The following is a 57,671-nucleotide window of genomic DNA, read 5'->3' as shown; positions in this document are numbered from 1 at the left end:
TTAATGGCTGCAGGGATGCTTGTTTTGAGCGGCTGCGGACAGGAAAAATCCAGTGGTTCTTCTTCAGCAGGAGATGAGAAGAAGCAATACACAATTGGCATCACACAATTTGTTGAACATCCATCTTTAGATGCTGCGACAGAAGGATTTAAAAAAGCATTGGAGGATGAAGGCTTTAAAGAAGGCGATAATGTAAAATTCGATTTTCAAAATGCTCAGGCTGATATGAATAATACGCAGTCGATTGCAAATAATTTCGTCGGCGATAAAGTGGATATGATTTTTGCAAACGCTACTCCGAGTGCCGTCAGTGCTCTTAATGCGACTAAGGACATTCCAATTCTCTTCACATCTGTTACAGACCCTATTGGAGCCGGCCTTGTTGAATCCTTTGATCAGCCTGGAGACAATATCACAGGTACTACTGATAACCATCCGGAAGGAACTTCAAAAACAATTGATTTTATGATTGATGAAGCGGGAGTTAAAAATATTGGCATCATTTACAATTCTGGAGAGCAAAATTCCGAGGTTCAGGTTAAACAGGTAAAAGAACTTGCTGAACCAAAAGGAGCAAAAATTGTTGAAGCATCTGTTTCAACCTCTGCTGAAGTTAAGCAGGCCGCCGACTCTCTTGTTGGAAGGGTAGATGCAATTTATATCCCTACAGATAACACGGTTGTGTCGGCGCTTGAATCGGTTATTTCTGTCGCTGACAGCAAAAAGATTCCTTTATTCGTGGGTGAACTGGATTCCATGAAACGCGGGGCTATAGCAGCCAGCGGTTTCAACTATTTTGATCTTGGTTATCAGACAGGCAAAATGGCCGCTGAGATCTTAAAAGGAAATAAAAAAACATCTGAAATTCCGGTTGAGCTTCCTGGAAGCCTTAAACTGGTTATCAATAAAAAAGCAGCTGAAGCACAAGGGCTGGAAGTAAAAGAAGAATGGGCAGATTTCGCTGAGTTCCATGAAGAGTAAATGAAAATCCGCCGGCTGGCAACACAATGTCACGCCGGCTGCTTTTTAAACTATTAGCCAAGAAGAAAAGTGGAAACGCCTGCTTCAACCCCAACACCTAAAAGGGGGTAGGCGCTCCTCCTAAAAGCTAACGCTTTTAGTCGTGCGATGATAAAGCTGTCGAAGCATTCCTTGTGGAGCTAGACAGTTTCGGCGTTCAAAGCGTTTTAATTTCTTATTCTTTTTATAAAGGGTGTGATTCTTAATGTTTACAGCCATATTCGGTGCGTTCGAGTCAGGGATTATCTACGCAATTATGGCACTTGGAGTATATTTATCGTTCAGGGTCCTGGACTTTCCGGATTTAACGGTTGATGGAAGTTTTGTGACTGGAGCGGCGGTAGCTGCAACCATGATTGTCAGCGGTGCTAATCCTTTTCTGGCAACGATCACTGCATTATTTGCAGGTTTTATAGCCGGCTGCCTTACTGGTATTATTCATACTTTTGGAAAAATCAATGCTCTGTTATCAGGAATCCTGATGATGATTGCTCTGTATTCGATAAACCTTCGTATCATGGGTAAATCAAATGTTCCCCTCTTGAACACAGAAACAGCTATTACAAATGTCAGGGATTTTTGGGATAAAACAGGAATTGATCCTTTTTTCAACGGTATATTGACCATGGTGGGGCTTGGCGACAGCCTCCCAAGAACATGGGGCATTATCCTCTTTATGTTAGTTGTAACATTGGCAATAAAATTCTTGACAGATCGGTTTCTTCAGACAGAGATTGGATTAGCTTTAAGGGCTACAGGTGACAACAAGAGGATGATCCGCAGTCTTTCTGCCAATACCAACATGATGGTGATTTTGGGGCTGGGCATTTCCAATGCAATGGTTGCTTTCTCCGGAGCATTGATTGCACAGCAAGGAGGATTCGCCGATGTTGGTATGGGTATCGGAATGATTATCATCGGTCTGGCTTCAGTCATAATCGGTGAAGCATTATTTGGCACAAAAACAATTGCCAGAACTACCCTGGCGGTTATTGGAGGAGCGATTATCTACCGCATCGTAGTTACCATGGCGCTGAGGGTAGAGTTCCTGGAACCTGGTGATATGAAGCTGATTACAGCAACTATTGTAATCCTTGCCTTAATAATGCCGAAGATTATTGACCGCACGAAGGAGAAGAAACGGAAAGCCAAAAGACTGGCAGGAAGCATGAACATAAGTGAATTGCCATCAGGCGGAAAGGGTGAGACTGGTGCTGCAATTAAATCAGATTCATAAAGTCTTCAATGAAGGTACTCCAGATGAAAAGATTGCACTGGATACGATCAATCTCACATTGAATGAGGGGGACTTTGTCACCGTTATCGGAAGTAATGGGGCAGGGAAGTCCACTTTAATGAATATTATCTCCGGTGTCATGATTCCTGATGCCGGGTCCGTTTATATCGATGGCCAAAATGTGACTGGCATGTCTGAATATAAAAGGGCAAAGCTCATAGGCCGGGTTTTTCAGGATCCGATGGCCGGTACCGCTCCGTCCATGACAATTGAAGAAAATCTCGCCATGGCGTATTCAAGGAATAAAACAAGAACATTAAGAAAAGGAGTTACGAAAAAGCGCAAAGACTATTTTCGTGAAGTTCTTGAAACGCTTCATCTTGGCCTTGAAGACCGTTTAAATGCAAAGGTTGGTTTATTATCAGGAGGAGAAAGGCAGGCACTTTCATTATTAATGGCTACCTTCACAGAGCCATCCATTCTTTTGCTCGATGAACATACCGCTGCTCTTGATCCGGCTCGCGCAGAGCTTATAACGAATCTGACAAAGGAAATTGTAGAAAAGTACAATTTAACCACTTTAATGGTCACTCATAATATGCAGCAGGCGCTGGATTTAGGAAATAGGCTGATTATGATGGATAAAGGCCAGATTATTCTTGAAGTAGATGATGGACAGAAACAGCATCTGACAATTGAACAGCTTCTAAACGAATTTCAGCGGATTCGCGGAACAAAAATGGCAAGTGATCGTGCTTTGCTTTCTTAGAATAATAAAAAGGATTAGCCAATTTTGCTGGTTAATCCTTTTTGCATGGCTGAGAATCATAAGAATTTTTAAAGTTTTTACAATTTATTGACTATTTATTTAACGTAATGGTATCATATCGTTAAATAAACGTCATACATATTTTATGAATAACAGGGAGGGATGGTATGAAACCTGGGCTGCAAATTGGGAACCAGGCAGTTGTCCATGCAGTGGTTTCCCCTGAGATGTTCGCACAGTTTGAAGGGGAGGTCATTCATCCTGCCTATTCAACCGTAACGATGATCTATCACATGGAATGGGCATCCCGCCTGCTGATCATCCCCTACTTGGATGAGGAAGAAGAAGGAATGGGGGGAGCTGTTACAGCCAGGCATTTATCGCCTTCACCTGAAGGGTCATCCATTATCATAACAGCTACCGTATCCAGGCTGGATGGAAATTCAGTTTACTCAACTGTAACTGTCCATAATGGAAAAATACTTGCTGGCGAAGGTGAAGTCAAACAGGTGATTCTGAAAAAAAGCAGGATTGCAGAATTGTTAAAGAGAGACTAAAAGAATAGAAGTATCTTAGCCTTAAAAAAGGCATTTTAATTTTATCTTATTGTAAGCGCTATCATATATAAAGGGGAGAATGAAATGACAGATATGTTCCAAAAAATTAAAGATCATGAACAAGTCGTTTTCTGCAACGATGAATCTACTGGTTTAAAGGCAATCATTGCAATCCACAGCACTAGATTGGGTCCGGCATTGGGAGGCTGCCGTATGTTTCCATACAACAGCGTCGATGATGCCCTTGAAGATGTCCTCCGATTATCAAAAGGCATGACCTATAAATGTGCAGCAGCCGATTGTGACTTCGGAGGCGGGAAGGCTGTAATTATCGGGGATCCATTAAAAGATAAAACACCCGAACTATTCCGCGCTTTTGGCCAATTTGTTGAATCATTGAACGGGCGGTTCTACACAGGAACAGACATGGGTACTTCCACAGAAGATTTTGTTCATGCCCTGAAGGAAACGAATTGCATTGTAGGGGTAGATGAGGTTTATGGAGGAAGCGGCGATTCTTCGGTACCAACCGCACAGGGTGTTATTTATGGTCTTCAGGCAACAAATAAAGCACTGAATGGAACAGACGACCTTTCAGGCAAAAGTTATGCCATTCAGGGACTTGGCAAAGTTGGATATAAAGTGGCAGAAAGACTGCTGGAGGAAGGGGCAGATTTATTTGTGACAGATATCAGCCGGCAGGCAATCGACCAGCTTCTCAGTAAAGCGAAAGAAATGGGTGCCGGAGTGAAGGTATTATCCAGCAATGAAATATATGATGCCCAGGCAGACTTTTTTGTTCCATGTGCAATGGGCGGCGTCATTAATGATGACACAATCGGCAAGCTTAAAGTAAAAGCAATCGTAGGTTCTGCCAATAACCAGCTTATGGATATGCGCCATGGACAAATCCTTAATAATAAGGGCATCTTATACGCTCCCGATTATATTGTGAATGCAGGGGGATTAATCCAGGTCGCAGACGAATTATACACACCTAATAAAGAAAGGGTACTCCGCAAAACAAAAGCTATTTATAACTCTCTTCTGAACATCTACGAACATGCTGAAGCAAATGGAATAACAACGGTGGAAGCATCCAACCAATTCTGCGAGAGCCGCATAGAAGCGCGCACACGCAGAAATAGCTTTTTTTCCCATATGAAACGCCCGAAGTGGGCAGTAAGAACCTAATTTTTTTGCTTGGATAACAATATATGTACCGTATAAAAGTGATAAAAATAATTCAATAGCCAAAGGGTGAGAAGATGGAAAATCACTTTCCGATCAGACGGATAATGGACGAAAATGGAAACATCATCAATTCCGACTATGAAGAAAAAATAACTGAAAAACTTGTAAAAGAGTTTTATAGAAATATGGCAAGAATCCGTATTTTTGACCGCAAGGCTATTTCACTCCAGCGCCAGGGCAGGATAGGCACATATGCACCTTATGAAGGACAGGAGGCTTCCCAGGTCGGAACTGCTGCTGCCCTAAAGGAGAACGATTGGATGTTTCCTACCTATCGCGATCACGGAGCAGCTATGACCTTTGGCCACTCACTGAGAAATATCCTCTTGTTTTGGAACGGAAGAAATGAAGGGTGTGTGCCGCCTGACGGAAAGAAAATTTTTCCTCCGGCCATCCCGATTGCGACACAAATCCCTCATGCGGCAGGAGCTGCTTTCGCTGAAAGGAAAAAAGGTACATCAAATGCCGCTATTGCTTATTTTGGAGACGGTGCGACTTCCGAGGGGGATTTTCATGAAGGGTTGAATTTCGCCAGTATTTTTAAAGCGCCGGTTGTCTTTTTTAATCAGAACAATCAATACGCCATATCTGTTCCTTTTAACAAGCAGATGAATACAAAAACAATTGCACAAAAAGCCCTGGCTTACGATATTCCGGGAGTCAGAATCGATGGCAATGATGTTTTCATGGTTTATTTTGAAACCTTAAATGCTTTAGAAAAGGCACGTAAAGGTGAAGGGCCGACACTAATCGAAGCAGTTACGTGGAGATATGGGGCACATACCACTGCAGATGATCCATCTAAGTACCGTGATCAATCGGAAAGCAGCAATAGAAGACAGGAGACTGACCCCATTTTAAGACTTGAGCGGTGGATGAAAAATATGGGGATATTCGATGAGAAATGGGTGCAGACCACTGAAGAAAAAGCAGCTGCTGAAATAGATAAGGCTATAGCCGAAATGGAGGATTTTCCTCCTGCCGATCCAGCAGTTATTTTTGACCATGTCTTTGCAGAGCCGACATGGCAAATCAGGCAGCAGAAAGAAGAGTACCTGAAGCTGATGGGAGGTGGCCGATAATGAAAACGGCAGTTGAAGCAAAAACCATGACATTGGTTCAAGCCATTACCGATGCACTAGATACCATGCTGAATGAAAAAGAAGAGGTTTTGCTGCTGGGCGAAGATATCGGAAAGAACGGTGGTGTTTTTCGTGCAACTGATGGTCTTCAGGCTAAGTATGGCGAGGGCCGTGTTATTGATACTCCTTTAAGTGAAGCGGGTTTTGTCGGAGCGGGGATTGGCATGGCTGTAAATGGATTTTTACCGGTAATTGAAATTCAGTTTCTGGGTTTTATCTATCCTGCATATGAACAAATTATGACGCATGCTTCGAGGATCCGAATGAGGACTATGGGACATTATACTGTTCCGATGGTTATAAGGGCTCCATATGGTGCAGGTGTAAGGGCTCCGGAAATTCACTGTGATTCAACTGAAGCCATTTTTACTCATATGCCTGGCATTAAAGTAGTCTGCCCATCCAGTCCTTATGACGCGAAAGGACTGCTGATTGCTGCCATTGAAGACCCGGATCCAGTTCTTTTTCTAGAGCCGATGCGCTGCTATCGTTCGGCCAAGGAGGAAGTTCCTGAAGGGAAGTATAGCATTGAAATTGGAAAAGGCAATAAGCTCATGGAGGGTGATGATGTGACGGTCATTACGTGGGGAGCAATGGTGCCTGAAGCTATGAAAGCGGCAAAGCTGATGAAAGAAAAGAACACTCATTGTGATGTGATTGATTTAAGAACCCTTTTCCCCCTGGATAAAGATATGATCGCAGAATCTGTCCAAAAGACAGGGAGAACAGTCATTGTCCATGAAGCTCATGCTACCGGTGGAGTAGGAAATGATGTGCTTGCCATCATTAATGATACATCGTTTTTATATCAAAAAGCACCTGTTGAACGGGTTACTGGATTTGATGCACCAGTGCCATATTTCGGTTTTGAGGACCATTACCTGCCAACTCCGGCAAGGATCCAGCAAGCAATAGAAAAAGTTATGAAGTTTTAGGAGGAGAAGCCGTGGAAGTGAAACTTCACGATATTGGAGAAGGCATGACAGAAGCAGATATCAATTGCTTTTTAGTCAAACCAGGGGATGCAGTCAAAGCCGATGATCCGCTGGTTGAAGTACAGACTGATAAAATGACTGCTGAAATACCTGCTCCCAGAGCGGGAATTATTAAGGAATTTAAAGTGGAGCCTGGCGATACGGTTACAGTGGGGACGACCATTCTAATTTTAGAGGCGGAGGGACATGATGGCATTGAGAAGGTGAAGGTTACTTCTCATCCTGCAAACTCTCATAAGCCGCAGGAGCCATTTCAATCTTTTGCGGCATTCAAAGGAAAACGGGTGCTTGCATCTCCATTTACAAGAAAAATAGCACGGGAAAATTCGATAAACATCGAGAATATTACTGGGACAGGTCCTGCCGGTCGAATTTTGGATGAAGACATCTATCAATACTTAGCATCCGCACAGAGTAAGCCTGAGCCAGCTGAAGAGGAGCAAGCTGTTTCGATGGATACTATAATAAGCCCTCCTGCTGAAAAAGGAATCATTCCATTTAGGGGCAGAAGGAAACAGATTGCCAGGAAAATGGCACAATCCCTCTATACCATTCCGCATTGTACCCATTTTGAAGAAATCGATGTAACGGAGCTGATTACTTTCAGAAAAGAACTTAAAATTCTGAATCAAAATATATCTGCAACAGCCTTTTTCCTGAAGGCATTGTCAATTTGCCTGAAAGAATTTCCTGTGTTCAATTCAGTCCTGCATGAAGAAATGGAAGAAATACATTTGGCAAGTGTACACCATATCGGTATTGCGGTTGATACCGATGAGGGGCTCATCGTTCCGGTCATTAACCATGTTGAGAATAAGACAATCAGAGAAATTCATGAGGAAATGAAACAGCTCACGGAAAAAGCGGTGGAAAATAAGCTTTCTGTCAAAGAAATATCTGGCGGAACATTCACGATCAGCAATGTAGGACCGCTTGGCGGAAGCTTTGGAGCGACACCGATTATTCAGCATCCGCAAACCGCACTGGTTTCTTTTCATAAAACAAAAAAGATGCCTGTTGTGACAGACGATGACCAGATTGTGATCCGCTCAATGATGAATATATCTATGTCTTTTGATCATAGAGTTGCAGACGGGGCGACAGCTGTACGCTTTACAAACCGGTTTGCTGAATTGATTAAAAATCCGAAAATGATTGTTCTGGAGATGGTATAAATGGTAGTTGGAGAACTGGCACATGAGCGCGATGTCATCATTATCGGAGGCGGCCCTGGAGGGTATCATGCTGCGATCCGTGCTGCACAGCTCGGGCACAGTGTTACCTTGGTTGAACAGGAACAGCTTGGCGGGATCTGTTTAAATAAAGGCTGCATACCTTCAAAGATCCTTACACAGTCTGCAGAAAAATTCACTTCATTTCAAGAGGGGGAAAATTGGGGGCTGGAAGGAGGAGATATATCGTTTAATTTAAACAAACTTCAGCAATACAAACAGAAGAAAATTGAACAGCTCCGGGCAGGAGTTGAAGCCCTCTGTCAAGCCAATAATATTGAAATACTTAATGGTTCAGCTTTTTTTCTGTCTGAGGATAAGGTTGGCATCGAAAAAGGAGACAAATTTGATGTTTTCAGATTCAGGGATGCAATCATTGCGACCGGCGGAATACCTGAAAAACCACCTTGGACAAGAGAGTTAAGTGAAATGGTATTAGATCAGCATTCCATTTCAGATTTGAGTGAAATACCCGATAAACTATTAATCTATGGCAGTGACTATATTGCGCTTGAAATTGGTATGGCTTTTCAGGCCCTGGGATCTAAAGTGACTTTAATCCTCGAAGATGGGAAAGAGGATTTTGATTTCGATCAGTCCATTTGCCGGGAACTGAAAAGGATTTTAAAAAAGAAAAAAATAGACATAGTAAGAAATTCAGATGTATTGGAATTACAGCATAAGGAAGACATGTTTACAGTAACTTTTGAATTGAAGGGAGAAATAGAAACAATTTCAGGCACACATTTATTTGTTTCAACTGCCATTAGACCAAACACCGAACAGCTGGGACTATCCCGAATAGGGGTTGAACAATGTGCAGCGGGGTTTATAAAGGTGGATGCCCAAAGCAGGACAACACAGAATCATATCTTCGCAGTGGGTGATGTAACAGATGGTCCGGCACTTGCTGTAAAGGCAATTAAACAAGGAAAAACAGCTGCAGAAGCGATTGCGGGGTTTCAATCAGAATCAGATTTCCATTTCATTCCGATTGCAGCTCATACACAGCCTCCTATTGCGAGTGCCGGGTTAACGGAAAAGGAAGCAATTAACATGGGCAAGGATATTGAAATTGGCCATTTTTCATTGTCTGCTAACGGATTTAGCATTTTGGCCGGAAAAAAAGAAGGATTTATAAAAGTGATCAGCTGCAAGGAAAAACAAGTTCTTTTGGGAATCCACATGGTAGGCACTGGGGCAATAGAGCTAATTTCAGCCGGCATTACTGCATTGGAAATGGCAGCCAGGGATGAAGATCTAATTTTCCCGAACTATCCCCATCCCAGTGTAAATGAAGGCTTGCTTGAAGCTGTAGAAGCTTTAAGGAATCAGGCTATTCACATCCCGCCAAAAAGCAAAAATGAGCAAAAGTTAAAAGTGTAACTTACTTTAATGCAGAAGTGCATTATAGCTTTAACTTGAACTCTTGAGAACGTTTGCAGATTTCATATATGATAAATTCAAAATATTATTAATATTTGAAATGGAGGGGTTAGTATGCAAGATGAAAAAATGTTAAGGGAACAAAAGAAAGCCGATTTCTTTCCTGTGAAGGAGGTAGATTATTTAGAAATCTACTCAGGGAATGCGAAACAGTCCTGCCATTATTTCTGCACGGCTTTCGGCTTTAAGCCAGTTGCTTATTCTGGTCTGGAAACAGGCAATAGGGAAACGGTGTCTTATGTTCTTCAGCAAAGAAAGATCCGCCTCGTGATCACCGGAACTTTAAATGACAGTTCCAGAGTATCGAATTTCATTAAAAAGCATGGGGATGGCGTTAAAGATATAGCCTTAGCTGTCGATGATGTTGAAACGGCCTACAGTGCGGCAGTCGAAAGAGGCGCAATTGAAATACAGCCGCCTTTTGAAATACAGGATGCGCATGGCACAGTAAAAAAAGCAGTTATTGGTACATATGGAGATACAATTCACACACTTGTCGAACGCAATAACTATAATGGCGTATTCATGCCTGGCTTTGAGCCTTATCAAACTGAAGTTCCATTTGAAGATGCCGGCTTTATCGGAATCGACCATGTTGTTGGAAATGTAGAGAGAATGGAGGAATGGGTGAATTATTATGCAAATGTAATGGGCTTTAAGGAAATGAAGCACTTTACAGATAAAGACATTACAACAGAATATTCCGCACTGATGTCCAAGGTTATGCATAATGGCGGCAGGATAAAGTTCCCGATTAATGAGCCTGCAGAAGGAAAACGCAAATCCCAGATTGAGGAATATCTTGAATACTACAACGGGCCTGGTGTGCAGCATCTGGCCATCCTGACAGAGGATATCGTCAGCACTGTCAGCATCCTGCGCAAAAATGGGGTGGAGTTTTTAAGCACACCTGATTCTTACTACGAAATGCTTTCTGAACGTGTAGGTAAGATTGATGAAGAGATTGATAAATTGAAAGAATTAAATATTCTTGTTGACCGTGACGACGAAGGGTATTTGCTTCAAATTTTCACTAAGCCAATAGTTGACCGCCCAACCCTTTTCATCGAAGTCATTCAGCGTAAAGGTGCCAGAGGATTTGGTGAAGGCAACTTTAAAGCACTTTTCGAATCAATTGAACGCGAGCAGGAAAGACGCGGAAATTTATAATTTTTTAGCCTAAAAGGGAGATGATTTCTCCCTTTTTTAATAATAATTAAAGAAGGAGGCAACGCAGATGGTCAGAATCCAGACAAAAAGCGCAGTGGAGAAGATTGTTTCTTATCCGCTTGGCAGCTCGCCGGAAGAGATCAAAGAAAAGTTCAATTTAATGGCTGTCCGGAAAATGTCTGATAATGAAAATGTGTATGGCTGTTCACCAGAAGTAAAGAACAGCATCAGCAAAGCAATGAACAGTCTTTATTTTTATCCGGACGGAACTGTTTCCCTGCTCAAGGGCAAACTGGCCGGGTTCTACAATATAAGTGAAGATAAATTTCTGGTAAGCAATGGTTCAGAAGAAATCATCCGCTTATTGACTAGAGCATACATAAGTCCTGGAGACGAAGCTGTTATGGCCCAGATTACCTTTCCACGATATGAAACAAATGTCCTGATTGAAGGCGGCAGTGCTATAACTGTCCCGCTGCAAAATGGTACACATAATTTAAATGCTATGTATGCGCAGATCAACAAAAAAACAAAAATGGTATTTATCTGCAATCCCAACAATCCTACAGGAACCATAGTCGGTAAAACAGAACTTCTCCAATTCATCGAAAAAGTTCCTTCGAATATCTTGATTATTCTAGATGAAGCTTACTATGAATATGTGCAATCTTCAGATTACCTTGACTCTATTTCACTTTTGGAAAAGAAGCCGAACTTGATCATTCTGAGGACTTTTTCTAAAATTTATGGTCTCGCCGGACTCCGTGTCGGCTATGGAATCATGGATTCTGAGATAGTGAATGAACTTCAAAAGGTAAAAGATGTTTTTAATGTCAATCATCTGGCACAGGCGGCCGCTGCAGCAGCATTAATTGATCAAGGCTTTATAAGGGAATGTGCTGAAAAAAATGCGAATGAGATGGAATTTGTGAGGCAGAAGTTAAATGATTTACACATTGGCTTTTTTCCATCCCAAACCAACTTTATTTATATTTTCAGTCAGTATCCTATAGCGGAAAACTTGATTGCAAATGGCTTAGTTGTCAGGCAAATGAAGCTTGAGGGATATCTTGATGCTTTTCGGATGACTTTAGGTACAAGGGAAGATAATGAAGCAGCCATAGATGTGATAAACAAACTTCTAAATGAAAAGGCGGTGTAAGGTGTATGGAATTAAATCCTGCCAGTCTGGAATGGAATGGCGCTTATAAGCTGCTGGCTGGTTCTATCCTGCCGCGTCCCATTGCGTTTGTTACCACTATGGATGCGGACGGAAATGTAAATGCAGCTCCATTTAGCTTTTTTACTGCCATATGTGCAGATCCGATGCTTATTTGCTTTTCACCGATGCGAAAAGGGACAGATGGCTCTAAGAAAGACACGCTTGCTAATATTGAAGCGACAAAGGAATTCGTTATTAACATCGTCAGTGAAGACTTTACTGAAAAGATGAATATTTGTGCAGCGGATTATCCGGCTGGTACAGACGAACTAGTCGCCGCTGGGCTAACAAAAGAAAAAAGTGCAGCTGTTAATCCTCCTCGGGTGAAAGAATCAAAAGTCCACTTGGAATGCAGTCTCCATCAGGTACTTCATTTTGGAGAACATCCTGGTTCAGGAAGCCTGGTGATAGGAAAAGTGGAGCATGTGCATGTTGCTGAAGAACTATATGAAAATGGAAGGATTAATTCGGAGAAACTGAAGCCAGTTGGCCGGATGGCAGGACATATATATACCAGGCCGATGACGGATGTATTTGAATTAATCCGAAAAACAGACCCAAGGTGATGCTATGAAATTCATAACCTATCAAAAATCAGATGGATCCATTAGAGCTGGCTGGCTGAAGAATGAGAAGTATGCCGTTGATATGCATGAAGCGACCAATGGTGTTCTTCCCAAAACAATGCTGGCATTCCTGGAGAATCATGAATTTTTTATGGAATACTTATCTTCAAGCAAAAAACTGAAGGACACTGATAGAGGGGTCTATCCTTTATCAGAAGTCACCTTAAAAGCTCCACTTCCAAATCCAAAAAGCTTCCGGGATTTCTATGCTTTCGAGGAACACGTAAAAACGGCAAGAGCTAACCGCGGACTTGATATGATACCCGAATGGTATGACATACCTGTTTTTTATTTCTCAAATCATTTAAGCATCAAGGGTCCGAATGAAGAAATTTCACGCCCCAGCCAATGTGAATGGCTTGATTACGAGCTCGAAATTGCCTGTATCATTGGAAAAGAAGGAAGGGATATTAAAGCTTCTGAAGCGGATGATTATATTTTCGGGTATTGCATCTTAAATGACTGGAGTGCAAGAGACATTCAGCGCAAAGAAATGAAGGTAGGTCTTGGCCCTGCAAAAGGGAAGGATTTTGCCACTTCTGCAGGGCCGTATATCGTTACAAAAGATGAGCTGGAGGATTTCCGTGTTGAAAATGGCTATGATTTGACGATGACAGCAAAAGTAAACGGAACTCTTCTATCAGAAGGGAATATGCAGGATATCTACTATTCTTTTTACGAAATGATTGAGCGGGCTTCTGACGGTGTTACCCTTTGCCCTGGTGAAATGATAGGCTCAGGGACTGTTGGCAGCGGCTGCATCCTTGAGCTGGGCACAGATGTGCACCGCTGGCTTGAACAAGGAGATGAAGTTGAGCTTGAGATTGCAAGTCTTGGAGTCTTAAAAAATCGAATTGCAAATAAGTGAGGTGGAACCATGTTTTATCGCCAAATGGGAAGAATCCCGCACAAACGGCATACGACTTTCAAAAAAGCGGATGGAACCCTATTCAGGGAACAGGTTATGGGGACAAAAGGTTTTTCCGGTACCCAATCCATTCTTTATCATCACTACATGCCGACAGAAATAGCACGTACTGAACTGATAGGAAAATATGTTCCCGAGTATGAGGAGCAGGAAAGCTTGAAGCACCGCCATTTGTTTACAGATCAAATCGAAAAGAAAGGGGATGCACTTTCAGCCCGGGAATATCTGCTTGGGAATGAAGATCTTCTAATAGGCACTATAAATATTACAGAGTCGATGAAGAGCTTTTACCGGAATGGTGATGGCGATGAGATGCTTTACATTCACTACGGAACAGGAAAAATTGAAACTATGTTCGGAACATTAACCTATCGTCCGGGGGACTATGTCATAATTCCGATTGGCACTATTTATCGGATGATTCCGGACAAAGAACAATTGACTAAGGTGCTCCTGGTGGAGTCCTTCAGCCAAATTACAACACCAAGAAGATATCGGAATGAATATGGACAGCTGCTCGAACACAGTCCATTCTGTGAAAGAGATATTCGGGGACCGGAGAACTTGGAAACGTATGATCAAAAAGGTGAACATGAAGTAATTACGAAAACAAGGGGATATTTGCATTCTCATATCCTGAATCATCATCCGCTTGATGTGGAAGGCTGGGACGGCTATCTCTATCCGTGGGTATTTAATATAGAAGACTTTGAACCGATTACTGGAAGGGTCCATCAGCCCCCGCCAGTTCATCAGACATTTGAAGGACATAATTTTGTTGTATGTTCTTTTGTTCCCAGATTATATGACTACCATCCAGAGGCCATCCCTGCCCCTTACTATCACAGCAATGTCAATAGTGATGAACTGCTTTATTATGTGGAAGGCAACTTTATGAGCAGAAAGGGTATCAGGGAAGGCTCTATCACTCTTCATCCGAGCGGGATTCCGCATGGCCCTCATCCCGGGAAGACAGAAGCAAGCATTGGCAAAAAGGAAACTCTTGAGCTTGCTGTTATGATTGATACCTTCAGACCATTAAAATTGGTGAAAAAAGCTAAGTTAATAGAAGATGAAAAGTACATGTATACATGGATTGAATAGAAAAAAGCACTTTCCCTTAGGGAGAGTGCTTTTTTCTACTTTTCATTCTGCCAAATGATGGCAAGTGTTCCTTCACCAGCATGGGCAGCAATGGTTGAGCTTATTTCACCAATGAAAATATTGAGGCGGGGAAAGTGCGATTTGATTTCCTCCGCCAGTTCCTCCGCTTTGCCGCGCACATTCCCGTGCATGATTTGAACCTGAGGAATGGTGTGGTTTTCGTAAGCATCCCCGAGCAATTCTATCATTCTTTTAATTGCTTTTTTATCCGAACGGACTTTATCAAACAATTCAAACTCACCGTCCCGGTTAATGCGGATTATTGGCTTTATTTTTAAAAGGCTTCCCAGCAGATATTGTGTTCCTGACATTCTGCCGCCTTTATAAAATTGTTCAAGGCTGCCAAGCAAAATATAATTCTCAGATTTATCAGCCTCACTTTGCAGGATTTCAGCAATCTTATGCGCTGGCATATCATTCTCAGCAAGCTTTAATCCTTTGTATATTAAAGACGTTATTGCATAAGACATACATTTTGAATCAACTGCCGAAACAGGGAACCCTGCCAGCTCTGAACCTGCCAGGCAGCTGTTCATCGTACCGCTTAATTTGCTGGAAACATGTACAGCAACCGCAGCATCATATTCAATCTTCAATGATTCAAATAGTTCAGCAAATCTCCCGGCAGATGGCTGTGAAGTTTTAGGCACTTCTTTTTCAGTCCGGATTCGGCTATACAGCTGGTCTGTGTTTAAATCAATACCATCTTCAAATGATTCTTCACCGAATGTAATTGATAGAGGCACTACATAAACATCAGGATGTTCGAGCAGCTCCCTAGAAATATAAGCTGTGCTGTCTGTAATCCATGCAATCTTCTTTTTTGTCATGAATGTGATAAGTCCTTTGCCAATTAATTTTTCATTTTTCATTATTGAATATTGAAAACTTCCCTTATTATACACGAAGAAATCATTGCCTGTATTGCTTTTAAGTGTTCCATTTATAGGAAATGGCCTGAATATGCTATTAGAATGTTTATATGGAGCTCCTAAAGGTAAATAAGAATCTTTTGTGAACAATGTTTGAACCTGATAAAAAGGGCGCCTGAAATGAAAAATCCCCTGCGTGGCAGGGGAGTGTGATTGTGTCTGCTTTTTTGACCTAATACCATTTAAACTTGTTTATTGAAATTAAAAAACTTTCGTAGTCCAATCCTCACAATTCCAAATATCGGTCGCAATTTCACGATAGAAATCAGGTTCGTGGGATACCATCAAGATACTTCCGCGATATGCCTTTAAAGCACGCTTTAATTCTTCTTTTGCATCCACATCCAAGTGATTGGTAGGTTCGTCTAGAATTAATAAATTCGTTTCTGTGTTTAAAATTTTACACAATCGAACTTTGGCTTTTTCGCCACCAGAAAGGACTTCGATTTTACTTTCAATATGTTTCGTCGTTAATCCGCATTTTGCAAGAGCAGCACGAACTTCAGCCTGATTCATACTTGGGAACTCGCTCCAAATCTCTTCAATACAAGTGTTGTAGTTGGACTGTTTAACTTCCTGCTCGAAGTAACCGATGTATTGATACTCACCGCGTTCCACTTTACCCGAAATGGGACTAATCAATCCAAGAATACTTTTTAAAAGAGTAGACTTACCAATACCGTTAGCACCCACGAATGCAATTTTTTGTCCGCGTTCCATTTTCAAATTCAGAGGGCGAGAAAGTGGTTCATTGTAGCCAATAACAAGATCTTCCGTCGTGAAAATCCAACGACTGGCTGCACGAGCTTCTTTGAAAATAAACTCTGGTTTCGGCTTCTCTCTTCCCAATTCAATAATTTCCATTTTGTCGAGCTTCTTTTGACGAGACATCGCCATATTTCGAGTCGCAACACTTGCCTTGTTGCGGGCAACGAAATCCTTTAAATCAGAAATTTCTTGTTGTTGACGCTTGTATGCAGCCTCTAGCTGCTGCTTTTTCATTGCATATATTGTTAAGAAGTTATCATAGTCACCAACATAGCGATTCAACTCTTGGTTTTCCATGTGATAGATCAAGTTAACAACATTGTTCAAGAATGGAATATCATGTGAAATCAAGATAAATGCATTCTCATATTCCTGTAAATAGCGCTTCAACCATTCGATATGCTGTTCATCCAAATAGTTTGTAGGCTCGTCTAGTAATAGGATTTCAGGCTTTTCCAGCAAAAGCTTAGCTAGTAAAACTTTCGTACGTTGCCCACCGCTAAGATCATCTATATCACGATCAAGTCCAACTTCGTCTAATCCTAGGCCACGAGCAACTTCCTCAACTTTTGAATTAATTTGATAGAAATCATTACTATCTAAAGTTTCTTGCAGCTCGCCAACTTCTGCAAGTAATGCATCGATATCAGCACCTTCATCACCCATTTTTGCATAAAGTTCATTGATCTCTGATTCAGCATCAAAAAGATATTGAAAAGCAGTACTCAAAGCGTCACGCATCGTAGTGCCTTTTTTAAGTACAGCATGCTGATCTAAGTAACCAACACGAACTTTTCGTGACCACTCAACTTTCCCCTCGTCGGGTTGCAACTTCCCGGTAACAATATTCATGAAAGTAGACTTACCCTCACCATTTGCCCCAACTAGTCCAACGTGTTCACCTTTTAAAAGTCGAAAAGACACATCATTGAAAATTGCACGATCACCGAAACCGTGACTTAAATTTTGTACATTTAATACGCTCATTTTTTTACCTCTTCTCTAATATTCCATGTGGATATCTTACTAGATTTAGACTGTTTTTTCTATCTAAAGTTATTTCTTGTGAATAATGTAATTCGATTATTGGGATAAATTGAAGTCTGCCCTTTCTTAATTAAAGGCTCTATTAAAGCTGGATGTTGAATTTATGGCATTGAAAAATAGGCGGGAAGTAATGTTGGGGGATCAGCAAATAGGGGGGTCACACTAACACTTCACCCGGAAAAAAGGTGCCAATTAGGTTATTGGCACCTTTCGCTATTTCTTATGGTTCACTTTACTCCCTGAGGAACTGCCAGGCCAAGCCCTTTAGCAATACGTGTACCGTAATCAGGATCCGCTTTAAAGAAATGCTGAATCTGGCGATGCTTAATTTCTTCTTTTTCTACAGGCTTCATTGCTGCAACAATGTTTGCCACAAGACGGGAGCGTTCCTCTTCACTCATTAAGCGGTATAGATCACCGGCTTGTGTGTAGTGGTCATTATGATCATACGCAACGCTTTCGGCTAAACCGGAAACAGGGTATGCAGCCTGCTTGTGCTCCGGTGCCTCAGCAGGTCCTCCAAAGCTGTTCGGCTCGTAATAAACAGAACCTCCGCCATTGTTGTCAAATCGCATCTGACCGTCACGCTGATAGTTTTGCACTTCGTTCTTAGGGCGGTTGATTGGCAGCATCTGATGGTTCGCACCTACACGGTAGCGGTGTGCATCATGATAGGCGAACAAACGACCCTGGAGCATCTTATCAGGTGAAACATCAATCCCCGGCACGAGCGTTCCAGGAGAGAAAGTAGCCTGCTCAACTTCAGCAAAGTAGTTTTCAGGATTTTTATTCAGTACCATGCGTCCTACTTCGATTAAAGGATAATCTTTCTGTGACCATACCTTTGTTACATCGAATGGATCGAAGCGGTAAGTATTCGCATCTTCAAGCGGCATGATTTGCACGCATAGTTTCCATGATGGGAAATCGCCATTCTCAATTGCATTAAATAAATCCTCTGTATGATAATCAGGGTTTTCTCCAGCCATTTTTGCTGCAGCGTCCACGCTTAGGTTTTTAACGCCCTGTTCAGTTTTAAAGTGATATTTAACCCAGAAACCTTCACCTTGTTCATTTACCCATTTAAATGTATGGCTGCCGAATCCGTGCATATGTCTAAGGGTTGCAGGTATGCCTCGGTCTGACATCAAGATGGTTACCTGGTGCAGCGATTCAGGGGATAAGGACCAGAAGTCCCAAACGGCTGTTGGGTTTTTCAGGTGTGTCTTTGGATCACGCTTTTGTGTATGAATGAAGTCAGGGAATTTAATTGCATCCCTAATAAAGAATACAGGCGTATTGTTACCTACAAGGTCGTAGTTGCCTTCTTCTGTATAAAACTTAACCGCAAAGCCGCGTGGGTCGCGTACAGTATCAGCAGAGCCCAATTCACCGGCTACAGTTGAAAAACGGACGAATAAAGGAGTTTTTTTGCCTACTTCTGATAGAAATGCGGCTTTTGTATATTTAGTGAGGTCATTAGTAACTTCAAAGTAGCCATGTGCGCCAGCACCTTTGGCATGAACTACCCGCTCAGGCACACGTTCTCTGTTGAAATGGGCGAGCTTTTCCAGCAAGTGTACATCCTGAATTAAAGTAGGTCCTCTTGAGCCAGCAGTCATTGAATTTTGATTGTCGCCAACAGGGGCGCCCCAGCTTGTAGTTAGATTATTCTTATTTGTCATTCTATAATCACCTCATAAAAGTTTAATAGCTTGCTTACATTCATAATGATAACATTTCTCAATATAAAATCAATACTTTTTTATAATGATTATAAATAAAAATAAATTATTAAGAAGAAAACCTTATAAAAAGAGGAGGAGAATGCTTGTTTTAAATCACATTAGTATATTTATATTTGCGTTTTTACTTAAAAGAACTGGTTTTTTCAGAAGGAGGAGAGGAAAAGGGGGATGATCATCTAAATTTAGAGGATACATATGAAAAAATCGGGCGGTATAAGGAACCGCCCGATTTACCAGCTAATATTTTCTCTTATTATCGGCATGCTCATGCATCTTGGGCCACCCCGTCCTCTAGAGAGTTCGGAGCTGAGAATTTCAATGACCTCAACCCCATTTTGACGGAGGATGTCGTTTGAGACATAATTCCGGTCATAAGTTACAACTACGCCGGGAGCGATTGCGAGTGTATTGGATCCATCATTCCATTGTTCGCGAGCCGATGCAATCGGGCAGCCTCCTCCACAAGGGATTAACACTAATTCATCAAGATGAAGAACTTCTTTTAATGTTTCCTTCAAAGAGTTTTTCTCAGTAATTTTAAGAAGATCGGAATTCTCCTCCTGTTCCAGTATGTAAATCTTCATTCTGCCATCTCTATCTTCAATAGCAGGATGGTAGGTGAATTTATCGCGGTCAATCATCGTAAATACAGTATCCAGGTGCATGAAGGCCCGGATTTTGGGGATCTCAATTGCCACAACTTTTTTAATGGATTTCTGGCGGGTGAAAAGTTCCCTTGCAAGTTTTTCTATCCCTTGTGCAGAAGTTCTTACGCTGACGCCAATGGCGACCACTTCATCGCTCAATATTAGTTCATCTCCGCCTTCCAGTGAGTAGAGATCATCACGTTTAAAGTAAGCAGGGATTTCATGTTTATTAAAACGGGGATGATGATTCATGATGTAGTCCATAAAAATGGACTCCCGTCTCCTTGCAGGTTCATGCATTCGATTAATGGTAATCCCTTCACCTATAACCGCAGCAGGATCCCGGGTAAAATAAAGGTTGGGCATTGGGTCCAGATAAAAAGGATAATGATCCGGCATCATTTCATGAAGATGAATTTTCTTATCATTATCAATATCCGATTTTACGACACCTGACATTACTTTCTTTACCAGCTCATCAGGCGGAAGAGATAAGAGATAGTCTTTTACTGTTTCGTAGGAACCATTTATATTCGATTGACTTTCCCATAAGACCTTTTCAATAAACGACATTCTTGTCTCGTCCTGCTGTATGGCTTCTGTCATCAACTTATCGAGATATAAAACCTCAATTCCCCGATTGCTTAGTATATTGGCGAAATAATCATGTTCTTTTTGAATGGCAGGCAAAAAGGGGATGTCATCGAATAAAAGTCTTTTCAAATATTGAGGTGTGAGATTTTCAATTTCCTTACCCGGCCTATGCAGAAGGACAGTCTTTAATTCTCCTATTTCCGAAGTTACATTTAACGGATGTTTCATTTTAAATACCTCCAAAGGCTTAATGCCTGACCAATTGTTCTATGTTTGATTGGTTCCCTGTGTATTTATAGAGTAAACAGATCATTTTTGTGCATATTTATTCAATAGAGCTAAAATGTGCCGGGTAAATTTTTTCAAATTAAAGGGGCAAACTACATATCAGGCAATCGTAATGAAAATGAAAGAAAATCTGTCCTTCATAAGTGTACAAATTGAAAAAATGTGTTAAAGTATAAATTGAAAAAACCTTTACATAGCTTTATTTGTTTCATGAAATAATGTCCGCTCTGAAAATACAGTTGTGTATGAGTTGGCGACATTCAATAAAAATGTACTGGGGGATACTGAGATGACCAGCAAAATTTTAGATGCTTTTTTACAGGAAAACCTGGAGGATTTAAAGGATAGAGGACTTTACAACGTAATCGACCCTCTTGAAAGCCCAAATGGCCCTATAATCAAAATCAATGGAAGAGAACTAATCAATCTTTCATCCAATAACTATTTAGGTTTGGCAACTGATGAAAGACTTAAAAAATCCGCCACCGAAGCAATTGAGAAATATGGGGTTGGAGCAGGTGCTGTCCGCACTATAAATGGAACGCTTGAACTTCACACAATACTAGAAGAAAAGCTGGCTGAGTTCAAACATACAGAAGCAGCCATCGCATACCAGTCAGGCTTTAATTGTAACATGGCAGCTATTTCAGCTGTTATGGATAAAAATGATGCAATTCTGTCTGATGAATTAAACCATGCGTCCATTATTGATGGATGCCGTCTATCGAAAGCTAAGATTATTCGCGTAAATCATTCTGATATGGAAGATTTACGGGCAAAAGCGAAGGAAGCAAAAGAATCTGGACAGTACAACAAAATCATGGTCATTACTGACGGCGTTTTCTCAATGGATGGGGATATTGCAAAGCTTCCTGAGATTGTGGAGATCGCAGAAGAATTCGATCTGATTACTTATGTGGATGATGCACACGGTTCAGGGGTTCTTGGAAAGGGAGCAGGTACTGTTAAGCACTTCGGCCTTTCCGATAAAATCGATTTCCAGATCGGAACACTTTCTAAGGCAATAGGTGTTGTTGGCGGATATGTGGCCGGCAAAAAAGACTTGATCGATTGGCTGAAAGTCCGCAGCAGACCATTCCTATTCTCAACATCTTTAACACCTGCTGATGTAGCAGCAAGCACGAAAGCCATTGAGCTGCTGATGGAAAGCACAGAGCTGAATGAAAAGTTATGGGAAAATGCCAATTACCTTAAGGATGGTCTGGAAAAATTAGGATTTGATATTGGCGACAGTGAAACACCAATTACTCCTTGTATTGTGGGAGATGAAGTAAAAACACAGGAATTCAGCAAAAAACTCAATGAAGAAGGCGTTTATGCGAAATCAATCGTCTTCCCGACTGTCCCAAGGGGAACGGGCCGTGTCAGAAATATGCCATCTGCCGCACATACGAAAGAAATGCTGGATAAGGCCATTTCAATTTATGAAAAAGTCGGCAAAGAAATGGGAATTATTTAAGTTTGACTAAATAAAGCAAAATCTATAAGGCAAAGAGGAAACGTTGGAGGAATAAGATGAAACGAATTATGATTACTGGAGCTTTAGGTCAGATCGGCTCTGAACTAACCTTGAAATTAAGAGAAATCTATGGAACAGACAATGTTATTGCAACAGACATCAGAAAAAATGAGTCTGAAGCTGCCCATTCAGGACCGTTTGAAATGGTTGATGTTACCGATGCAAAATCAATGCTGGACACGGCTAAAAAATATAATGTGGATACAGTCATCCATATGGCAGCCCTGTTATCAGCAACAGCTGAAGCCAATCCCGTATTTGCATGGAATTTAAATATGGGTGGGCTTATGAATGCACTTGAAACGGCTAGAGAGTGCAACGCACAATTCTTTACGCCAAGCTCCATTGGCGCATTTGGTCCTTCTACTCCAAAAGACAACACTCCACAGGATACTATTCACCGCCCAACTACTATGTATGGCGTGAACAAGGTTGCGGGTGAATTACTGTCTGATTACTACCATTACAAGTTTGGTGTTGATACTAGAGGCTTGCGATTCCCTGGTTTAATCTCTTATGTTACTCCTCCAGGGGGCGGAACGACTGATTACGCGGTTGAGATCTATTATGAAGCGATTAAAAATGGCCGCTATACTTCTTATATCGACCAGGGCACATATATGGATATGATGTATATGCCGGATGCACTAAATGCAATCGTTGACTTAATGGAAGCTGACGCTGATAAACTCATACACCGCAACTCCTTTAATGTGACTGCTATGAGTTTTGAACCTGAACAGATTGCTGCTGAGATTAGAAAGCATATTCCCGGGTTTGAAATTTCCTATGAGGTTGATCCTGTGCGCCAGGCGATTGCCGACAGCTGGCCAAATTCGATTGATGCATCGGCAGCAAAAGAAGAGTGGGGTTTCAAAGCAGACTTCGATTTAGCCAAGATGACTGCTGATATGCTTGATAAACTAAGAACAAAATTATGATAAAGCAAAAGGGACGGCTGCATGGCTGTCCCTTTTACAATTTAATATTGAATTGCTCGCGGAGAAATTCCTTTTTTTCCTCCCCGGTTAGTTCATATTTTTCTTTTGTGCCTTCTTCAGACTTTGTGACAGTCAAGCCTGAGAGTGTAACACGGCCATTCTTTGTTGCAATAGTGGCCAGGTCGCCATGAGTAAAATGGGATTCAGGAGAAGTTTGATTAAAAAAACATGCATCATGAAAGTCATCCAGCTGCTTTGGCTTATCAGAAAAACGGTAAAGAATTCTCCATTCACCATCCTCAAGTCTTTGAAGATCATATATTCCTTCACGGGACTCTCTTATCCTGTAAGTTCCGCTTACATCTGTTTTTTCCTCACCCGTTAAAGGTAAAGGCTGCCTGACGGAATCACCAAATCCTACATCCACCAAATATGGGATTTGGTTTAAATAAACCAGTATGGCTGCATGGGAATCTTCTCTGACCCATCCAGCCGGCTTTTTGACGGTACAGGAAATTAAGTGGGATTGAAATCCCAGTTCTGACAGCAGGTGTTGAAAAAGACCGTTTAATTCATAGCAAAAGCCTCCCCTGCTTCTTTCGAGAATTTTATTAAAAAACGCATCAATGTCCAGCTGAATAGGAATTTTTCTTGTTACATCCAAGTTCTCAAAAGGAATGTTGAGCATATGGCTGCTCTGGAGTTCTTTCAGATATTTAAGATCCAGATTACGTTCAGCCGATACTGCAATGCGTTTTAAGTATTTCTGTGCATCCATAAGATCACTCCATAAATTTTTTTCTTTATTAGCGATTAAGAAGGAAAAACAAATCAATTTGCAGTAATGAATTAGTTATACTAAAATGTCATTATATTTACATTTTAGCAAATTACACACGGGGGTTTAAATATGGCATATGAAGTAACTGTTGAATTTTGCATGATGTGAAACTACGCACCAAAAGCCGCGAGTTTCGCGGAAGAACTTTTTACACATTTTCGCTCTGAAATTTCAAAAATGGAACTGGTTCCAAGTAAAGGCGGAGCTTTCGAAGTGACAGTAAATGGAGAAAAGCTTTATTCTAAGCTCGATACTGGCATTTTTCCTAAAACCAAAGAAATTATTGAAAAGATGCAGCAATAAGCTGCCAAACCTTCTCCGACGGAGGGGGTTTTTTACTGATCCATAATAATTTTATGTAAACAAAGGGCAAAAAGGCTACCTCTATCTCAGTTTTTCAAATAATGTTTATTTCTCTATCGGATCCTGGCCCTGCTTCATGTTTATTTATACATATCTCTAATATCTCATTTGAGAAATCTGCATTTACCTTTCTATTAATAACTGAAAAAGGCAGCCTTACCTTCCGCATACATGGCTGGCCGCAGCGAATTGGATCTGTTTCATCTATTTTAACCGCTTTAATGATCACAGTGTTTTCTTTTAAGGAAACGGTTACATCTTTTGAAACGCATCCTGTTAAAAGCGCCTCAACGATAATTTCCGTTTCCGTATCATATAAGTCGATGCGAAAAGTAATTTGATCTAAATACGATGAAAGCGGGTCCAGGTAATAATCCTCCATCCATTTTTCCAATTCATCCAAATTAAACGGATGGAAATCTTCCTTTTTGTTCAATTTCAAAACCCCCTTGTTTCAATCTATTGTATTCATTTCATGTAAAATAGTGAAAAATGATATAATAATCAGGCAAGTGCTGGAGGGATCTATATGAAAAGTACAGTCAGAAATATTTTGCCGGTTCATGAACTGCAAAAAGACCGGCGTTTTACTCATTTAATGAAACAGTATGGACTTGACTCTATACATACAACTAACATTTTAAAAGAGGTCATTTCTGAAATCAGGAATAACATTCTTGTTGGCAATTGGACCGGTGAGGAGCCTGGTACGGAAAAATTTACGAACGCTATATTTAAAAAAGCAGAAGAGGTAATCACTGTTCGGTATGGATATACACTTAAAAGGGTTATCAATGCCACCGGCACTATTCTTCACACTAATCTTGGCCGAGCGCGTATAAGCAAATCAGCAGCTGAACATATGCTTGAAATTGCCATGAATTATTCCAATTTGGAGTATAACTTGGGTGAAGGAGCACGGGGATCCAGGCATACTCACCTGGAAAGCCTTGTCAAAGAGCTGACAGGTGCAGAAGCAGCTATGGCAGTTAACAATAATGCTGCTGCTGTTTATATCATCTTAAAAGCTCTTGCTGAAGAAAAAGAAGTAATAGTTTCCCGCGGTCAGCTTGTTGAAATCGGAGGCTCCTTCAGGGTATCAAGCATAATGGAAGAGAGCGGTGCAACGCTTGTTGAAGTGGGAACAACGAATAAAACCCATTTGGAAGATTATAAAAATGTGATTAATGAAGATACAGCCATGATAATGAAGGTACATACGAGCAATTTTAAAATTATAGGCTTCACCAAAGAAGTTGGAACTGACGAACTTGCCCAGTTATCCAAAGAAAAAGATATCATATTCTATGAAGACTTAGGCAGCGGTGCACTATTTGATTTTAAAAGCAAGGGAATTGGAAATGAGCCTGCCGTACGTGATGTGATAAAAATGGGCGCAGATATCGTTTCTTTTAGCGGGGATAAGCTTTTGGGCGGCCCGCAGGCAGGCATTATAGCCGGGAGAAAAGACTTAATTGAAAAACTGAAAAAACACCAGCTTGCCCGGGTTCTTCGAGTTGATAAAATGACAATTGCTGCGCTCGAAGGCACGCTTATTGATTACTTAAAAGGGGAAGAGGGGCTGAAAAATATTCCGGTGGTCCATGATGTATTGACGACCAGTGATGAACTCGAAACGAGAACAGCACATTTTCTTCACAGATTACAGGCAGCAGCGAAGGATTATGAATGCTCTATGAGAGAAAGCACAGGGCAAGTTGGGGGAGGCACAATGCCCGATGTTGAACTGCCGTCCTGGATTGCCGTTTTAAAGCATCGGCGTTATTCAGCGGAACAAATTGGCCGCCAGTTAAGGATTAATTGTAGCCCTTCCATAATAGTGAGGATACATAAAGAAGAAATACTGATTGATCTGCGGGCTGTAACTGCAAATGAAGAGGAGATCATTATAAAAGCATTAACGGCTGTTTAATTCTAGCAGCTGCCTTATTTTGAGGCAGCTGCATTTTTATTGAAATTTACATATCATGGTGGGAATTATGTTTTTGTCTGGTATGGTTACGGTTTTTCACTTTTTTTGAGCCGCTTAATGGTTCAGGCTGTCCATCGTTATTATGTCCTTTGGGTGCATTTTTTCGCATGTCTTTGCCATTGTTTTTGTTCATTTGATGCCCTCCTCATAATATAGGATGCTGACTTCCGCTCCAGGCAGCTGTTATACTGGGCTGCCGTCTTACTGGCTGCTGGGCAATAAGATAGAAGGAGAAATTCACCTTCATCTTATGTGTTAGTTTGGCTCTTTTACATGAAAAATTGCCTTGCAAATTGTGGCTGAATTTCAAGATTTCCACCTGAGTGATTTGGCGGAATATTTTATGGTTCTATTGCGCAATTTAATGGTACAAATTTTATTAGGAGTGAAAAAAGCATGCCATATCATAAAGATAAACAGCAGGCATTTCAGGCAGCACAGCAGGGAATGGAAGATGCACAGGAGCTTTATGCTGAAATTGTAAAAGATTCTGCCAGTTACGGCCATCAGCTTAAACATCTTAAGCAGGAGGTAAATGAAGCGTACGCTCAAATTGAAAACGCGCTTGAGGTAGCTTCTGATCATCAGCGGGCACAACTGGAGAGATTCCAGCAGGACTTGCGATCCATGGTTGATGATGTGAATCAATACTAGAAGGTTTTGAATATAAAATCCGGCTGAGGTCAGCCGGGTAATTTAGTTTACTAAGGAATTACAACATTTTGAACATCGATAACTGTCTAGCTCCAGCACCTACCCCCTCGAGGTCACAAGTCAAGCCTCCCAAAAATGCAAAGAACGCCTTTCCGAGAGGCTCGTCTTGTGCTTGTCGGGGGTGGGCAAGGCGCTTCCGCTTTTCTTATTTATTGATTCTTTTTCCGCTTTTTATTATTTTGCTTTTGAGCTTCTGTTAGGGGTTCATTGGAAAATTCCTCATTGTATCCGGTGCCCATGCCCTGCCCTTTTGCAGCATTCATACCCTCTATAATATGATTAGCCTTTCTTTTAGCCATTCTAATCACCTCCGTAGTACTATTTTTCCGTGGATGATGTCAATTTATGTTGTATTTTAGACAAAAGATTCCTCTTTTTCGTTTTATCAGTATAATAACCAAGCAAAAACGGGTTTTATCTTCTAATTGAAAAACGCTATCAATTAGGGTGTTTAAAAGGCTAAATGAAGTAAATAAGAAATTATGATAAGAAAAACTTATCAAAAACAATAACTTTCTTGTTATTTACTTATATAACAGGTTGTATTAATATAGGAATTGTGAGAAAAGTAAGGATGGATGAAAATTCAAACTTTTCGACAATTACCTAACACTTGGTATATGATGTTTATTGAAAGAGGGGGTAATATATTTGGCAAAGAATGATGTGTTCAATTCCCGCAAATCCTTTGATCTGGACGGGAAGCGCTATCATTACTATCATTTAGGCGCTCTGGAAGAAGCTGGAGTAGGTAATGTTTCCAAATTGCCTTATTCTATTAAGGTATTATTGGAATCCGTACTTCGTCAATATGACGGCCGTGTAATTACAAAAGAGCATGTTGAAAACCTGGCAAAATGGGGAACTTCTGAAGTAAAAGAAGTAGATGTTCCTTTCAAACCATCACGTGTCATTCTGCAGGACTTCACTGGAGTTCCGGCAGTAGTTGACCTGGCTTCATTGCGTAAGGCAATGGCTGACATGGGTGGGGACCCTGACAAAATCAATCCTGAGAAGCCGGTTGATCTAGTTATCGACCACTCTGTACAGGTAGATAAGTATGGTACACCTGATTCTCTTGAAGCCAACATGGAGCTTGAATTCGAGCGCAATGCTGAGCGATACCAGTTCTTGAGCTGGGCACAAAAAGCATTTGACAACTATCGTGCAGTTCCGCCTGCAACAGGTATTGTTCACCAGGTAAACCTTGAGTTCCTTGCGAATGTTGTTCATGCTCTTGAAACTACGGAAGGCGATTTCGAAACTTTCCCTGATACTCTTGTAGGTACTGACTCCCATACAACCATGATCAACGGTATCGGCGTTCTTGGATGGGGTGTAGGAGGTATTGAAGCTGAAGCAGGAATGCTTGGCCAGCCTTCATATTTCCCTGTTCCTGAAGTGGTAGGGGTTAAGCTTACTGGCGAGCTTCCTAACGGAACAACTGCTACTGACCTTGCATTAAAGGTAACTCAAGTACTGCGCAGCCAGGGAGTAGTTGGCAAGTTTGTAGAATTCTTCGGCCCTGGTGTTACACAGCTTCCATTGGCTGACCGTGCTACAATTGCTAACATGGCACCAGAATACGGAGCTACTTGCGGATTCTTCCCTGTAGATGCGGAAGCCCTGGATTACATGCGCCTGACTGGACGTCCGGAAGAGCAAATCAAAATTGTAGAAAAATACTGCAAAGAAAATGGAATGTTCTTTGATCCATCTATAGAGCCAGTATATACAAATGTAGTTGAAGTCAATCTTTCCGAAATCGAAGCGAACCTCTCAGGTCCTAAGCGCCCGCAGGATTTAATTCCGCTTTCAGCAATGAAAAAGGAATTCAATGATGCTATCACTGCTCCTCAAGGCAACCAGGGATTTGGCTTGGGTAAGAAAGAAATCGACAAAGAAATCACTGTTGAATTTGCAAATGGAGATTCAACCAAGATGAAAACGGGTGCTGTTGCCATTGCGGCAATCACTAGCTGTACAAATACTTCAAACCCTTACGTTTTAGTTGGTGCAGGTTTAGTGGCGAAAAAGGCAGTTGAACTTGGAATGGAAGTTCCTAAGTTCGTTAAGACTTCTTTGGCTCCGGGATCAAAGGTTGTTACTGGATACCTGCGTGATTCAGGACTTCTTCCATACATGGAACAGCTTGGATTCAACCTTGTAGGTTATGGCTGTACAACATGTATCGGTAACTCCGGTCCATTAAGAGAAGAAATCGAAAAGGCTGTAGCTGAAAGCGATCTTCTTGTAACATCTGTTCTTTCCGGTAACCGTAACTTTGAAGGGCGTATCCATCCGCTAGTAAAAGCTAACTACCTGGCTTCTCCTCCATTAGTAGTCGCTTATGCACTTGCTGGAACAGTAGATATCGATCTTCAAAACGAGCCAATCGGAAAAGATAAGAATGGCAACGATGTCTTCTTTAACGACATTTGGCCATCTACTGCTGAAGTTAATGAAGTGGTTAAACAGACTGTTACACCTGAATTGTTCCGTAAAGAATATGAGCATGTATTTGATGACAATGCTCGCTGGAACCAAATCCAAACAAGCAATGAGCCGTTATATTCATTTGATGATAATTCAACATATATCCAGAATCCTCCGTTCTTTGAAGGCTTAACTCCTAATGCTGATGAAGTGAAACCATTATCAGGATTGCGTGTTGTCGGCAAGTTCGGTGATTCTGTAACAACTGACCATATTTCTCCGGCAGGTGCGATCGGTAAAGATACACCAGCAGGAAAATACCTTCGTGAGAACGGTGTTGAACCACGCGACTTCAACTCTTATGGATCCCGCCGCGGTAACCATGAGGTTATGATGCGCGGTACATTTGCAAACATCCGTATCCGCAACCAAATCGCTCCGGGCACAGAAGGCGGCTTCACAACTTACTGGCCTACAGGAGAAGTGACATCGATCTATGATGCTTGCATGAAGTACAAAGAAGATGGAACTGGCCTTGTTGTTCTTGCCGGCAAAGACTATGGAATGGGATCTTCCCGTGACTGGGCTGCAAAAGGTACAAACCTGCTTGGCATTAAGACAGTAATTGCTGAAAGCTATGAGCGTATTCACCGTTCTAACCTTGTTCTAATGGGTGTACTTCCGCTTCAGTTCAAGGCAGGCGAAAGTGCAGAAACTCTTGGCTTGTCAGGAAAAGAAACGATCGATGTTCAAATCGACGAAAATGTTAGACCACGTGACTTTGTTAAGGTTACAGCTACAGATGAAAACGGCAATCAGACTACTTTTGAAGCTCTTGTTCGTTTCGACTCTGAAGTTGAAATTGATTACTACCGTCACGGCGGAATCCTGCAAATGGTTCTTCGTGATAAATTGGCAAACTAACTTTAACTGCCGCTATGTGCTCGTTCACATAGCGGTTTTTTATTTACAAAATATACGGGTTCAGGTATCTTAACTGTATATGAATTTTTGGGGGGCTGACTTTGGGTGCTTTTTTGATTGGACCTTTATTAGTGAAGTATGAATGGGTTTTAGTCCTGCTCTCAGGCATCGTTGCATATTTAACTATTGCAAATGCATTAAGAGACCATGGGGAATATAAAAAAATCTTTCTGAATGTCATAATAAATTCATTGCTCATTGGCTTTTTTACTTATAAGTTTAGTTCAATTCTCTTTCAAACAGAAAATATTCTAAGCAGTCCTCTAGGGATTTTATATTTCTCAGGAGGAAGCAAAGGTTTCATCTTAGGTGCTTTTTTGGCTCTTATATATATAGTAATAGAAATAAAAAAAAATAAATATCCGCTCAAAAAGTGGTTTTATGGAATTGTTTATGGATCTGTCACATTTATGCTGTCTTTTTGGCTGTTCAGAACCTTATTAATTTTGCTTTTCTAGGTTAAAATACAATCAAGGAAGCAAAAAGGCCCTAATAGCCGGGAGGGAATACAGCATGTTCAAAAAAATGTTTGCAGCTGCTGTGTTATTAATAATCACTACCGCAATTTTTGTGGTGCAGGCAGTTGAAAAAGATGAAGTCGAGAGTCATCCCGTTAATCAGACTGGTTTAGGAATTGGCTTGAAAGCCCCAGATTTTGAATTGAAAAACCTTCAGGGGGAAACAGTAAAGCTCTCAGATTATAGAGGAAAGAAAGTCATGCTCAACTTTTGGGCAACATGGTGTCCTCCATGTAAAGCTGAAATGCCTGATATCCAGAAATTCTATACTCAAAAGGGAAATGAAGTTGTTATTTTGGCAGTGAACATCGATCCTCAAGCTGATGTTGCTGGCTTTGCAGAAGAAATGCGTGTGAATTTTCCAATTCTGCTTGATGTGAATGAAAAAGCATCCAATGCCTATCAAATAATAACGATTCCGACCACTTTTTTTATTGATGAAGAAGGAATTATCCGGAATAAATATTTAAGTGCGATGTCCCTGGAGATTATGAATCAGTATATAGATGAAATGTAAAAAAACATCTGCAGAGAGCAGATGTTTTTTATGTATAGGTTTATGCCGCGAAAAAAAGGAAATTTATATGAGAGGGATTTTTTCTGAATATTTTAACAATAATAACGAACCATATGTACTTTTTTCACGTATTCTGGGTATATGCGGATTAAATTTTCGAAAAGTTGTAATAATTTAAAGAGTTTCTGGAGATAATGACTGTTACAATGTTATTAAAGGAAGGTGAAAGATTTATGAGAAAGCCTAGAAAACGCTCCTTTGCTGAATTAGTTTCAGAAAATAAACGCCAGCTGCTTAAAGATCAAGATGCAATGGAAAAAATCGAAGAACGCCTTGAGCTTAAACGTCTTAATAAGGCCGAATAGAATAACTTGCCATTCATCAAACCCTCTTCAACAGAACATACTTAAAATGAGGAGGGATATCAATGAGTAATCCAAAAAGACACCCCAATCATTTTAATCCGAACCATATTGGGACACAATCACGCGGATTTGGCGGCAATAAAGGCAAGAAAATGCAGGACAAATCCGGACAGCATCCTCAAGTAATTCAAACTAAAGGCGAATAATTATTATTAACCTGCCATTCCAATTTATGGCAGGTTTTTTGTTTTAATGTCAGGCATACCCTCAGGCAAGCTGCCCACACATTTCCGCCAATATTTTTCTTGTTCTTTCACAAACTAATTTTGTACCATCACCTAATAAAGGGAGGAACAAACTATGTCACATAACAGACCAAATCCAGATGACCGCAGCGATAACGTCGAAAAGCTTCAATCCATGATCGTTCATACTATCGAGAATATGGACGAAGCTGAAGAATCAATGAAGTATGCAAATGCAGAGGATCTTGCCAGGATTGAAGCAAAAAATGAACGCCGCAGGGAAAGCCTTGCTTCATTCCGTTCTGAAATAAAGGACGAGTATCAGGCGCAGCAGAACGACAATGCCAATGAGAACAACGAGAACCATAATTTTTAACATCCTAAAAAGACCTAATCCAGTGTGATTAGGTCTTTTCTTATTGGAAGATCATGATAAGAAGCGCATTCTTATAGATAAGTACAGAAATATGATAAGATAAGTTGTGGAAACTAAGAAGAAGAAGTGATAATCGATGACACAGCAGAAAAGACAGGCAAAACCGGCAGAGGGTCAGGCTTATCATTGGAAAAATGAGCTTGATCAATACGGATACATACAAAATGAAGCAGAATTGCTTAATGTTATTAAAAATATCAATGAAAAGGCAGATCCCGGGCTGCTTTCGGAATTACTGACCATTGCTGCTATTTCCCGGTTAAGCAAGTATACCGATGATACTCTTGCCAGTGCATGGCTGCAGAAGGCTGTTGAACTGGACACTGGCAATAGTATGGCGGCAGCCCAATTAGGGAAATCCGAATGGAAAAATAAAAGCAATCTTCTTGAAACCCTGACTTTCCCGCCGATTCGGGAAACCGATAACAGGGCAGCAAAAAAGAAAACAGCTGAGCAATTCATTGAAATTTGCAGAAGCTTTATCAACAAATCAGATGATGAGTTAGAAGATCTGCAGAAAAAGCAGCATGCCTATGAGGATGTGGAATACCGGGAGCTGACTGGAATACTGGAAAAAGCTATTGAGGAAACAGCTTTTCTTTTAAAAGCTTCTGAAGAATATGAGCAATCTATATCCGGCGTATTTCATACCTCAACCTATTACACCGATATGAAAAAGCACTTGAATGCCATCAAAAGACTTAAAAATGAATGGAAAGAGATATTTGAATCAGAGGAAGAAGAGTCTGATTTACCAAAAGATCCCCTGGATGAACTTAATGAAATGGTTGGCCTGCACTCTGTGAAAAGCAGAGTTCATGACTTTTACCGTTTTTTAATATATCAAAATGAACGTAAGTCACTTGGTTTTCAAACGAAAGATGAACTCAGCCTCAATATGATTCTAACTGGTAATCCAGGTACAGGCAAAACAACTATCGCCCGGCTTTTGGCAAAGATTTATCATAGCCTAGGGGTTTTGCCGCGGGAAGAAGTGATCGAAGCAGATCGGTCTCAGCTGGTGGGCGGTTTTGTCGGGCAAACAGAGGAAAATGTCAGGGCGGCCGTTGAAAAGGCAATCGGTGGAGTGCTGTTCATTGATGAGGCGTACAGCTTAAAGCGTGAGGGACAGACCGGCAGCGATTATGGACAAACTGCCATTGATACTCTTGTATCGCTGATGACCGGGACTGAATATGGGGGAAAGTTTGCGGTGGTCATGGCCGGTTATCCAGAAGAGATGAGACAATTTCTGGACAGCAATCCTGGCCTTCGCAGCCGTTTCCCAGAGTCGAATTTTATTGCACTCCCTGATTATTCTAATGAGGAGCTTCTTCAGATTGCTGAAAAGCTGACTGCGGATAATGATTATGTCCTTACTGAAGGTGCAAAGCAGGAACTGGGCAAACGAATTGAAAAAGAGCGGGTTGATGATACATTCGGAAATGCCAGGACTGTCAGAAACATTGTTCTTGATGCCATTTTTAGAAAAGGATCACAAGCTAAAAAGAACGAAAACATCATGGCCTATACACTATTGGAAAAAGAAGATTTTGAAAGTGAAGAACAAGAAAAGCTAATGAATCCACAAGACCAGCTTGCCCAGTTAATCGGACTTGAAACAGTTAAAAAAGAAGTTCATAACTTAGTGTCATTTGTTAAGATGCAGCAGCTGCGCCGTGAAAAAGGGCTGCCTGTTGTCCCTATCCAGCTGCATTCAGTATTTACCGGGAATCCGGGGACAGGGAAAACGACTGTAGCAAAGATTTATGCAGAATTGCTGAAGGAATGCGGATTTCTGAAACGCGGACATTTGATGATTGCGAGCCGTGCTGATTTTGTAGCTGGCTATGTAGGCCAAACCGCCATCAAAACAAAGAAAAAAATAAGAGAGGCGTTAGGCGGCGTCTTATTCATCGATGAGGCCTATTCACTTCTTTCCCGGACATCAGGAGATTTCGGAAAAGAAGTCATCGATACATTAGTGGATGAAATGACAAAACATAATGAAAATCTTGTCGTTGTTTTAGCGGGTTACCCAAATGAAATGGAGAAACTAATGTCAAGTAATCCCGGCTTAAAGTCCCGATTTAAAAAGTTCTTTCATTTCAAGGATTATTCAGCAGGAGAGCTTTTGGAAATAATCATTTCGTATGCTGGACAATATGAATATACGCTTACGGAAGAAGCGGGAGAGTACCTTAACCGCACTTTATCAGAGATCGAAATAAATGGGAATGGACGTTTTGCCGCCAACCTTGCGGATGAGGCTATTCAGGCACAGGCAATGAGAATTGTATCAGCAATTGATGACGATATTGAGCAGGTTAGCATTTTGGAAAAAGAAGATTTCGATATCGCTTTAAAAAAGACAAGCAAAGGGGAATAGGTATGCTCATTTCAACAAAAGAAATAGAAGTAAGGTATGCAGAAACAGATCAAATGGGAGTCGTGTATCACGCCAATTATCTGGTATGGATGGAGCTTGGCCGGACACAGATCATAAAAGATCTGGGGTTCAGTTATGCTGAAATGGAGAAGGATGGCATCATTTCGCCTGTTCTGGATATCCTGGCTTCCTACAAAAAACCATTGCGCTACGGTCAAACGGCGACGATAAAAACCTGGATTGAAGAGTATGACGGTTTCCGCGTCAGCTATGGATATGAAATATACAATGATGAAGGAGATCTGGCAGTAACAGGCTTGTCCAAGCATGTTTGCGTCAAAAAGGATAATTTTCGGCCGATCTCAATTAAAAAGAAATATCCTGATTGGCATGAAGCATATGAAGAAGCTAAAAGGCAGCCTGAAAGTGCACTCAAATAATTTTGCTTGCTGCTTAAAGGATGGAGAAAATATATGGCATTCGGTCTTCGCAGAAATGATCTTCAAGAATGGAAAATGAAAATAGATCGTGGAGAAATTGCTTTTTTAACCCATTATTGGATAGATGATCGCTTTCCTGGCTGTAAAACGGTCACAAAGGTCGGGTGTTCGGATCTGAATAAATTGATTGAATGGGGAGAAACACATGGCCTTAAGCCTGAGTGGATTGATTATCGGAATGATGGCTACTCGCACTATGATTTGATTGGTCCCAGACAGAAAGAAATCCTTGAAAAGGAGAAGCTCTGGGAGCAGCTGGAACGGCTGCTATAAGAAAAGCGCAAGGCGCCCGCCTATCGGCTTATGACCTGGAGCCGATGGCGCCTGGAGCTAGACAGTCATCTGACTTCAGAATTTATTCTTATCTTATGAAAAAAGAAGCAGGCCGGATCTGCTTCTTTTACCCATTGTTATATTTGAATTCAGGTTCCTGTGCTTTTGCGTTAAATGTCACGAATAAATCATGATTATCAAAGTACCATAAGTCCTTTTCTTCAATAAAGTAAGTAATTCCGTTTTTTTCAGTCTGCACTCCTGCGTTATGCGGGTGTTCATTAGATACTCCTAAAGAAAATCCTTGCTGGACAGTACTGCAACCGCCATATCTTGCAAAAAAGCGGACGAAGTCACCCTTACTCAAGAGCATTTCCTCCTGATACCATTGGGCAGCCTGATCTTCAATATGTATGTTCATTTGAAATTCCTCCTCCTGGGTGATAGTCATATTATAGGCTAGTTTTTCTTTGTGCGCGAATAAAATGTCTGTTCTAATACTTTTAATGATGGAGTGAATCAATATTTATTCATCCTGGAAAAGGGATAAATCCGCTTAGAATCATAAATAGATTCATGGCAATATGCCATATGACAGCTGGAAAAATGCTTTGGGATTTTACTGTAATGGCAGCATAAAAAACTCCGCCAAAAGCAAACAGCAGACATGAGATAAAAGAGTAGCCCAGCATGATATGAGAAAAACCAAACGCCAGCCCAGAAAAAAGGACAGCTGCCTTTTCTCCTGAAAGCTCCGACATTCTAGATAAAATGATTCCCCTCCACAAAATCTCTTCCATCAATCCATTTATGATTGAGAAGCCAATCAGGAATATAAGAAAGTCATTGGCATAGGAGTTTTCAGCTGAAAAAATTGAATAGGCAAATGAAGCAAAATTAATCATGATTGCAATCATAAGAAAGTGTTTTATTTTTATTGAATGGAAACCGCTCCATATGAATGGGAAAAATATTTGGGAATTCCAATCCGGCTTCCGCCAAAAAGGGATGGCAGTTTTATTAAACTTTTTTGAAATGTAAACAAGAAGAAGGATTGGGATCAACAATAGAAACCGATTGGCAATCATTAATATGGAGTGTTGAAACGGCAGTGCATCAAGCATTTTATCGCCATAAAGAAACAGTAGACTGCCTGTTAAATACCCTGCAATGATCCAGGAAAAAACACGCTCCTGCATTGAAGTAATTAGTAAAAAAATGATAAGTCCAAAAGAAAGTATGAAAGCGGAAGCAAAAAGTTTGTATTGAAAAAGCAATATTGCAGCTGTGAATATACATAATTGCATATAAGGAAAAGACTTAGTAACATATGCGGTTTTCATGATCATACCTCCTCCATCTACAAATATTTTACCATTTTTTACACAAAAAAAGCGCCAAAAAGCGCTTTACTGAACATGATCGAGCATATGTGTCATAATTTCGTTGTATTTGGACTCTGCATTGGGAAGGCCATAGCCGCCCGCATCCTTTAACGGTACTACCCGATATTTTTTTAGCTGTTTATTACTTACGTATGTCGGGATGAATCCCGGATTGGCAAGTTCAATATCGACCCCGTTTTGATCAATATATTTCGTAATCTCCACAGTTGCAATACCGCCTATGTCCTTGTAATCACCAATCTGGCCGGATAAAAAATTGCCCAGAGAGTATACAACAAGAGATTTCCGTCCGTCTTTCCTGTCAATCCATTCCATTGGCTGCAGTACATGAGGATGGTGTCCGAAAATAATGTCCACACCATCATTTGCGAGGACCTCTGCCAGTTCCTTTTGTTCCTCTGTTGGCTGAAGCTGGTATTCATTTCCCCAATGCATACTCATAACAACTACGTCAGCTTCCTCTTTTGCACGGTTAATTTCCTCTTGCATTGCTGTTCTATCAATAAGATTAACGAGATAATCTTTTCCTGCCGGAATGGGAATTCCATTTGTACCATATGTGTAAGAAAGATAAGCAACTTTAATTCCGTTTTTGTTTATTACTTTCAAGGTTTGCTGTTCACTGGGTGTTCTGTTCGTTCCCACATGCGGCAGTCCTATCTGATCCAAATAATCGAGGGATGTTTTTAATCCTTTTTCTCCCTTATCGAGTGAATGGTTATTGGCAGTTGAAACAATGTCCACACCAGCCTCAATGAGGGCGTCTCCCACTTCCTGAGGGCTGTTAAACATGGGGTAACTGGAAATTCCTATCTCTGGGCCTCCCAAAATAGTCTCTTGATTGGCAAGCAGGATGTCGGGTGTTTTTAATAGCGTTTTTGCATGCTCAAACATTGGCTTGAAATCATAGCCTGTTTTTGTTTTTGCAGCATTATATACCCTGTCATGGATAAGTATGTCGCCAATTGCTCCCAATGTCGCCTTCTCTATTAGCACTTTATTAACCGCGGTGGTTTCTCTGTTTTCCATATGCAATTGAGCAGGTTGTGCTTCAGCTGCCTCCGCTTTATTCTCAGTGTGCAATTGATAGATGAATAAGGCCGAACAAATAACTAACAATGTACAAATGACTGTTGATAGTAAGAAGGCTTTACTGAATTTCATAAAAATTATCCCCTTAATATAGAGTATAAAGATATATTAATAGTCTAATTTTAATATGAATTTTTTCAATTTTCATCATTTTTCTGCTATTTTTTATTTAAAATGTCATAATGTGATTTACATTGATATCTGTTTACAAAATATATTTAATAACTTTAGTTGATAATCATCGGAAGTTCAATTTCAAAGACAGTGCCCTGTGACATTTTCGAATGGACATTAATCTTGCCATCATGCTCTTCAATTATTTTTTGGCATATGGATAGACCGATGCCGGTTCCTTTTTCTTTTGTTGTAAAAAATGGGACAAACAATTCGCTTATTGTTTTTTCTGTCATTCCCGATCCATTATCATGGATAGTGATGTATACTTTTTGGTTAAGGGTTTTTGCTTTAAGATCTATTTTTCCTCCTGGAGCAGGAATGCTTTCACATGCTTCCATTGCATTTCTAATAATATTGATCAGGACCTGCTTTATCTGCTTCACATCACCATAGAAAATGGGATTATTAGGGCAAAGGCTTACAGAAAGGTTAATATTTCTTATAAGCGCCTCGCTTTCGAAAAATATTTTCATTTCCTTAATTAATCTGTTAACTTCTATTTCAGTTCTTATATTTTGAGGAGGTTTTGATGCATTTAAGAATTCATATATGATATCATTTGCCCGATTAATTTCTTCAATTGCAATCTCAGCGTACTGTTCTTTTCCAATTTCTAATAAATAAGGCTTCAAAAGCTGTAAAAATCCTTTTACAGTTGTTAGCGGATTCCGGATCTCATGTGCAATACCCGCTAGCTGTCCGGCATCAGCTGAATAGTCAGATATCAAAACAGTTTCTTTAATCTCTTTCACTGCTTTATTTAAGTGTTTCTTTTTTTCTTTTAATTGGTGATTAACGCGGTGTAGCCTCTTTTGCATGTGCTCCGCCATCTTTCTTAATTCTTCATCTTCTGAAGAGAGGGGAAAACAAAAAAGGTGATAGTGCGCAGCATCATCTTTTTCCAGATAAATTCTATATGGATGAATGCTGTTACCTATTTTAAGTTTAAAAATGCCAGATTCGTTTTTCTTTAATAGATTGGTGAATCTGCTGATATCTTCAGATGCCAATAATTCAGTAAACACTCCTTCAGCACTTATTAATGATGAAGTGAGTATTTTTAGGTTATGATCAATGAAAAAGTATGGGAAGGACACATTTTCTAGCAGCGCTTGGGTTTTATCCATTTGATTATTCATCCTAACTTTAACGTTTTTGGCTGAAATTTTAGCCTAAACTAATGTATGGCGAAAGATATCAATTTATGTTTCTTTATGTATAAAAATTGTGATATAGGCCTTTATGGTTTTATGTTTCTAGGCCTTTGTAATTAGTATAATATCACTTTAATACTTTATTCAAATAAACTAAACTGAAATATCAGAAAATAATTAAAAAAAATACAGCAGATCTAGTCTGCTGTATTGCAGGCTGGCTGGTTTTCAGCCAAGCCATTTTATTTTGGGCTCGGTTTTGTCCCTTATTCGTTTAATATTTGTCCTATGTCTGTAAATAACAAAGATGCCAAGTATAGATACTACTATAATTAGTGGAATGTCCCATATAATCAGTGCGTAAATAATGGATGCCAGTGCTGCCAGAATAGAGGACAAGGACACGTACTTTGTTATGTAAAGGCTTAAAAAGAAAACACCCAATATGATAAGAAACATTAAGGGTACATAGGCTAGCAGCACACCGCCTGATGTAGCGACTGCTTTTCCTCCGCGAAAGCCGGCAAACAGCGGATACATGTGCCCAATAACTGCAAAAACTCCTGCAACTAGATGATGCATGTCCGATCCAAAGAAAAAGGGCAGGGATGCAGCCAGAGTGCCTTTTAAGATATCAGCTATGGTCACAATCATGCCGGCCTTAACTCCAAGAGTCCGGAAAGTATTGGTACCGCCTAAATTTCCGCTGCCATGCTCACGAATATCCACTCCATAAAAAACTTTCCCTACAATTAAACCAGAAGGAATGGATCCAAGTAAGTAAGCTAAAATAATGATAATTCCATAAATCATAAAAACTCTCCTTCATACTTTCTATGTTAGTATATTGTACCATGTGAGCAAACCTGCATACCATGTGCAAATAAAAAGTTGTCCAATTTATTTCAGGGAGGTTTTTCAAACTCTCTGGCTTGTGTTTGATATGAATGCCAGCGGGTATTAGTAGACTGTCACAGCAATCAAATCCATATAAAGGAGAGATTCAGCATGGAACAGAATATGAATAACGTAAATGGACAAGCAGGCAATGTAGAGGAAAAGCTCAGTAATATGGGAAGCGAAAAGAAAGATGAAATACTTTCAAGCTTTGACGGTTTTAAAGAATATTTAAGCGGAAAGGTCTCCCTGGGACAGAAAATGGGCATGGATGAGGAACAGCTTGCGAACACAGCACAAAAGGTAGGCGATTATCTGGCTTCCAAAGAAGAGCCAAGAAACCGTGAAGAAAAGCTTCTGCAGGAACTGTGGAAGGTAGGAAATGAGGAAGAAAAGCACAAACTATCTCATATGCTGGTAAAGCTTGTAGGCTAAAAATATATATCATTCAAGGCGAAGGCGCGGGCCTTCGCCTTTTATTTTGCTTGCAAACGCATAGAGGAGTTTACAATAGTCAAAAATGGTCTATATATAGTTATCGCAGTCTAACGGGTAGGGGGAGTCCTGGTGAAAAAGGTTCTGGGAAAGTTACATAGAAAAACGGTCTGGATACCCATTTTGAGCCTTTTGCTGGTATTGGCAGCAACCATCATCTATCAATCCAATAAACCATTGCCAAAAGGCCTTTCTTTCGAAGGGGAAGTTTACACTGTAGAAGATATTAAGTTCTTATACGATTTAACTTTTGAAAAAGATAACGGCAGTAGAGAAAGTGATCAGCAGATTTTTAAGCGGATATTAGAAGCCATTGGTGAGGCAGAGGATTTTATAGTGATGGATATGTTTTTATTCAATGGTTTTAATGATGGTGATAAAGAATATCCGGATATTAGCGGTAAAATAACTGAAGAGCTCATCGAACAAAAGCATAGCCACCCCAATATGGATATTACGGTGATCACAGATCGAATTAACAGCACATATGGATCACATGATGTACCAGAATTCAAGAAACTGAAAGAGAATGGTATTAATGTAGTTTATACCTCATTAGTTCCTTTAAGAGATTCTAATCCTATATATTCGGCATTTTGGCGTGTTTTTTTACAATGGTTTGGCCAGGGAGGTAAAGGCTGGCTTCCCAATCCGCTTGCAGAAAATGCTCCTGAAGTGACATTTCGGTCCTATCTCGATCTCATGAATATTAAAGCAAATCACCGGAAAGTTTTTGTAACGGAGAAAACAGGGATTGTAACATCTGGAAATCCCCATAATGCCAGCGGATTTCATTCAAATATCGCGTTTGAAGTAAAAGGGCCTATCTTAGCTGACCTCGTAAAAACCGAGCAGGCGGTGGTCGATTATTCAGCATCAGGCAAACTGACAGATTTTAAGCCTGAAGACAGTAATAAAACTGGGACTGTTAAGGCCCAGGTGCTGACTGAAGGCAAGATCTATAAACACATTATTAAAGAAATCAATAAAGTCGACAAAGGTGAAACCATCTGGCTTGGCATGTTTTATCTTGCTGACAGAAAAGTGGTTGATGCACTAAAAGAAGCAGCCGACAGGGGAGTAAAAGTAAAAATGATCCTGGATCCAAATCAGAACGCTTTCGGCTCTGAAAAAATTGGATTGCCTAATATACCGGTGGCAGCTGAATTAGACAAATTAGGCCATGAAAACATAAAAATCAGATGGTACAATACGGGCTTTGAACAATACCATTCGAAAATCATGTATGTAACCGGCAAAGAAAATAGTATGATCATAGCTGGTTCAGCAAATTTTACAAAGAGAAATCTGGATGATTTAAACCTGGAGACAAATTTAAAAATAAGCGCTCCTGATCATTCCCAGGTTATGAAGGATGTCGACAGCTACTTTAATAAGCTTTGGAATAATAACGGTGCAATTTATACGAATAACTATCCATCCAATGAAAAAATGCCTGTGGTAAAATATCTTACTTACAGACTGCAGAAGCTTACTCACTTTACAACCTACTGATAAAAACTTGAAACCTTTCCTGTATTAATTCCGTTAATATAGGAGGGGTGGAAATAAGCTGAAGACATTCTAAATTTTCTTCCCATTTTCTGATTATTTCCATACGATGGATTGAAGGGAGGAAAAGGAATGTATAAAATTGAAACAAATCCACAAAAACCTCCCGCTAAAAAACTTATTTTTGCGGGGCTTTTGTTTGCTTTTACACTGATAACATCAAGCATATTGGTGTTTTTATATCCTTTTGCCTCTAAGGAAAAGGTATCTTACTTTAAAGGAGATCATCCGATTTTGTTTATGGGCAAACAGGCGGGCAATGCTTATATAGAAGATGAATCGATCTACCTGCCCTTAACGTTTTTGCAGGAATTTATTGATGAAGCTATTATTTTTGATGAACACTCACAATCCGTCATTATCGCCACAAAAAATAAAGTTGTACAATTGCCATCTGAATCTTTGAGCTATTATGTGAATGAGAAGCCTATGAAACTGGATTTTACAGTTGCTAAACAGATAGGAAAAGACAGATATTTGGCGGTCGAGCCGCTATTGGCTTTCTATCCAATTTCTTATTCAATTCTCTCTGATACAGGTGCAATAAGAGTTCAAAAGAATGGGGAGTCAATGGTTTCCGGTAAGGTAAAAGGAAAAGATATTCATGAAGAATTGCTTCGGCTTCGGACGAAAGACAGCTTGGAGTCCCCATACACGTCTTCAGTATCTCCAAACGAGAATGTTTTAATAGAACAAGAAAAGGGAGACTACTATTTTATTAGAAAAGAAGACGGTACAGCTGGATATTTGAAGAAACAATACATAAAAAAGGGTGAGAGCAAACAGATTGCTATTTCCCTTGAAGAATCAGTTAATACAGTGCCAGAAGTGGAAGCTCCTATACAGCTGACCTGGGAAGCTGTATATACAAAAAATCCCAATACAACTAAAATTCCGAAGATGCCGGGCGTTAATGTCATTTCGCCAACATGGTTTGAGCTTGCGGACGGAAAAGGTTCCATCAAAAACCTGGGATCGAAAGATTATTCAATGTGGGCAAGAAAACAGGGATACCAAATATGGGGCTTGTTTTCAAATGCATTTGACCCTGTTTTAACACATGAAGCATTTGGTTCTTTTGAAACAAGGCAGAATATGATTCGACAGCTTCTGCATTTCAGTCAATTGTATGAATTAAACGGAGTCAATCTTGACATTGAAAATGTTAACCCGGAGGATGGGCCTTTAATAACGCAGTTTGTGAGGGAAGCCACTCCGTACTTTCATGAAGCAGGTTTAGCCGTTTCGATGGATATCACTTTCATTTCATCTAGCGGTAATTGGTCAGCTTTTTATGAAAGAGAAAAACTTGCCGGGATAGCAGATTATTTGGTTGTCATGGCTTATGATGAGCATTGGGGAAGCTCGCAGGTTGCAGGAAGCGTAGCTAGCCTGCCGTGGGTGGAAGAAAACCTGAAACATCTGCTCGAGTTTGTGCCCAATGAAAAATTAATATTGGGAGTGCCATTGTATACTAGATTATGGGAACAAAAATCAAACGGGGATGTTTCTTCTAAAGCACTTTCTATGAGCAAAGTGAAAGAATGGCTCAGTCAAAATAAAGTTACACCAGCATATGATCCGGAAAGCGGGCAAAATTATGCTGAGCATTTTTCAGAAAAAGATAAAATCACATACAAAGTGTGGCTTGAAGATGAAATATCATTAACAAAACGGGCTGAATTGGCAAAGAAATATAATTTGGCCGGTGTGGCAAGCTGGAGCAGGTACTTTGCAGATGAAACAGCCTGGGCAGCATTATCATTAAATAAGAAGGAACTTACTAAGAAATGAAATAAGGCCGGAGAATATCCCGGCCTTATTTTAAAAGATAAGAATGTATAAATTCTGAAGTTAGATAATTGTCTAGCTCCAGGCGCCGATAGGCGGGCGCCTTCCGCTTTTCTATGCTTCTGCTTTTATGTGGCTAAAGGATCTGACGGAAAATAATCCTTTATCAGTTAACTTGAGCTCAGGTATTACTGGAAGCGCTAAAAATGAAAGCGTCAAAAACGGGTTGAATTCCATGCTGCATCCGACTGTTCGAAGTGCATGATTCAATTCAGACAAACGTCCGAAAATAAATGAAGAATCCCGATCACTCATGAGCCCCGCAATAGGCAGGGGCAGTTCCGCAAGGATTTTTCCATCCTGTACAACAGCCAGACCGCCTTTCATTGATGCCGTCTGCTTAATGGCCGCCAGTAAATCTTCATCAGAGGTGCCGGCTGCCACAATATTATGGGAATCGTGGGCAACCGTTGAGGCAATCCCTCCTCTTGTAATCCCCAGTCCCTTAATTATGCCAAGCCCGATGCTTCCGGTGAGATTATGCCGCTCCACCACAGCCAACTTTAAATAATCTTTTTCAGGATTAGGCTGGAAATAGCCATTAAGAGAATCGGCCTTTTCCAGCAGGTGTCTGGTCACAATGCTGTTCGGTATAATGCCAATAATATTGGCATTACCAGTTCCAATGTTTATGCTTAAATCTTCACCGTTTATGCTGCCGATTTTGACACTGTCCAAAATGGCAGGTGCAGGTTCGACGCTGTCCTGAACTGGATCCTTAATGACCCCGTTTTCTGCAGCAAGTATTCCGCTCTTCATTACTTTTTCAATCTTGACATTCCTAAGATCACTAATAAAAACCAGATCGGCTTCATAACCGGGAGCAATAGCCCCTTTATTTTTCAGGCCGAAGCATTCTGCTGCATTCAGCGTAGCAATTTGAACGGCAAGGATTGGATCCATTCCTTCCTTAATGGCCATTCTGACATTATGGTCAATGCTGCCTTCATTGATCAGGTCATCCAGATGCTTGTCATCCGTCACGAATAAACAGCGCCGTGCGTTATGTTCGCTGACAGATTTAAGAATTGATAATAAGTCCCTAGCCGCAGATCCTTCCCTCAGCATAACATACATCCCTTTGCGCATTCGGTCCAGCGCTTCTTCAGGGTTTATGCATTCATGGTCCGTTCTAATGCCGGCAGCCATGTATATATTAATTTCATCTGCATTAAGTCCTGCTGCATGCCCATCAATGCTTTTTCCTTTGCTATGTGCGTCTTCCAGTTTTTTTAGCATTTCTGCATCATTGTTCATAACAGCAGGGTAATCCATCACTTCGCCAAGACCGAGCACTCTCGGGTGACCGTAATATTTTTCAAGATCCTTGTAACTGAGGGAAGCGCCGGCATTTTCAAATGGAGTGGCAGGCACACAGGATGGAAGCATAAAAAATACATCAAGCGGGATTTCTTCTGAAGATTTCAGCATGAAATCAATGCCTTTTGTTCCGCTGACATTGGCTATTTCGTGAGGGTCTGCAATGACAGTCGTTACTCCATGCGGGAGGACAACATTGCTGAATTCTGCAGGGGTAACCATCGCTGACTCAATATGGACATGCCCGTCAATGAAGCCGGGGGCTATAAAGCTGCCCCCAGCATCAATCATTTCCTTCCCTTCATAGTTTCCTAAGCCAGCTACGAATCCATCGGCAATGGCTATGTCTTCCTCGATAATTTCACGTGTAAATACATTTATTACCTTCCCGTTTTTAATGACCAGATCGGCAGGAGTCCTTTTGGCTGCTACGTCAATTCTTTTTCGTAAATTTTCAATGGTTAGCTTCATGTAAACTCCTCGCTTTTTTTGAAAATGACAATCATCTGATTAATGTCCGCCCATAATGAAATTAATGATAAAGGCTGCACTGACAAAATACATGATCCAGTGAATTTGATGATGCTTGCCTGTAAGAAGCTTAAGCAGTGTATAAGAGATAAAGCCGAATGCTAGCCCCTGGGCGATGCTGAAAGTTAAAGGCATAAGAACGATTGTTAAAAAAACAGGTATAACATCCGTGAAGTCATCGAAGCTGATATGTTTTATTTCACTGAGCATTAAGGCACCAACGAGGATAAGAATAGGTGCTGTGGCTACAGACGGTATGAAATAAATGAACGGAGCAAAGATGAGCGACAGAAAAAATAGAACAGCTACAGTTAAAGCAGTTAAGCCAGTGCGTCCGCCTTCCGAGATCCCGGTTGCGTTTTCCACATAAGCGTTTAAGGCAGTGCTTCCAAAAGCTGCACTTGCCATCGTGCCAACTGCATCTGCCTGAAGTGCACGATCCAGATTTTCGATTTTTCCATTTTCATCAGTGAGGCCAGCTTTTCTTGATAATCCGATGAGGGTAGCTAAATTGTCAAATAATTCTACAATAGTAAAGGAGAAAATGACTGAGATGATTCCATATTTTACTGCTCCCAGAATATCCATAGCTAAAAACGTCTCAGACATGCTTGGGAGACTGAGGGATACGATATCACTTACGGCCTTTGGATAGGCAATAAAGCCAACAATCATGGCCAGCGCACTTGTACCCAATATACTAATAAGCAGCGCGCCTTTTACTTTTTTTGCCATGAGGAGGGCGGCAATAATTAATCCAAAAAGGGCAAGAAGCGGTCCTTGGCTTGTTATGCTTCCTAAGCCGACAAATGTAGATTCATTTGCGACCACAAGCTCTGCATTTTTTAAGCCAATAAAAGCAATAAATAAACCAATCCCAACACCTATAGCTGACTTTAAAACATCCGGGACACCATCTACGATCTTTTGACGGACTCCTGTAACTGTCAAAATTAAGAACACAATTCCAGATATAAATACAGCTCCAAGGGCTGTTTGCCAGGAAAGACCCTGACCAAGGACAACTGTATAGGCAAAAAAGGCATTCAGCCCCATGCCAGGGGCAACCGCTACAGGGAAATTTGCCCACAGTGCCATTAGAAGAGTGCAGAAGACACTTGCGTAAATGGTTGCCGCAAGTGCGGCTTCTTTTGGTATTCCTGCGTCAGCTAAGATAATCGGGTTGACAAAGATGATATAGCTCATTGTCAAAAACGAAGTAACGCCCGCAAGCAGTTCTGTCTTTACATTGGTATTTCGTGCGGATAGCTTAAAGAGCCGTTCTAAGAGGTTCGCATCAGAGGCAGGCGGGAGGCCCGACCCAAGATCCTTTCCGATCATCGACATGAAAAGTCACTCCTTCTTCATGGTAAATGTCCATCGTGCAATACAAACTGACTTGACCATGGAATAGGCGGGAGTTATACATTATTTTGGTTAAATAGGTTCAATAAAGACATCCATAATTCCGCCGCAGATTCCTCCATCTTCAAAAAATAGTCCTTTCGTTAAATCAACGCGCTTTTGACTTGGAATATTCGATTGGATGACTTCGAAGGCCTTCTCAATCACTTCTGCTTCACCGCAGCCCCCGCCGATTGTACCTTCAATTCTTCCGCAGGGAAACACAATCATTCGGCTTCCAGTTTTTCTCGGAGTGGATCCTTTGGTGCGGATAATTGTGGCGAGCGCTGCTTTCTCACCTCCTTTCCCGACTTCCATGGCTCGTTTTATGAGCTGCATTTGGTCCATTTGCCGGCCCCCTCATGGAAACCCATCTTTGCATACTTTTTAATTTGTGTACTTAAAGAGTTTCCAGATTTTTGATTTTTTACTTTCAGAATTTCTGCCATGATACTGACTGCTATCTCTGCAGGTGTTTCTGCTCCGATATCGAGTCCCACAGGGGTGTATAGATTGTCAAAGCTTTCATCCGGAAAATCCTGCTGAAGTTCTTTAAAAACACCTGAAATGCGTCTTCTGCTGCCAATCATGCCTATATATCCTGGCTGACTGTTCCTTTTTAAAAGTTCATTCAAACTGAGAACGTCATACTTATGTCCCCTGGTAAGAAGGAGAATATAGGTTTTTTCCGAAATATCAACATTCCTGAAATAATGCAGATAGGATTGGCAAACCACTTCATTTGCAAATGGAAAGCGTTCCCTGTTTGCGAACTCTTCCCGATCGTCGATTACTGTGACGAAAAATCCCAGCATACACCCCATTTCTGCCACGGGTTCACACACATGGCCAGCCCCGGCGACTATCAAATGGAGCGGAGCAGGGAAGTATTCTGCAAAACATTCAATCATACTATCCTTCCACACAAATTTCACAGTGCCAGACCGTTTATTGGTCACTAGTTTACTGCATTGTGCTATTAAAAGATCCTTTACATCCCGGGGCAGCAGAGAGGCTTCGGTGCAAAAGTCTCCATCTGGCCATAATAAAGCTTTAGTTCCGAGGAGCTTTTTATCAGGATAATCTGTTATGGTAAGCAGAAATGTGTCTTTCCGGTTATTGATTGACTCTTCTAATTCGGCAAATAAATTGCGGCTCATCAATTGAATCACCTTGCAGATTGGATTTTTTGTTTTTTGAGATCTTTCAATGCATTAAAAACTCTTTCGGGAGTAGCGGGGAGATGAAAAATTCTAGCTCCTGTTGCATCAAATATAGCCGACATGATAGCAGCAATAATCGGAATCATTACAACTTCGCCAATTCCCTTTGCCCCAAAAGGCCCTGATCGTTCGGGCTCTTCAACAGGGAAGGTCTCAATCAATGGCGTCTCGCGAATAGTAGGGATGATATAATCAGTGAAATTCCGTGTCTTATGATATCCTTTTTCTATCAGCACATCTTCAAAAAGGGTATAGCCGATGCCCATTACTGCTCCGCCTTCAGCCTGGCCCTCTAACCCCTGGGGATTAATTACTTTTCCTGCATCAGGGATGGAAACAACCCGCAATACATCCGTTTCACCGGTTAAAGTATCTACTTCAACCATAACTACATGGGTTAAATATCCGTATAAATGATGGGGAGCACCGCCTGAGCCTTTGATTTCTTCCTTTTCTTTTGGAAGGTAGAAGTGTCCTTCTACTCTGGCAGACTGATGATGATCATAAAGGTACTTATAGATAGACTTATAGGGTATGATTTGTCCATCTGCTGAAATATGATTTGGTCGCAAGTCAATTCTTGATGCCTGTAAATTCAGCATTTCAGCAGCTGTTTGAATAAGAAGCTCAGTCATCTTGGGTGCTGCAGCCGCAACAGCTCTTCCCCCGGTATAGGTGGACCTGGAGGCAGTTACAGTACCGCCATCAAGTGTTTTCTGTGTATCTCCTTGAACGATCATGATATTACTGATATCACAGTTCAGCATCTCAGCCGTTATCTGGGCGTATACAGTGCTATTGCCTCCGCCGATTTCCTCGCATCCGACACCTACAAGGAATTTTCCGTCGGGCAGAAGTTCGATAGAAGCGGCTCCATAATCAGGCAGGCCAATACCCATTCCAATGCCATGAAAGGATGTCGCAAGGGAAACTCCCCGTTTTTTCCATGGCTCACTCACTTCGGATTTATATTTTTCACGGTTCTTCCACAGATCGCAATTTTCTGCGGTTTCTAGCGTTTTATAGGTGCCCACACTGGATTTGACAATGTGGCCGACACTTGAAACGTCCCCCTGATGATAGACATTTTTTTTGCGCAATTCAATTGGATCCATTCCCAGTTTTTCAGCAATCATATCCATATGTGTTTCAATTCCCATACATACCTGGTTGACGCCAAAGCCTCTAAAGGCACCGGCAATGCCATTATTGGTATAAACACAGAAGCCTTCGAGATCCACATTTGGAATTTTATAAGGGCCGCATGAATGTTCTACCGCCAGAGCGATGACTGCCCCTCCGAGTGAAGCATAGGCACCTGTATCTCCTATAGCCGTTACCTGGTTAGCGAGCAATGTGCCGTCTTTTTTGGCAGCCGTTTTCATTTTGACTTTAAAAGGATGCCTTTTTATGCCGGCAATGACAGACTCTTCACGGCTTAAATGAATTTTTACCGGCCGCCCGTTTGTATGCATGGCAAGAAGGGCCAGATAAATTTGAACTGTAATCTCATCCTTGCCGCCGAATGCTCCGCCAATAGGACTTGAAATGACTCTGATTCTTTCAGGGTTATATGCCAGGGACCTTGCAATCTGCATTCGATCGCGGTAAGCGTATTGGCCAGGGCAGCGAATCGTGAGAAACCCTTCGTCATCCATTACTCCCCAGCCGCCTTCTGTTTCTATAAAAGCATGCATTTGGCGGGGGGAGAAGAAGGTATTCTCAACAATGATGTCAGCTTCTTCGAAGGCTTTCTTAATGTTTCCGTTTTTTATTTTTACATGGCTGTGCAGATTGCCATCAGGATGAAGCTTTGGAGCAGAATCTGTTAAGGCATATTCAGCATCTGCAACAACTTCCAAAGGCTCATAATCCACTTTGATTAAGGTCAGTGCCTGTTCGGCGATTTCCAGTGTTTCCGCTGCAGCCAATGCTACAGCATCCCCCGTGCACCGTACGACATCTGAACACAGAACAGGCTGATCGGGAACAACAATCCCAAATCCATTAAAGCCGGGAATATCTTTATGGGTGAGTACACAAATAACACCAGGGAGGTTTTTAGCTGCTTGAGTGTCAATGGATTTAATTTTGGCATGCGGATATTCAGACCGCAGCACTTTGCCCCAAACCATATCGTCAAATTGGTAATCGGTCATATATTTTAATTCTCCGGTTACTTTTTCCGGACCATCAATTCTTTTTACTCTTTTTCCAACCCATTTGGTGTTCACTGGTTTTCCCACCTCCTGATTAGACGGAATAATCCTCTTTCCAGTAAAGCGCTTGTCATATCCCTTCTATAAGCAGCAGTTGCTCTTCCATCTGAAATGGGCATGACCTCTTTCCAGGCAATCTTGGCGATATTCTGGATTAAATCATCGTTAAGCTGACCCAGGGTAAGCATTGATTCACACTTGCGTGCACGGATAATAGTCGGTGCCACAGATCCAAAGGCAATTTTTCCTTTGCTGCATTTGCGGTCATTGTCCATTGTGAGTGAAATGGCAACATTCACAATGGAAATGGATTGTGCTTTGCGCGGGCCAAGTTTTTGGAAAATGCCTATATCATTCGGCGTTTGCGGTTTTATAAGGATTTTTGTAATCATTTCATTTTCTTTTAGAACAGTCCTGCCGGGACCAGTGATAAACTCTTGAATTGGAATGATTCGTTGATTCGTCAGTGAGGTGAGTTCGAGCATTGCACCGAGAACATACAAAGCCGGAAGGGTATCTCCTGCAGGGGAAGCAGTACCAATATTGCCGCCGATTGTCCCCATATTCTGCATTTGAGTGGCTCCAACTTCTCGGGCTGCTTCCGCAAGAACATCCGCTTTTCTCTGCAGAAGCGTTGAATGAATCATATCGGTATGTGTGGTCAAGGGGCCAATATGGATAAAATCTTCCCTTTCTTCGATATACCGCAGCTCTTTTAGGTTTTTAATATTAATCCATATCTCAGGCAGCCATTTGCCTTCCTTCATCCGGACTGCAGCATCTGTACCGCCAGCTATCAATCTATGTTTCCTGCTTTCGTTCGATAGCAGGGTCAGACATTCGGATAGCGAGGAAGGAGTAATCATGTCAATTTCTGAAACGAGCATTGACTTACCTCCTAGTTATTTTTTAGGGCATCTATATAATCTGCCTGACTATTCAAGTTAAGATGAATCTGATCATTTTCCACAGGCACCTCAAGAAGAAATTTTCCGTGCTCCTGAATTACATATCTCAAGCCCATTCTTTCCTCCTTTATGGATAGAAGATCGTTTCTCAATTGGGAGGAAAAGAGAATAGGGTGACCTCTTTTGCCTTGATAACTGGGAACTGCAATCAGGCAGTGGCATTTTGTAAGAGTATCTGCAAGCCTGTTAACGGTGAGAGATTGAAGCGGCTGGTCAACAGATGTAATAAGAATAGCTTTTGAAGACTTGTCTGCGGCTTTAACTCCAGAAATGATTGACGAGCATTTTCCGTCATGGCAGTGTTCATTCATGATGATTTTGATTGGGTATTTCTTTGCGATTGGAATAAATTCTTCGGCTTTGTAACCCAAAACGACAACAATGTCAGAAAACACTGATTCCCTGAGGTTTTGCAGCTGATGTTCGAATAATGTCGTTCCTTGCCACGGCAGCAGTCCTTTTAAAGTGCCCATTCTGCTGGATCGGCCTGCAGCAAGCACAATAGCTGTATGTGTCATAGACTATCCGATTGTTTCCGGTTCGGATATTTTTTTTGCAGCAGCTGTCTGAACTGCCTTGATAATTTTTGTATAGCCTGTACAGCGGCATAGGTTGCCGCCTAATGCTGTTTTAATTTCCTCAACAGATGGAATCGTGTCAATTCCATCTAAGAAAGCTTTAGCTGATACGATGATTCCCGGAGTACAGTACCCGCACTGTGTTGCTCCTTCAGCAATAAAAGATTCCTGAATCACATCCAGATTTGGCGATAAGCCGACTCCTTCACAAGTAGTGATCACCTGGTTTTCCGCCTGGCCAGCGAGGACTAGACAGGAGCATACAACCTCTTTATTGATTAGTACAGAGCATGATCCGCACTCTCCCTTTCCGCAGCATTCCTTGCTGGCAGTCAATCCTAAATCTTCTCTTAAGACATCCAGGAGCGTTTTTGCAGGCGGGCAAACGACTGTACGTTCTTTGCCATTAACAATAAAATTAATACTTTTCAAATCTTCGCCTCCTCATAGACCTTTGAAACTTTAAATGACAATGAGAAATTGTGTGAGTGTTTTGTAAGAGATAATAGCCTGGGTGCAAGCAGAGGTATTTAAATTATGATATTATGCATATTCTTCTAAATAGACTAATAAGCACAAAAAAATTCCTGCACAAAAGGTTCCTGAATGCTGTTCACAGGAAATATGCCTTTCGTAGATAGGAATTCCGGTTCCTGGTAGAAACCCTCAAACCGATTATTGAGGTTATACGAAAAATTCTATTTGATTTTTCAGTGTGCTGGAGGGAGGTATTATCAAGACAATTCTAGAAATAGAGGGGGAGTTGAATTGTAGTGTAATAGTTAAGTTAATATTTTGTCAAGTAAGAATTTTCTGATAAATGGTATTGACTTATAATACTGCCTTGTTTAATATAGTGAATAACAGGAGGACTACATGACTGTAATAACCTCAAAATTCCATCAATCTTTAAAAAAAGATCTCGCATTTCTTTATAATCGCGTCAATCAGGAGATCTACGGTACAGGCGTAAAAAAACAGCGTCTTGAAACTTTTGACGATAGAGTCATCATATTTGCACAGCATAAGCGTGTACAGGCATTGCATATACTAAGCCAGAACTTTCATCACCTGACAATATCGGTTGATTCAGCATTGATTGTTGAATTCAAATCGCTTTTAAAGGGTCTGATTGAAGATTCTCTTCATTTGAAAGTCAAAACGATTTTAAAAGATTACGATCCTGATACCGAAGAAGCATGCACAGTTATTTATTTTGAAGAATAGCAGTTTTACAATATGTTTGGGAAAGCTGTGCATGCCGCAGTTTTTCTTAAACCTGAATATTGGAGCGGTTCCTTTGCCTTTTGTTTAACGGAAGCTGAATGAAACCGCAGTAATAGAACATCTATGTGTACTTTGATGTTATCTATTGCTGCGGTTTTTTTTATACTCATTTTTCTTTGGGGAGGTGATGCCTGTTTTTATCCGCTGGAGTCAGGCTGAGGCATAACAAAGAATTAAACCTGGAGGGGAAGTCTTTGGAAAAGCTAAATCCTTGGAAAGTAGGGACTTTGGGATTTCAGCATGTGCTGGCCATGTATGCAGGTGCTGTTATTGTTCCGCTGATTGTTGGACCGGCAATAGGGCTCACGGCCCAGCAGCTTGCTTACTTAATTTCAATTGATTTATTTACTTGCGGGATTGCTACATTGCTTCAAGTAATAGGGGGCAGGCATTTTGGCATAAGGCTGCCGGTGATTCTTGGATGTACTTTTACAGCAGTCGGACCCATGATTGCCATCGGGAATTTGCAGGGCATTACAGCCATCTACGGGGCCATTATTGCTTCGGGAATCATCGTCATGATCTTATCTCAATTTATGAGTAAAATAATGAGATTTTTCCCGCCGGTCGTAACCGGTTCAGTGGTAGCTATTATCGGGGTTTCCTTGATCCCTGTTGCAATGAATAATGCTGCAGGAGGACTTGGTTCCCCAGAATATGGGAGTGCCCAGAATTTATTCCTGGCTGCATTCACACTCGTTCTCATTATTTTAATGAACAGGTTCTTTAAAGGCTATATGAGAGCTATATCTGTGCTGCTTTCATTGGTGGCCGGAACGATCACCGCTTATTTTATGGGGCTCGTCAGCTTTGACGAAGTCAGCCAGGCTTCCTGGTTTCATGTCGTTCAGCCATTTTATTTCGGATTCCCGACATTCAATGCCTCGGCCATACTTACAATGACTTTAGTAGCTATTGTGAGCATGATTGAATCTACTGGGGTATTTCTGGCCCTCGGAGATGTCTGCGAGAGAAAGCTGGACTCCAAAGACATAAAAAAAGGGCTGCGTGCAGAGGGGCTGGCTGTTGTAATAGGAGGAATCTTTAATGCATTTCCTTATACGTCCTTTTCACAGAATGTGGGACTTGTAGCGCTAACTAAAGTAAAAACGAGAAATGTAGTTATCGCAGCTGGCGTTATACTAATGGTTTTGGGGCTTTTGCCTAAAGTGGCAGCTCTGACCACGATTATCCCTATGGCTGTTCTTGGCGGAGCAATGATTCCAATGTTTGGAATGGTTATCTCATCCGGAATCAGAATGCTTTCTGTTGTTGATTTCAGCAAAAATGAAAACTTGCTTATCGTTGCCTGTTCCATAGGAATCGGACTTGGTTCGACAGTTGTCCCGCAAATTTTTGAAAGTCTTCCAACAAGCGCACGTTTGCTGGTTGAAAATGGGATCGTGCTGGGAAGCATCACAGCAATTTTATTAAATTTGGTATTTAATTATAAAGATTTAAATATAAGTGAAAGTGAAAGAATCGAACAGCTGAAAGGAGATCATTCAGCTAATGCGATTTAAATGCAATTGCTGAAACCATCTGCCTCTTTTTCGGGAGGCAGAAATCCAAATAATAGATAGGAGCAGGAGAAATGGATTTAATTCTGAAAAATGCAAACATTCCCCAGGGAGATCGTCAGGTTTTAACAAATATTCTAGTAAACGAGGGAAAAATTGTCGGCTACACGAATGACATTTCGTTTCTAAATGCAGCCAGGGTAATTGATATTGAAGGAAAATTAGTCGTTCCAGGCTGTATTGATCCGCATACTCATTTTATGGATCCAGGCTTCACTCATAGAGAAACTTTTACGACTGGCAGCCGTTCTGCAGCAGCAGGAGGCTTAACAACCATTATAGATATGCCATGCTGCAGCAAGCCATCCGTTCGTGATGGGGAGAGTTTCAATAAAAAAATCGGACCAATCAGGGATCAGGCTTATATTGATTACTGTTTCTGGGGCGGCATGACAGGCGAAGATGCACGTGAAGGCTGGATTAATAATATATATCCTCAGATTGACCAGGGAGTTGTTGCTTTTAAAGTTTACATGACTCCTTCTGTACCTACCTTCCCTAAAGTATCAGACGCAGAGATGCTGGAAATTTTCAAAAACGTTGCGAAAACCGGACTTCCAATTGGTGTTCATGCTGAAAACTATGATATCTGCACATTCAATTCCAAGAAACTTGAAAAAGAAGGGCGCCTTGACGGTCCAGCATGGGCGGAAGCGCGTTCAAGCCTCGCTGAGAAGGTGGCCATAGAACTGATTCTCAGCTTTGCAGAAGCTACAGACGCACGTGTACATGTGGTACATATGAGCACAAAGGAAGGCGTCGAGCTGGTTAAGGCCGCAAAGAAGCGGGGTGTTAAGGTTACAGCAGAAACCTGCCCTCACTATCTTGTTCTCAATGCACAGGACTCCATGTCAGAGCGCGGTTCCTATGCTAAGATTGCTCCTCCTTTACGAGGAAAAGAGGATAACGAATCTCACTGGCAGGCTCTGGCAGACGGAACTATTGATTTTGTCGGTACAGACCATGCTCCATATGAAATTGCCACAGAAAAGGATTATCCTGGGGCAACGATCTGGAACACTTTCCCTGGCATACCTGGGGTAGAAACGATGGTGCCGATCCTTGTAAGTGAAGGTTTAAATAAAGGCCGTTTATCCCTATCAAGATTTGTCGAGGTAACGAGCCGCAATGCCGCCATTCATTATGGCATTTACCCTAAAAAGGGATCAATGGAGATTGGCAGTGATGCTGATTTCACTGTTATTGATCTTGAGAAAGAGTATGTAATAGACGAGCAGAAAACAGAATCAATGGCTAAATATAATCCTCTGCATGGCATGAAGCTTAAAGGAAAGCCAGTCCAAACGATCATACGCGGAAACGTGATTTACGAGGATGATAAAGGCATCGTTGGAGAAGCAGGCTATGGTGAATATGTTCCCCGCCAAAGCATCCAGAGGCTTGAGAGAACTTTAAAATATGAAAAATATGAAGCGGTAAAATCAAAAACAAAAGACCCAGTAGCACAGCAATAAATAGTTAATAGAGGGAGGCTGACCGGATTGGAACTTAGGGGAAAAAAGCACTGTGTGGTCATTATTGATATGTTAAACGACTTTATCGGCGAAAATGCAGCATTAAGGTGTGAAAATGGCGAAAAAATAGTTCCTAAAATTCAAGAGCTTATTCAATTCGCTCATGAGCACAATATCCAAGTTGTGCATGTTCAGGAAGCTCACAGAAAAAATGACCGGGATTTCCGTGTGAGGCCTGTCCATGCAGTTAAAGGAACCTGGGGTTCGGAATTCATTCCAGAGCTTCAGCCTGATGAGAGCAAAGGGGATTATGTGGTCCAAAAGAGGCGGCATAGTGCATTCAGCTACACCGATTTTGATCTCTTCCTAAGAGAAGAAGAAATTGATACTGTCGTACTGACTGGAGTCTGGACCAATGTATGCGTTCGCAGTACTGCTTCTGATGCTTTATATCATGGCTACAATGTCATTTGCATTTCAGATGCCACCGCTTCCCAGGATGACGATATGCATGTATCAGGTTTAAGAGACATTGACATTTTCGGGGATATATTTTCAACAGAAAATTACAAAATGCTGGCTAAAAAGAAATTCTCCCAAG

General features: G+C 41.1%; 54 protein-coding genes and 1 riboswitch (2 of these 55 cut by a window edge). Of the genes, 33 read left to right on the top strand and 21 right to left on the bottom strand.

The window, feature by feature from the left end; genetic code table 11:
* The 14 genes from QUF73_05910 to QUF73_05845 all read left to right on the top strand — a co-directional run.
* Nucleotides 1-981, top strand: partial view of an ABC transporter substrate-binding protein gene (locus QUF73_05910; GenBank protein MDM5225743.1) — the 3' portion only. Its footprint begins 30 nt before the window's first position; only the last 981 of its 1,011 coding nucleotides appear in the window; the start codon falls outside the window, past its left edge; it ends in the stop codon at nt 979-981.
* A gap of 244 nt (nt 982-1,225) precedes the next feature.
* Complete coding sequence (locus QUF73_05905; GenBank protein ID MDM5225742.1) at nt 1,226-2,257, top strand: ABC transporter permease; 1,032 nt, start codon at nt 1,226-1,228, stop codon at nt 2,255-2,257.
* The gene (locus tag QUF73_05900; GenBank protein ID MDM5225741.1) at nt 2,232-3,026 is read left to right on the top strand and encodes an ABC transporter ATP-binding protein; all 795 of its coding nucleotides are present in this window, start codon (nt 2,232-2,234) and stop codon (nt 3,024-3,026) included. The genes QUF73_05905 and QUF73_05900 overlap by 26 nt, the downstream gene beginning before the upstream one ends.
* A gap of 167 nt (nt 3,027-3,193) precedes the next feature.
* The gene (locus tag QUF73_05895) at nt 3,194-3,583 is read left to right on the top strand and encodes a thioesterase (protein MDM5225740.1); all 390 of its coding nucleotides are present in this window, start codon (nt 3,194-3,196) and stop codon (nt 3,581-3,583) included.
* An 84-nt stretch (nt 3,584-3,667) separates the two neighbouring features.
* Nucleotides 3,668-4,777: a Glu/Leu/Phe/Val dehydrogenase gene (locus QUF73_05890; GenBank protein ID MDM5225739.1), complete on the top strand. Its 1,110-nt coding sequence runs from the start codon at nt 3,668-3,670 to the stop codon at nt 4,775-4,777.
* 74 nt (nt 4,778-4,851) lie between these two features.
* On the top strand, nt 4,852-5,919 hold the full coding sequence (gene pdhA, locus QUF73_05885) for a pyruvate dehydrogenase (acetyl-transferring) E1 component subunit alpha (protein MDM5225738.1): 1,068 nt from the start codon (nt 4,852-4,854) through the stop codon (nt 5,917-5,919).
* Nucleotides 5,919-6,914, top strand: a complete 996-nt coding sequence (locus tag QUF73_05880; protein ID MDM5225737.1) for an alpha-ketoacid dehydrogenase subunit beta — start codon at nt 5,919-5,921, stop codon at nt 6,912-6,914. Before pdhA ends, QUF73_05880 begins: the two co-directional genes overlap by 1 nt.
* An 11-nt stretch (nt 6,915-6,925) precedes the next feature.
* Nucleotides 6,926-8,149 (top strand): dihydrolipoamide acetyltransferase family protein, encoded by a 1,224-nt coding sequence (locus QUF73_05875; GenBank protein MDM5225736.1) that lies wholly within the window; start codon nt 6,926-6,928, stop codon nt 8,147-8,149.
* Nucleotides 8,150-9,592: a dihydrolipoyl dehydrogenase gene (lpdA, locus tag QUF73_05870; GenBank protein MDM5225735.1), complete on the top strand. Its 1,443-nt coding sequence runs from the start codon at nt 8,150-8,152 to the stop codon at nt 9,590-9,592.
* Nucleotides 9,593-9,706: 114 nt separating this feature from the next.
* Nucleotides 9,707-10,822: a 4-hydroxyphenylpyruvate dioxygenase gene (gene hppD, locus QUF73_05865; GenBank protein MDM5225734.1), complete on the top strand. Its 1,116-nt coding sequence runs from the start codon at nt 9,707-9,709 to the stop codon at nt 10,820-10,822.
* A 67-nt stretch (nt 10,823-10,889) separates the two neighbouring features.
* Nucleotides 10,890-11,984 (top strand): histidinol-phosphate transaminase, encoded by a 1,095-nt coding sequence (gene hisC / locus QUF73_05860; protein MDM5225733.1) that lies wholly within the window; start codon nt 10,890-10,892, stop codon nt 11,982-11,984.
* 5 nt (nt 11,985-11,989) lie between these two features.
* Entirely contained in the window at nt 11,990-12,610 is a 621-nt protein-coding gene (locus QUF73_05855; GenBank protein MDM5225732.1) for a flavin reductase family protein, read from the top strand.
* Nucleotides 12,611-12,614: 4 nt separating this feature from the next.
* The gene (locus tag QUF73_05850) at nt 12,615-13,538 is read left to right on the top strand and encodes a fumarylacetoacetate hydrolase family protein (GenBank protein ID MDM5225731.1); all 924 of its coding nucleotides are present in this window, start codon (nt 12,615-12,617) and stop codon (nt 13,536-13,538) included.
* A gap of 9 nt (nt 13,539-13,547) precedes the next feature.
* Nucleotides 13,548-14,702: a homogentisate 1,2-dioxygenase gene (locus QUF73_05845; GenBank protein ID MDM5225730.1), complete on the top strand. Its 1,155-nt coding sequence runs from the start codon at nt 13,548-13,550 to the stop codon at nt 14,700-14,702.
* Between the two features lie 35 nt (nt 14,703-14,737).
* On the opposite strand, the gene QUF73_05840 is transcribed toward QUF73_05845, so the two are convergent.
* The 4 genes from QUF73_05840 to arcA all read right to left on the bottom strand — a co-directional run bounded on the left by QUF73_05840 (nt 14,738) and on the right by arcA (nt 20,726).
* Nucleotides 14,738-15,592, bottom strand: a complete 855-nt coding sequence (locus QUF73_05840) for a DegV family protein (protein ID MDM5225729.1) — start codon at nt 15,590-15,592, stop codon at nt 14,738-14,740.
* A gap of 303 nt (nt 15,593-15,895) precedes the next feature.
* Nucleotides 15,896-17,449, bottom strand: coding sequence for an ABC-F family ATP-binding cassette domain-containing protein (locus QUF73_05835; protein ID MDM5225728.1), 1,554 nt, complete (start codon nt 17,447-17,449; stop codon nt 15,896-15,898).
* Nucleotides 17,450-17,736: 287 nt separating this feature from the next.
* Entirely contained in the window at nt 17,737-19,194 is a 1,458-nt protein-coding gene (gene katA / locus QUF73_05830) for a catalase KatA (GenBank protein ID MDM5225727.1), read from the bottom strand.
* 293 nt (nt 19,195-19,487) lie between these two features.
* Nucleotides 19,488-20,726 carry an arginine deiminase gene (arcA, locus tag QUF73_05825; GenBank protein MDM5225726.1) on the bottom strand — a complete coding sequence of 413 codons (1,239 nt, stop codon included), beginning with the start codon at nt 20,724-20,726 and terminating at the stop codon, nt 19,488-19,490.
* A gap of 349 nt (nt 20,727-21,075) precedes the next feature.
* Between arcA and QUF73_05820 the strand changes: the two genes are divergently transcribed.
* Together QUF73_05820 and QUF73_05815 are read left to right on the top strand one after the other, a co-directional pair.
* Nucleotides 21,076-22,266 (top strand): glycine C-acetyltransferase, encoded by a 1,191-nt coding sequence (locus QUF73_05820; protein ID MDM5225725.1) that lies wholly within the window; start codon nt 21,076-21,078, stop codon nt 22,264-22,266.
* A gap of 56 nt (nt 22,267-22,322) precedes the next feature.
* A complete protein-coding gene (locus QUF73_05815) occupies nt 22,323-23,267 on the top strand; it encodes an L-threonine 3-dehydrogenase (GenBank protein ID MDM5225724.1) in 945 nt (314 codons plus the stop codon).
* Nucleotides 23,268-23,301: 34 nt separating this feature from the next.
* Here the strand turns inward: QUF73_05815 and QUF73_05810 are convergent, their stop codons facing one another.
* The gene (locus QUF73_05810; GenBank protein MDM5225723.1) at nt 23,302-24,045 is read right to left on the bottom strand and encodes an arylamine N-acetyltransferase; all 744 of its coding nucleotides are present in this window, start codon (nt 24,043-24,045) and stop codon (nt 23,302-23,304) included.
* A gap of 460 nt (nt 24,046-24,505) precedes the next feature.
* Nucleotides 24,506-24,907 carry an Hsp20 family protein gene (locus tag QUF73_05805; GenBank protein ID MDM5225722.1) on the bottom strand — a complete coding sequence of 134 codons (402 nt, stop codon included), beginning with the start codon at nt 24,905-24,907 and terminating at the stop codon, nt 24,506-24,508.
* A 93-nt stretch (nt 24,908-25,000) separates the two neighbouring features.
* On the opposite strand from QUF73_05805, the gene selA reads away from it, so the two are divergent.
* Nucleotides 25,001-26,404 carry an L-seryl-tRNA(Sec) selenium transferase gene (selA, locus tag QUF73_05800; GenBank protein MDM5225721.1) on the top strand — a complete coding sequence of 468 codons (1,404 nt, stop codon included), beginning with the start codon at nt 25,001-25,003 and terminating at the stop codon, nt 26,402-26,404.
* 46 nt (nt 26,405-26,450) lie between these two features.
* On the opposite strand, the gene QUF73_05795 is transcribed toward selA, so the two are convergent.
* Complete coding sequence (locus QUF73_05795; protein MDM5225720.1) at nt 26,451-26,597, bottom strand: small acid-soluble spore protein P; 147 nt, start codon at nt 26,595-26,597, stop codon at nt 26,451-26,453.
* A 263-nt stretch (nt 26,598-26,860) separates the two neighbouring features.
* Here QUF73_05795 and QUF73_05790 point away from each other — a divergent pair, with 263 nt between their 5' ends.
* Entirely contained in the window at nt 26,861-27,118 is a 258-nt protein-coding gene (locus QUF73_05790; GenBank protein ID MDM5225719.1) for a hypothetical protein, read from the top strand.
* Nucleotides 27,119-27,327: 209 nt separating this feature from the next.
* On the opposite strand, the gene sspO is transcribed toward QUF73_05790, so the two are convergent.
* The gene (sspO, locus tag QUF73_05785) at nt 27,328-27,477 is read right to left on the bottom strand and encodes a small acid-soluble spore protein O (GenBank protein ID MDM5225718.1); all 150 of its coding nucleotides are present in this window, start codon (nt 27,475-27,477) and stop codon (nt 27,328-27,330) included.
* A 352-nt stretch (nt 27,478-27,829) separates the two neighbouring features.
* On the opposite strand from sspO, the gene acnA reads away from it, so the two are divergent.
* The 8 genes from acnA to QUF73_05745 all read left to right on the top strand — a co-directional run bounded on the left by acnA (nt 27,830) and on the right by QUF73_05745 (nt 35,841).
* Complete coding sequence (gene acnA, locus QUF73_05780) at nt 27,830-30,538, top strand: aconitate hydratase AcnA (GenBank protein ID MDM5225717.1); 2,709 nt, start codon at nt 27,830-27,832, stop codon at nt 30,536-30,538.
* A gap of 573 nt (nt 30,539-31,111) precedes the next feature.
* The gene (locus tag QUF73_05775; protein MDM5225716.1) at nt 31,112-31,633 is read left to right on the top strand and encodes a TlpA disulfide reductase family protein; all 522 of its coding nucleotides are present in this window, start codon (nt 31,112-31,114) and stop codon (nt 31,631-31,633) included.
* 233 nt (nt 31,634-31,866) lie between these two features.
* Complete coding sequence (locus tag QUF73_05770) at nt 31,867-31,998, top strand: FbpB family small basic protein (GenBank protein ID MDM5225715.1); 132 nt, start codon at nt 31,867-31,869, stop codon at nt 31,996-31,998.
* A gap of 62 nt (nt 31,999-32,060) precedes the next feature.
* On the top strand, nt 32,061-32,204 hold the full coding sequence (locus QUF73_05765; GenBank protein ID MDM5225714.1) for an acid-soluble spore protein N: 144 nt from the start codon (nt 32,061-32,063) through the stop codon (nt 32,202-32,204).
* A 154-nt stretch (nt 32,205-32,358) separates the two neighbouring features.
* Complete coding sequence (gene tlp, locus QUF73_05760; GenBank protein ID MDM5225713.1) at nt 32,359-32,619, top strand: small acid-soluble spore protein Tlp; 261 nt, start codon at nt 32,359-32,361, stop codon at nt 32,617-32,619.
* A gap of 136 nt (nt 32,620-32,755) precedes the next feature.
* Entirely contained in the window at nt 32,756-35,068 is a 2,313-nt protein-coding gene (locus tag QUF73_05755) for an AAA family ATPase (GenBank protein MDM5225712.1), read from the top strand.
* 2 nt (nt 35,069-35,070) lie between these two features.
* A complete protein-coding gene (locus QUF73_05750; GenBank protein ID MDM5225711.1) occupies nt 35,071-35,508 on the top strand; it encodes a thioesterase family protein in 438 nt (145 codons plus the stop codon).
* A gap of 33 nt (nt 35,509-35,541) precedes the next feature.
* On the top strand, nt 35,542-35,841 hold the full coding sequence (locus QUF73_05745; GenBank protein MDM5225710.1) for a hypothetical protein: 300 nt from the start codon (nt 35,542-35,544) through the stop codon (nt 35,839-35,841).
* Between the two features lie 127 nt (nt 35,842-35,968).
* Here QUF73_05745 and QUF73_05740 read toward each other — a convergent pair whose 3' ends face one another.
* The 5 genes from QUF73_05740 to plsY all read right to left on the bottom strand — a co-directional run bounded on the left by QUF73_05740 (nt 35,969) and on the right by plsY (nt 40,483).
* Nucleotides 35,969-36,262, bottom strand: coding sequence for a HesB/YadR/YfhF family protein (locus QUF73_05740; GenBank protein MDM5225709.1), 294 nt, complete (start codon nt 36,260-36,262; stop codon nt 35,969-35,971).
* A gap of 109 nt (nt 36,263-36,371) precedes the next feature.
* Complete coding sequence (locus QUF73_05735) at nt 36,372-37,184, bottom strand: CPBP family intramembrane metalloprotease (protein ID MDM5225708.1); 813 nt, start codon at nt 37,182-37,184, stop codon at nt 36,372-36,374.
* A 66-nt stretch (nt 37,185-37,250) separates the two neighbouring features.
* Nucleotides 37,251-38,411 carry a CapA family protein gene (locus QUF73_05730; protein ID MDM5225707.1) on the bottom strand — a complete coding sequence of 387 codons (1,161 nt, stop codon included), beginning with the start codon at nt 38,409-38,411 and terminating at the stop codon, nt 37,251-37,253.
* A 155-nt stretch (nt 38,412-38,566) separates the two neighbouring features.
* Nucleotides 38,567-39,643 (bottom strand): ATP-binding protein, encoded by a 1,077-nt coding sequence (locus QUF73_05725; protein ID MDM5225706.1) that lies wholly within the window; start codon nt 39,641-39,643, stop codon nt 38,567-38,569.
* Nucleotides 39,644-39,898: 255 nt separating this feature from the next.
* The gene (plsY, locus tag QUF73_05720; GenBank protein MDM5225705.1) at nt 39,899-40,483 is read right to left on the bottom strand and encodes a glycerol-3-phosphate 1-O-acyltransferase PlsY; all 585 of its coding nucleotides are present in this window, start codon (nt 40,481-40,483) and stop codon (nt 39,899-39,901) included.
* Nucleotides 40,484-40,678: 195 nt separating this feature from the next.
* Between plsY and QUF73_05715 the strand changes: the two genes are divergently transcribed.
* The 3 genes from QUF73_05715 to QUF73_05705 all read left to right on the top strand — a co-directional run bounded on the left by QUF73_05715 (nt 40,679) and on the right by QUF73_05705 (nt 44,428).
* Nucleotides 40,679-41,002 carry a DUF3243 domain-containing protein gene (locus QUF73_05715; protein MDM5225704.1) on the top strand — a complete coding sequence of 108 codons (324 nt, stop codon included), beginning with the start codon at nt 40,679-40,681 and terminating at the stop codon, nt 41,000-41,002.
* 132 nt (nt 41,003-41,134) lie between these two features.
* A complete protein-coding gene (locus QUF73_05710; GenBank protein ID MDM5225703.1) occupies nt 41,135-42,577 on the top strand; it encodes a phospholipase D family protein in 1,443 nt (480 codons plus the stop codon).
* 129 nt (nt 42,578-42,706) lie between these two features.
* Nucleotides 42,707-44,428 (top strand): glycosyl hydrolase family 18 protein, encoded by a 1,722-nt coding sequence (locus tag QUF73_05705; GenBank protein MDM5225702.1) that lies wholly within the window; start codon nt 42,707-42,709, stop codon nt 44,426-44,428.
* A gap of 111 nt (nt 44,429-44,539) precedes the next feature.
* On the opposite strand, the gene ade is transcribed toward QUF73_05705, so the two are convergent.
* From ade to QUF73_05665, 8 genes are all read right to left on the bottom strand, one after another.
* Entirely contained in the window at nt 44,540-46,276 is a 1,737-nt protein-coding gene (ade, locus tag QUF73_05700) for an adenine deaminase (GenBank protein ID MDM5225701.1), read from the bottom strand.
* 39 nt (nt 46,277-46,315) lie between these two features.
* The gene (locus tag QUF73_05695) at nt 46,316-47,683 is read right to left on the bottom strand and encodes an NCS2 family permease (protein MDM5225700.1); all 1,368 of its coding nucleotides are present in this window, start codon (nt 47,681-47,683) and stop codon (nt 46,316-46,318) included.
* 90 nt (nt 47,684-47,773) lie between these two features.
* Nucleotides 47,774-48,088 (bottom strand): XdhC family protein, encoded by a 315-nt coding sequence (locus QUF73_05690; GenBank protein ID MDM5225699.1) that lies wholly within the window; start codon nt 48,086-48,088, stop codon nt 47,774-47,776.
* Nucleotides 48,067-48,900, bottom strand: a complete 834-nt coding sequence (locus QUF73_05685) for an XdhC family protein (GenBank protein ID MDM5225698.1) — start codon at nt 48,898-48,900, stop codon at nt 48,067-48,069. The genes QUF73_05690 and QUF73_05685 overlap by 22 nt, the downstream gene beginning before the upstream one ends.
* Nucleotides 48,901-48,908: 8 nt before the next feature.
* Complete coding sequence (locus tag QUF73_05680; GenBank protein MDM5225697.1) at nt 48,909-51,197, bottom strand: molybdopterin-dependent oxidoreductase; 2,289 nt, start codon at nt 51,195-51,197, stop codon at nt 48,909-48,911.
* Nucleotides 51,194-52,069: a xanthine dehydrogenase family protein subunit M gene (locus QUF73_05675; protein ID MDM5225696.1), complete on the bottom strand. Its 876-nt coding sequence runs from the start codon at nt 52,067-52,069 to the stop codon at nt 51,194-51,196. Before QUF73_05675 ends, QUF73_05680 begins: the two co-directional genes overlap by 4 nt.
* Nucleotides 52,070-52,080: 11 nt before the next feature.
* Nucleotides 52,081-52,668 carry a nucleotidyltransferase family protein gene (locus QUF73_05670; GenBank protein ID MDM5225695.1) on the bottom strand — a complete coding sequence of 196 codons (588 nt, stop codon included), beginning with the start codon at nt 52,666-52,668 and terminating at the stop codon, nt 52,081-52,083.
* Nucleotides 52,669-52,671: 3 nt separating this feature from the next.
* Nucleotides 52,672-53,160 (bottom strand): (2Fe-2S)-binding protein, encoded by a 489-nt coding sequence (locus QUF73_05665; protein ID MDM5225694.1) that lies wholly within the window; start codon nt 53,158-53,160, stop codon nt 52,672-52,674.
* A 182-nt stretch (nt 53,161-53,342) separates the two neighbouring features.
* A riboswitch (purine riboswitch) is annotated at nt 53,343-53,440 on the bottom strand.
* A gap of 164 nt (nt 53,441-53,604) precedes the next feature.
* Between QUF73_05665 and QUF73_05660 the strand changes: the two genes are divergently transcribed.
* The 4 genes from QUF73_05660 to QUF73_05645 form a co-directional block, all read left to right on the top strand.
* Nucleotides 53,605-53,955, top strand: coding sequence for a Na-translocating system protein MpsC family protein (locus QUF73_05660; protein MDM5225693.1), 351 nt, complete (start codon nt 53,605-53,607; stop codon nt 53,953-53,955).
* A 254-nt stretch (nt 53,956-54,209) separates the two neighbouring features.
* The gene (locus QUF73_05655; GenBank protein ID MDM5225692.1) at nt 54,210-55,538 is read left to right on the top strand and encodes a nucleobase:cation symporter-2 family protein; all 1,329 of its coding nucleotides are present in this window, start codon (nt 54,210-54,212) and stop codon (nt 55,536-55,538) included.
* Nucleotides 55,539-55,609: 71 nt separating this feature from the next.
* The gene (allB, locus tag QUF73_05650; protein MDM5225691.1) at nt 55,610-57,070 is read left to right on the top strand and encodes an allantoinase AllB; all 1,461 of its coding nucleotides are present in this window, start codon (nt 55,610-55,612) and stop codon (nt 57,068-57,070) included.
* Between the two features lie 27 nt (nt 57,071-57,097).
* Nucleotides 57,098-57,671, top strand: the 5' portion of a protein-coding gene (locus QUF73_05645) for a cysteine hydrolase (protein ID MDM5225690.1). It continues 17 nt past the right edge of the window; 574 of the gene's 591 nt are visible here — the first part of the coding sequence; it begins with the start codon at nt 57,098-57,100; its stop codon lies off the right edge, out of view.

Origin of the sequence: Cytobacillus sp. NJ13, assembly GCA_030348385.1 — a bacterium.
Classification (GTDB): Bacteria; Bacillota; Bacilli; order Bacillales; family Cytobacillaceae; genus Cytobacillus.
This window is presented reverse-complemented; position numbering and strand designations above follow the sequence as displayed.

Bases quoted from the DNA above. Each gene is read 5' to 3' on its own strand.
- QUF73_05755 (MDM5225712.1), top strand. From the start codon at position 32,756: ATGACACAGCAGAAAAGACAGGCAAAACCGGCAGAGGGTCAGGCTTAT.
- katA (MDM5225727.1), bottom strand. From the start codon at position 19,194: ATGACAAATAAGAATAATCTAACTACAAGCTGGGGCGCCCCTGTTGGC.
- hisC (MDM5225733.1), top strand. From the start codon at position 10,890: ATGGTCAGAATCCAGACAAAAAGCGCAGTGGAGAAGATTGTTTCTTAT.
- QUF73_05770 (MDM5225715.1), top strand. From the start codon at position 31,867: ATGAGAAAGCCTAGAAAACGCTCCTTTGCTGAATTAGTTTCAGAAAAT.
- QUF73_05795 (MDM5225720.1), bottom strand. From the start codon at position 26,597: ATGAACAAAAACAATGGCAAAGACATGCGAAAAAATGCACCCAAAGGA.
- QUF73_05850 (MDM5225731.1), top strand. From the start codon at position 12,615: ATGAAATTCATAACCTATCAAAAATCAGATGGATCCATTAGAGCTGGC.
- QUF73_05750 (MDM5225711.1), top strand. From the start codon at position 35,071: ATGCTCATTTCAACAAAAGAAATAGAAGTAAGGTATGCAGAAACAGAT.
- QUF73_05735 (MDM5225708.1), bottom strand. From the start codon at position 37,184: ATGAAAACCGCATATGTTACTAAGTCTTTTCCTTATATGCAATTATGT.
- sspO (MDM5225718.1), bottom strand. From the start codon at position 27,477: ATGGCTAAAAGAAAGGCTAATCATATTATAGAGGGTATGAATGCTGCA.
- plsY (MDM5225705.1), bottom strand. From the start codon at position 40,483: ATGATTTATGGAATTATCATTATTTTAGCTTACTTACTTGGATCCATT.
- QUF73_05905 (MDM5225742.1), top strand. From the start codon at position 1,226: ATGTTTACAGCCATATTCGGTGCGTTCGAGTCAGGGATTATCTACGCA.
- QUF73_05705 (MDM5225702.1), top strand. From the start codon at position 42,707: ATGTATAAAATTGAAACAAATCCACAAAAACCTCCCGCTAAAAAACTT.
- QUF73_05690 (MDM5225699.1), bottom strand. From the start codon at position 48,088: ATGGACCAAATGCAGCTCATAAAACGAGCCATGGAAGTCGGGAAAGGA.
- QUF73_05820 (MDM5225725.1), top strand. From the start codon at position 21,076: ATGACCAGCAAAATTTTAGATGCTTTTTTACAGGAAAACCTGGAGGAT.
- QUF73_05840 (MDM5225729.1), bottom strand. From the start codon at position 15,592: ATGACAAAAAAGAAGATTGCATGGATTACAGACAGCACAGCTTATATT.
- QUF73_05815 (MDM5225724.1), top strand. From the start codon at position 22,323: ATGAAACGAATTATGATTACTGGAGCTTTAGGTCAGATCGGCTCTGAA.
- QUF73_05675 (MDM5225696.1), bottom strand. From the start codon at position 52,069: ATGCTCGTTTCAGAAATTGACATGATTACTCCTTCCTCGCTATCCGAA.
- QUF73_05670 (MDM5225695.1), bottom strand. From the start codon at position 52,668: ATGACACATACAGCTATTGTGCTTGCTGCAGGCCGATCCAGCAGAATG.
- QUF73_05685 (MDM5225698.1), bottom strand. From the start codon at position 48,900: ATGAGCCGCAATTTATTTGCCGAATTAGAAGAGTCAATCAATAACCGG.
- QUF73_05810 (MDM5225723.1), bottom strand. From the start codon at position 24,045: ATGGATGCACAGAAATACTTAAAACGCATTGCAGTATCGGCTGAACGT.
- tlp (MDM5225713.1), top strand. From the start codon at position 32,359: ATGTCACATAACAGACCAAATCCAGATGACCGCAGCGATAACGTCGAA.
- pdhA (MDM5225738.1), top strand. From the start codon at position 4,852: ATGGAAAATCACTTTCCGATCAGACGGATAATGGACGAAAATGGAAAC.
- arcA (MDM5225726.1), bottom strand. From the start codon at position 20,726: ATGAAACATCCGTTAAATGTAACTTCGGAAATAGGAGAATTAAAGACT.
- QUF73_05740 (MDM5225709.1), bottom strand. From the start codon at position 36,262: ATGAACATACATATTGAAGATCAGGCTGCCCAATGGTATCAGGAGGAA.
- QUF73_05765 (MDM5225714.1), top strand. From the start codon at position 32,061: ATGAGTAATCCAAAAAGACACCCCAATCATTTTAATCCGAACCATATT.
- selA (MDM5225721.1), top strand. From the start codon at position 25,001: ATGAAAAGTACAGTCAGAAATATTTTGCCGGTTCATGAACTGCAAAAA.
- lpdA (MDM5225735.1), top strand. From the start codon at position 8,150: ATGGTAGTTGGAGAACTGGCACATGAGCGCGATGTCATCATTATCGGA.
- ade (MDM5225701.1), bottom strand. From the start codon at position 46,276: ATGAAGCTAACCATTGAAAATTTACGAAAAAGAATTGACGTAGCAGCC.
- QUF73_05660 (MDM5225693.1), top strand. From the start codon at position 53,605: ATGACTGTAATAACCTCAAAATTCCATCAATCTTTAAAAAAAGATCTC.
- hppD (MDM5225734.1), top strand. From the start codon at position 9,707: ATGCAAGATGAAAAAATGTTAAGGGAACAAAAGAAAGCCGATTTCTTT.
- QUF73_05725 (MDM5225706.1), bottom strand. From the start codon at position 39,643: ATGGATAAAACCCAAGCGCTGCTAGAAAATGTGTCCTTCCCATACTTT.
- allB (MDM5225691.1), top strand. From the start codon at position 55,610: ATGGATTTAATTCTGAAAAATGCAAACATTCCCCAGGGAGATCGTCAG.
- QUF73_05745 (MDM5225710.1), top strand. From the start codon at position 35,542: ATGGCATTCGGTCTTCGCAGAAATGATCTTCAAGAATGGAAAATGAAA.
- QUF73_05835 (MDM5225728.1), bottom strand. From the start codon at position 17,449: ATGAGCGTATTAAATGTACAAAATTTAAGTCACGGTTTCGGTGATCGT.
- QUF73_05855 (MDM5225732.1), top strand. From the start codon at position 11,990: ATGGAATTAAATCCTGCCAGTCTGGAATGGAATGGCGCTTATAAGCTG.
- QUF73_05895 (MDM5225740.1), top strand. From the start codon at position 3,194: ATGAAACCTGGGCTGCAAATTGGGAACCAGGCAGTTGTCCATGCAGTG.
- QUF73_05695 (MDM5225700.1), bottom strand. From the start codon at position 47,683: ATGTCGATGATCGGAAAGGATCTTGGGTCGGGCCTCCCGCCTGCCTCT.
- QUF73_05715 (MDM5225704.1), top strand. From the start codon at position 40,679: ATGGAACAGAATATGAATAACGTAAATGGACAAGCAGGCAATGTAGAG.
- QUF73_05775 (MDM5225716.1), top strand. From the start codon at position 31,112: ATGTTCAAAAAAATGTTTGCAGCTGCTGTGTTATTAATAATCACTACC.
- QUF73_05880 (MDM5225737.1), top strand. From the start codon at position 5,919: ATGAAAACGGCAGTTGAAGCAAAAACCATGACATTGGTTCAAGCCATT.
- QUF73_05890 (MDM5225739.1), top strand. From the start codon at position 3,668: ATGACAGATATGTTCCAAAAAATTAAAGATCATGAACAAGTCGTTTTC.
- QUF73_05845 (MDM5225730.1), top strand. From the start codon at position 13,548: ATGTTTTATCGCCAAATGGGAAGAATCCCGCACAAACGGCATACGACT.
- QUF73_05790 (MDM5225719.1), top strand. From the start codon at position 26,861: ATGCCATATCATAAAGATAAACAGCAGGCATTTCAGGCAGCACAGCAG.
- QUF73_05730 (MDM5225707.1), bottom strand. From the start codon at position 38,411: ATGAAATTCAGTAAAGCCTTCTTACTATCAACAGTCATTTGTACATTG.